Genomic DNA, 50,187 nt, shown 5'->3' with positions numbered 1-50,187 from the left:
CGGTGGCGGTTGGCAGAACTTCACGTTCGCCGGTGTCGCGGACTACACCGGCGACGGCAAACCCGATGTCGTCGCCCGCAACAACGGCAACGGCAACCTGTACGTCTACCCCGGTACCGGCGGCACCGGCCAGGTCGGCGCCGGCCGCGAGATAGGCAGCGGCTGGTGACCCGCTGAGCCGGCCCGGGCGCACGGTGCCGAGCGAAGAGCATCCTGCGCCCGCCGACCCGGCGAACACCGAGAGCGTCCCCGCGCCACAAGATCACCGGACAGCAGACGACTGAACAGCGCTGACCCGCCGCCGAGAGACGGTGGGCTCGCCCAGGCCCAGGCCCAGGCGCGGACGAGGGCGAGGGCGAGGACGAGGACAGAGCGGGACCCCGGGCACCGCCGCCCGGGGTCCCGCCCGCACTTCGCTCGACCTACCGGTTCACCGTCCGTCCGGCCGCCGCGGACCCGGTCGAGGTCAGGGGCCGAGGATGACGTGCCGGCGGTGTGGTTCATTCGCCTGCGGTGTCCTCGGCTTCCCAGCGCAGCAGGTCGCCCGGCTGGCACTCGAGCACCTCGCAGAGCGCGGCGAGCGTCGCGAAGCGCACCGCCTTGGCGCGGCCGTTCTTGAGTACCGCCAGGTTGGCGGGCGTGATCCCCACACGGTCCGCGAGTTCGCCGACGGACATCTTCCGCCTGGCCAGCATCACGTCGATGTCGACGGCGATCGCCATCAGATCACCTCGTCCAACTCGGCCTGCATCCGGGCCGCTTCGACGTCGCGGGCGACGGCCTGGGCGAGCAGCTTGCGCAGCACGAGCACGATGAGCGCGACGCCCAGGACGGCCACGCCGATCCCGGCCATGATGCCGGTGACGCCCGGGTCGTCCCGCTGGCCGGGTGCGTTCACGGCGGTCACCGCGAACCACGTGAGCGCGGCCGCGACGATGGCCCCGATGATGCCGTCCACGTAGCGGAAGGAGGCGTGGGAGAACACGGTTCCGTGTCGCACCATCGTCACCAGCCGCCAGACGCAGCCCATGGCGACCTGGGCCGTGCCGATGCCCAGGATCGTGATCACGCGCAGTGCGGTCAGCGGGAGCGAACCGTCCTCCTGGTCCTTCCCGCTGACCAGCGCCCACACCATCAGGACCTGGACGAGCACACTGCCGGTGAGCACCACCACGAGCACGGCGCGCAGCGCACGCACTGTCAGCTTTCCCAAGACCCATCCTCCCATCGAGTTGCGATGGGAATCTATCGAAAATCGATAGATAGAGCAAAGAGTCAGCGGACCGGAGGCGGCTTCGCGCGCAGGCCGGCGGAGCGGGTGCGCGGGACGACCGGGCTGCCCTCCCCTCTGCCCTCCCGGCCCTACCGTCCGGCCGGGCGGCGCGCTAGAAGTGGGTCGCCCACACGCGTCCGGTGAAGGAGTCCGTCATGCGAGCACACGACCCCGACCACCAGGACGCGCGCACCCCCGCGCCACCGGCCGCCCGCAGGACCGACAACGTCCCCCGCGAACAGGCCCCCGCGTCGCTCCCCAGCGGGCTGCTCGCCCTGCAGCGCAGTGCCGGCAACGCCGCGGTCGTGCGGATGCTCCGCCGCACCGGACACGTCCCACCGGCCGTGCAACGCCACGAACACGACGCCGGCTGCGGCCACCTCACCCACCAGCGGGCCGGTGCCGGTCCCGGGGCCGCGGTGCGGCGTTCGGCCGTGCCGGACGTCCTGCGCTCCGCGGGCCGCCCCCTCGACGACACCACCCGCACCGACATGGAGAACCGCTTCGGCGCCGACTTCACCGACGTCCGCATCCACGACGGCCCCGCCGCCCGGCGCTCCGCCACCGAAGTCGGCGCCCGCGCCTACACCTCCGGCAGCCATGTGGTGATCGGCGAGGGCGGAGGCGACACGCACACCCTGGCCCACGAGCTCACCCACGTCATCCAGCAGCGCCGGGGCCCGGTCGCCGGCACCGACAACGGTTCCGGCCTGAGGGTGTCCGACCCCTCCGACCGCTTCGAACGCGAAGCCGAGGCGAACGCGCGCCGGGTCATGGCCGGGCCCTCCCTCGCCCCCGAGGCCGCGGGAGCGTCGTACCGAGCCTCGTCCTCTTCGGCCGGGGCCGGGGCCGGGACGACGGCGGTACAGCGCTATGCGACCGTGGACGCGGAGATCGGTGACTTCTCGAAAGCCCGCATATCCGAAAGCGGGAAATACGTCCTGCTCGGCATGGAAGGGGACAACTGGTCCAATGTGATATGGGTCAGGGAGGATGCCACGGAAATCCCGAAGGGCTGCCGTCGGAGCAACGCCCCGTCCATAAGTTACGGCGGAAGCCAGTACCTTGAATACGTGCCGGACGGACTCTTCCTGGCGGACTGCGCCCACACCGCCGAAGAGGTCATGCACGGGAGGTCCCTGAAGTACGCGGAAACCGAACAGGAGGCGGCCGAGGCACCGGTCGTCAGCAAGTTCCGCGGCATCACCGGCGGCGCCGGCGAGGACCTGCTGTTCGGCGAGGGGAACGAGGAGAACATCGGCGCGGCGAAGAAGTACGCCGGCCGGCGGGAAGGGACGGGGCAGGGCCCGAACCACCAGGAGAGCCCGGAAGTCGGCCAGGCGTTCGTCACCGTGGAGACGTCACTGGACGAGGAGGGGAATCCGAACAACGCCTCCGGATGGCCGTTCCACGTGGCGGCGGTGGTGGCCGTGGACGGCGGTGACCGCATCACTCTCGAGCAGACCGCCAGTGAACGCGACGCAAAACCCGGCGACGGCCGCCAGGGAATATTCGACATGTACGGCGTCGGCAACAAGACGACCAGTTTCCATGCCCGCGGCAGAAAGGGCAACAACTTCTCGAACAAGGCGATCACCGCTGTCATCGCCGGACGCGAGGGGATCGATCTTCCTCTTGACGAAAGAATCCGCACGCTCGAGGCGGCGGCGGGGACCGACCACGGCGTGGCGGACGAGCTGATCAAGGAAGCCGAGGAAGAGAGATCCCCGGAGGGCCTGGAGAGCGCCTGGGGAGCCAAGAGGGATGCGTGGGAGTCCACGGAGAGGGTCTGGCAGGAAAGGGCCAAGAACTGGCAGATCCTCGGTGCGAACCTGACGGGCGACCAGAAGAAGGAGGCCGAACAGGAGGCTTCCCGGTGCAAGGACAGAGCCGCGGTGGCCCAGGAGATGGGCGAGCTCATCGGCGCCGCACTCGAAAGGATCGAGAGCGGTGAAAAGTATTCGACATGCGTCAAGGGAGTGAAATCCAAGGACCGCGGCAAGAAGGCCAGGGAAGCCATGGAGGAATCCCTGGTGCCGCAGTCCCGCCGTGACGGGCCGTCCGACATGGAGATCGACGACCAGTGAGCGTGGGCGGGATACGGCTGTTCGGCATCACCGCGAAGACCGCCGTGCGCCACGCCGGCGCCGCCCACCCGGAGTGCGCCGCGACGCTGCCCGAGTAGCCGGCCAGGCCGTCGGCCAGGGGTCAGCGGGGGCCGTCACCTTCGCCGCGGAACCGTTCTCGGGCAGGAGCCGGGCGCGGCCCGCGCGTAGAGCCATGGACCGCCGTGTTCGAGCGGTCGGCCCGCAGGGCGTCCCGCCGGCCCTGCGAAGCCCGCTCCGGTTTCGCCGGACGACTGAACTCGCCCGGGCGCCCCGGCCGTAGAGCCGGATGGCGTGGGCGGCGCTACCCCGGCGCCCGCGTCTCAGGCACGACCGAGTCCTCGAAAAACGACCGACTTGACCACCAGTCGGACCCCGACGCCCGTCAGGACGCCCTCACCGCGCTCTCCGGGCCGTCCGGGACGGTGAATCGGCATCCGAACAATCGGTTCCATTCCATAGGAGTAAAAGAACTTTGTCCTCTCGTCGCATCCATTCATCGCGGCACGGCAGACCACGGCTCTTCCTGGCCTGTGTCGCCCTCGCCACGTCAATGCTCGGGGTCGCAGCCGCACCAGGTGTCGAACCGGTGACGAACTCACTCGGCAGCCCCGTTCCGTTCATGTCCTGGGATCAGGTACTCAACCTCCAGGACCGGATGAACGAGACCGCCTACGCGCTGCAGAAGTCACCGGGCCAGAGTGCCGATCAGGGCGTCGGAGGGGTCGACGCCTCACCGGACAAGCGGCACCTGACCGTCTACTGGCGCGGCCCCGTGACCCCTCAGGCCAGAGCGATCATCGCCACCGGGCGGGTCGCGGTCGAGGTCAAGCCGGCCGCCCACACCGAGGGCCAGCTGGCGGACGCCGCCGCGCGGGTGAGGGACCTGGCCCAGCAGGCGGGGATCGGGCTCGAGCACGTCAAGCGTGAGACGGACGCCAGTGCGCTGTCCGTGCCGGTGATCGGTACCGACGCGGACGCTCGGCGACTGCGCGAAGCCGTCGCCGGCCTGGGTGTGGCGGTGCACGTGACATCCGACGGACAGTCCTCGATCGCGCTGGCCGACCCCGGGGCCTATCCCGATCGTGAGAACGACCCGAGTGCCGCCGGTGCGCAGATGATCCGTCCGATCTGCAGCACCGGATTCACCGGAAAGATCAACGCGTCGCCGGTCATGTTCACCGCCGACCACTGCTTCGTCCCCGGCGGGAAGCAGGACCGCCGGCCCAGCAGCGATCCCTACGGGCCCGCGTTCGGCGAGCGCGTGACCCCCCGATACTCGGACCCCTACGGTGTGCCCTACGACATCGCGGCCATCAGGCCGTTCCCCGGGACCGCGTTCGAGCCGAAGATGTGGACCGGCCCGGGGCTCAAGGGCGAGCCGGGAACCACTCAGAAGACCTGGGTCAGCAGTGCGAAACTGCCGCAGAGCGGCAACTACGTCTGCAACGGCGGATCCCGCTCCGGTACGACCTGCAACATCCGTGTCACCGGCTACCTCGACAGCTACTCCGCGACCGTGCCGGCCTCGGAGACCAGCGACGGGGTCATCACCTACAAGAGCGGGACGTACAGCAGCGGTTGGCAGAGCAAGAAGGTCCCGACCCTTCTGGACCGGGATCCGTGGGCGGGCATCACGGGTGACAGCGGCGGGCCGGTCGTGCTCGCCGACCCCAACGACAACGGGTCACCCGGACAGTACGTGACGGCCGTGGGAATCGTCTCCTCGGGAGGAAGCCGCGGTTCCCAACTCTGCACGACGAGTCTGACGGCCCAGTGCACCACCTCGATGACCTTCGTCCGCATGGACACGGTACTGAGGACCCTGGGCGCCACCATCACGGTCGGCACGCCCTGGGGCACCCGCGACATCGGCCCCGGCGACATGGAGCTGCTGCCCGCCACCAAGGTGCCCCAGGAGCTCTACGACAGGGTGACCGTCAGGGCCGAGAACGGCGCCGTCCTGGGCTCCGTCCCGCAGGGGCGGGCCATAGGCACCGATCCAGGCCGGCCGGGCACGGTGTGGAACCTCCAACTGGCCCTGGACACTTCGGGAACCACACACTCCCTGATCGACGAGACGTACCACCGAAGGCTCAAGTTCAACAACGGGGATCACAGCTTCAACTTCGTGCACATCCCCAGCGCCGACCCCAACAAGTCCCCGGTGATCATCAGGAACGGGCCTTTGAACGCCTGTCTCAAGGTCTCGGAAGGCTTCCGCTGGTTCGGCTCCGGCCAGATGCTGGTGAGCGGTGTGGCCACCCAGGAACCCTGCAACCAGGACGATCCCGGCCAGCGGTTCACCCTGATACCGCAGGGAACGGGGCTGTCGGACGAATACGTCGAGGCCACCGGCGACATCTCCCTGCCCGAGGACGTGCCGGGTGCCCCCGACGCGTCGCTGGGCGCGGCGGCGTCGTTCCTGGCCAAGACCCACGACCGGTACGCGGTCTCGGGGCTGGGCGTGCCGCAGAGCTACACCGGCGGGCACTTCGCCCCCGGCGCGGAGTTCGGGCCGGACGGCTACCAGTCGTCCTTCACCTACGACAACTCCGTCATGATCGCCGCACTGCTCCAGCGCAAGAACCGCGACGTCGCCAGGGCGACCCGGCTGGGCGACAGCCTGCTCTACGCCCAGGCGCACGACAAGGTGCCCGACGGCCGCATCCGCGCCTCCTACCTCCCCAACCCCTTCGTCACCGCCGACGGCACCCCTTACGTGGGCGGGTTCTCCGTCTACACCGGCAACATGGCCTGGGCCGGCATGGCGTTCTCCCGCCTGTACAAGGAGACCGGCGAACAGCGCTTCCGCGAGGGCGCGTTGAAGGCCGCGGAGTGGATCCAGACCAACGCCGCCGACAGCCGGGGCCTGGGCGGGTACACCGGGGGCTGGGTGGACACCGGCGGCACGGGGGACGCGATGGTGCGCCGGGAGTGGAAGGCGACCGAACACAACATCGACGTCGGCGCGTTCTTCGCCATGCTCGCGCAGGTCACCGGTGACCAGACCTGGAAGTCCCGCTCGGACAACGCGTTCGCGTTCGTGCGCGGCATGCAGGCCGACGACGGCCGGCTGTGGACCGGCACCGGGACCGACGGCGTCACCCAGAACCGGGACAGCGTCCCCGAGGACGTCCAGACCTGGAGCTACCTCGCCACCCTGGACCCGTCCTTCTCCCGCTCGGTGGACTGGGCAGCCGAGCACCTCGCCGCCACCGACGGGCCCTACCGCGGGGTGAGCTTCGCCAAGGCCGACACCGGCAAGGTCTGGCTGGAGGGCACCGCCCACCTGCTGGCCGCCTACCACGCCCGCGGCGCGGCCGGCGACCGGGACAAGGCCGCCGTCCTCCAGGACACCCTGACCAGGATCCAGGCCGAGGCGCCCAACGGCGACGGGCAGGGCATCGTGGCAGCCTCCAGCGACGGACTCGCCACCGGAGAAGGCGACATCTACTACGCCTCCCTCCACACCGGCGCCACCGCCTGGTACCTGCTGGCCGGCCAGGGCGGGAACCCGTTCCGCCTCTAGCACCTCGCGCGGCCCGTACACGACCGGCGGCCCGCGCCCTCGGCGGTCGGCCCGGGGTAGGAGCCAACCGCCGGGCGGGACCCGGGTCAATGCCCCGGACACCGCCCTGATGAGATCCCGCCAAACCGCCGCCCCCGGTACGAACGGTTCCGCCCGGCGGACCCGGAACGGCCGTTTCCGGCCACGGCGCGGACGGGACGTGAGGGTACCGTGGGGCCGGCGGTGCCGGTGCGGCGGCGGGCGGGACGGCCGGGGCGCGACGCGTCCGGAGGGGCGTCCTCCGGACGCCCGGGGAAGGGCCGGCAACGGCCCGGCCCGCGCCCGCCGCAGGCCTGTGCGGCGCGCCCGGAGCGCCCCTACGATGTGAGCCCCGTCGGGCCTGACCCCCGACCCCGCCCCTGCCGGCCGACACCGGGCGGCACCGGTCCCCTCCCTGACGGACCGGTCGCCCCGCCGGCCGCCGCGTGCCCGGCTCACCCCGGGCACGAGCGCAGCAGCAGGGCGGGCACCACCGCGCAGGCCGCCCGTGACCACCCACACCCGAGGGGTACGCCCATGCACGCCGGCACCGACGTTCCACCGGTCAGACCCGTCCCCGCGGACCGCGCGTTCCGCGCCGTCCGCGCCCTGCCGCTCGTCCTCGCCGTGCTGGCCGCCCTCGTGGGCGTCGGCCTCCCGGCCACCGGCCCGGCGTACGCCGCCGTCCCCGACCGCTGGGGCTTCGCCTACCTCGACAACCCGACGCCGTCGCCGGGGTACGTCCCCGACACCACCCGCCAGTGGGGCAGCTGGCCCTCGCCGGCCTCCAACCCGGTGAAGGTCGACAAGGTCGGCACCGGCTCCTACGTCGTGCACTTCCCGCTGATCGCGGGTCCCGGCGGCATCGCGCACGTCACCGCCGTCGCCCGCACCGGCTCCTGGTGCCAGGTCAGGGGCTGGGCCACCGCGGGCTCCGGCCAGGACGTCGCCGTCGGCTGCTACCGCACGGGCGGGGCGCCCGAGGACAACCGCTTCACCGTCCTCTACACCACCAGCAGCGGAGTGCCGTCCCCGGCCGTCGGCGGCTACGGCTACGTCTTCGCCAACCCGACCGGACCGGTGGCCGCCCAGTACAACTCGACCGGTGGCACCAACGCCGTCGGCTCCGGCGGCACCGGCGTCTGGAAGGTCTGGCTGCCGGGCCTGGGCCAGTCCACCCCGGCCGGCAACCTGGAGGTCACCGCCGTCGACGCGGTCAACGGCGCGCGCTGCAAGGTCGCCGACTGGTCGCCGTCCCCGACCGGCCAGACCGTCATCGTCAACTGCTACAACGCGGGCAACGTCCTGTACGACACCCGCTGGACGCTGAGCTACTCGGAGAAGCGGGCCGTGCACGGGCCGGCCCTGCCGCCCAAGTCCTACGGCTACCTGTGGTTCAACGGCGGGGTGCCCGCCGCGACCAGCTTCAACTCCTCCGGCGCGGCCAACACGCTCGCCGGCTCCGTCCCCTACACCGTCAACCTGCCGAACATCGCCGTGCCCCCGGACACCGCGCAGGTGACGGCCTTCGGCCCGGGTCCGGACCACTGCACCCTGGCCGCCCCGTGGAACCGCAGCGCCGGCACGGTGAACCTGTACCCGATCTGCTTCAACGCCTCCGGTTCGCCGCTCCCGTCCCGCTTCTTCACCGCGTACACCTCGGCGTCCTGACCCGCCGGCGGCCGGGCCCGGGGCGCACCACCGCCCCGGGCCCGCGCCCGCCCCGTCCCCGCCGCCGAGGTGGTCCCCGGCTTCGCGGACGAACTCGTCGGCCGCATGGCCGACTCCGAGGAACTCGCGGCCGCCCGCGAGGCCCTGGCGGGAACGCGAGGTCTTCGCGCTGTGCGTCCGGTCCGGGCTCGGCTACGCCGAAGCGGCGACCACCCTCGGCGTGTGCTGCACGCGATCTCCGGTCGTGACGCAAGCGTTATGTCCTGCGGCAGGCCTCCGCTGTGGTCCAGGCCACAGTTGAGGTTGACCCTGGGTCAGGGTGGAGGCTCGGCACATCGGCAGGACGCCGGGACCGACACGGCGACACGAAGGAGCGAGCCACCATGCACACTGCTGTTTCCGGCCAGGAGCAGGACCGTCCGGAGCTGCGGAAGGCGATCGAGGAACTGGTCGAGGCCGGTTTCACCGGGATCCAACTACGGGTGAACGACGAGCGGGGCGAGTGGGTCGGCAGCGCCGGCGCGCGCGAGCTGGGCGGGAGCACCAGGCCGCTGACCGACGCTCACTTCCGCATCGGCAGCACCACCAAGAACTTCGTCGCCACCTCGGTGCTCATGCTGGTGGCCGAGGGCAGGATCGGGCTGGACGCCCCGGTCGCCGACTACCTGCCGGAGTTCGGGCCGGACCGGCGGATCACGGTCCGGATGCTGCTGCAGCACACCAGCGGGATCTTCAACCACACCGGCGAGCTCTACGAGGACGGGACGATCGTGCCCGGGGTGCCCTGGCGGGGCAAGGAGTGGGTGGACGCCCGCTTCAGGACCTACCGGCCCGAAGAGCTGGTGCGGCTGTCGTTGTCCAGGCCGGCGCGGTTCGCGCCGGGTGCGGGCTGGAGCTACGCGAACACCAACTACGTGCTGGCCCGGCTGGTGGTCGAGAAGGTCACCGGTCGTTCGTTCGCCGAGGAGTTGCGGCGGCTGATCCTCGGGCCGCTGGAGATGACCGGCACCGTGGCGCCGGGCACCTCGCCGGAGATCCCCGAGCCGCACAACCACGGCTACTACCGCTACGAGGACGCCGGGCAGCAGCGGACCGTCGACGTCACCCGCCAGAACCCGTCCTGGGTGGGGGCCGGCGGCGACATGATCTCGACCACCAAGGATCTCCACACGTACTTCTCCGCACTGATGGGAGGCAAGCTCCTGCCGGCCGCCCTGCTGACCGAGATGCGCACACCGGAACCGACGGCCGGCTACGGCCTGGGGGTGTTCGCGCAGGAGACGGACGGCGGCACCGTCTTCCACCACCACGGCGCCGTCATGGGCTCGGCGGCGCTGATGTACGGCACGGCCGACGGTGCCAGGACGCTGACCGCCGGGCTGACCTGGGTGGACGACGCCGGCATGGCCGTGGCACCGGCCTTCCGGAGTGCCCAGCAGCGCTTCCTCGACGAGGTGTTCTGCGGCAGGCTGGGCGGATGAGGAACGGGGTCACGATCGGGCAGGCGGCGGCGTTCGTCGGCGTCACGGTGAAGACGGTGCGGCACTATCACAAGCTCGGCCTGGTCGCGGAGCCGGAACGCGACAGCTCCGGCTACCGGCGGTACGGATCCGGCGAGTTGTTGCGGCTGGTACAGGTGCGGACGCTGGCCGCCGCGGGTGTGCCACTGGCCGAGGTCGGCCCCATGCTCGGTGCCGGCGCCGAGCAGTTCGGCGCCGCACTCGCCGACGTCGGGCGGCAACTCACCCGGCGCATCGACGAGTTGACCGCCCGCCGCGACACGCTGCACCGGCTCGCCGACGGCGACCGGGCCCTGCTGCCCGACCGCGCCTGCGCGATCCTGGACCGGATGCCCGGTCTCGGCTTCGGCCCCGACTACGTGGCCGCACAACGCGAGGCACTGGTGCTGGCCAGGGCGCTGGTCCCGGAGGGCTTCGACGGCTTCCTGACCCGACTCGAACACGGACTGGACGACCCCGAGCACGTCGACCTGATCAAGCGCGGCCGGGAGGCGGAGACCTGGGAGCCGGACGACCCGAGAATCGAAGAACTCGCGACCGCCATGGCCGAGCGCTACCTCGCCGACCCCGCGTTGCAGGGAGACCGTGCCGGCCTGCGGGCATGGTCCAGGGCTTCCGCCCAGTACAAGCTGATCAACAACCACCGTGGGGACCAGGCACCGGTCGCGGCCCGGCTGACCGCGCTCACCGAGGCCAAGCTCCGGGCCGCGGGCGTACCGATCCCGCACCGCTGACGGAACGTCCTGCCGTACCGCCCCGCAGGGCCGTCCTGTCCACCGAACGGTGGACCCGAGGTTCAACCGGCCGGGCGTGTCGGGCTCCGCCCCCGGCCGACCAGGATCTCGGGTATGAGTCAACTCCCTGTCCGGATAGCCCGATGGAGCGCCCGGCACGCGTGGCGCGCGATCGCCGGCTGGTTCGCGTTCGTCATCCTGTGCCTCGGTGCCGGCGTCACGGTCGGCTCCCACGAAGCCACGACCGAGGACTACCGGGTCGGTGAGGCGGGGCGGGCCGAGGCGATCGCGACCGCGGGCGGCCTGTAGCAGCGGCCGACCGAGCAGATCATCATCCACGCCAGGTCCGGACCGCTGGACACGGCCGCCGCCGCCTCGGCCGCGCGGGAACTCACCGAGCGGATGCGGAAGCTTCCCGAGGTGGACAGCGTGGAGCCCGCGGTACTCGATCGCGTTCAGCGGCGCCGCCGCCGCGGCCACCGTCGCCGGCATCGTCCGCCATCAGAGCCGGCACGTGGAGGACTTCTCCACCGGCAACATCGTCTTCACCCTCATCGGCTACACGGTGAGCGTGCTGCTCGGACTGGGGGTGGTCCGAATCGTCGAGCAGAGCGACGAGCGCGCCCGCCGCCTGGCCGGCGAGCTGGAGAGCGCCCAACGGCGCCTGGCCGAGGCGCACAGGCTCCAGGGCGCCACGGAGGAGCGCGAGCGGCTCGCACGGGAGATCCACGACACCCTCGCCCAGGGCTTCGCATCCATCATCGTGCTGGCGGAGGCGGCCCGCTCCGGCCTCGACACGGACCCGGGCAGGAGCGCCCGGCAACTGCTCTCGATCGAGAACACCGCACGCGAGAACTTCGCCGAGGCGCGGGTACTCGTCGGCTCCGCCCCGCAGAGCGGTCCCGCCCTCGGCTCGGTCGCGGGGGCCCTGCGCCGGACCCTGGACCGGTTCACCGAGGACACGGGGCTCACCGTCACCGCGGACCTGCCGGACGTCGAGTGCGACCAGCCGGCCCGGATCGCGCTCCTGCGCTGCACCCAGGAGTCCCTGGCCAACGTCCGCAAGCACGCGGCCGCCTCCGCGGTGGAGATCGTCCTCACCGCGTCCGCGTACGGCGTCGAACTGGAGATAACCGACGACGGCAGGGGCTTCGTGGTCGAGGACTCCGCCGGCTTCGGGCTCAACGGCATGCGCAACCGCCTCGCCGAACTCGGCGGCGAACTCACCGTCACCAGTTCCCCCGGCGACGGCACCCGCGTCCTCGCCGTGATTCCCGCGAACAGTCAGGTGTGACGACATGACAGTCCGAACGGAACCGGAAAGCCTGCGCATCATCGTGGTCGACGACCACACGGTCATGCGCGCCGGGGTCGTCGCCCTGCTGGCTTCGGAACCCGCCATCGACATCGTCGGGGAGGGCGGCGACGGCCGCGCGGCCGTCGAACTCGTCGGGCTCCTGAAGCCCGATGTGGCACTGATCGATCTGCGGATGCCGGTCCTCGACGGGGCGAGTGCCACCGCCGAGATCGTCGCCCGCCACCCGGGGACCCGGGTGCTGATCCTCACCACGTACGACACCGACGCGGAGATCGAGCGCGCGGTCGAGGCCGGCGCGATCGGCTACCTGCTCAAGGACACCACGCGTGACCAGCTCGTCGATGCCATCCGGTCCGCGTCCCGCGGCGAGACCGTCCTGGCCCCGAGGGTCGCGGAGCGGCTGGTCGCGCGCATGCGGCAGCCCGCTCCGGTGGCTCTGACCACGCGGGAGGCGGACGTACTGAGCGCGGTCGCCGACGGGTTGTCCAACGCGGAGATCGGCCGGCGGCTGGTCATCGCGGAGGCCACGGTGAAGACCCATCTGCTGCGGGTCTTCGCCAAGCTCGACGTCAGGGACCGCACCCACGCGGTGGTCGTAGCCCTCGAACGCGGGCTGCTGAACAGGCGTCACTGACGTCGGCGCCGGCCGGAGGCGCCGCGTTCGGTGGACCCGCCGGTCTTCCCGAGCCCGGCGCCGAGGCGTTCACCGGGCGTAGTCGACCTCGGGGAAGTCGGGGGAGGGACCGTCGAGCAGCCGCCCCCGGTCGCGGAGGTGGAGGTCGAAGAAGGCCCGCGGGTAGGCGCGTTGGAACGCCTGTGCCCGGTGGCCGGGAATCGTCCCGACCTCGTCCTCCAGATCGGGCGCCGACATGCCCAGGAGAGGGGCGATCAGCGGCAGGATCAGCGCATCGTCGCCGAACGACTCGTGCGCGGCTCCCCGTACGGTCAGATGCAGGCGCCAGCCGCGCAGATGCGACCAGAACGCGCGCAGGGCGGGGTTGCTCTCCATGCCGCCCTTGCCCGGGGTGTCCACGACCAGGAACGGACGGTCGAGCCCGGCGTCCACCACCGGGCCCGCCGCGCCCCCGTCCAGGCTCGCTCCCGCGGTGATCCGCCCGTCGGTGAGCATCGTCGCGGCGGTGGTGGCGCCGCCCAGGGAGTGGCCGAGCATCCCGACGCGCCGCAGGTCGAGCGCCCCGCGCAGGCCCGTGGGCAGCGGGGTGCGGCAGACGCCGGGGTGGCCACCCGACTGGAGGACGGCGAGCCGGTCCAGGACGAAGCGGATGTCGGCGGTACGGACCGCGAGGGCCTTGGCGTAGTCGCTGATCCTGCCCAGCGGATTCGTCTCGACGCGTCCACCGGGGAACTCGACGGCGGCGGCGTCGTAGGTGTGGTCGACGGTGACCACCAGGAAGCCGTGACCGGCGAGGTCTTCCACGACGCCGGTGCCGAACGACCGTGACGCGTTGGCGCCGGGGGAGTAGAGCACGACCGGCAGGAGGCCCGGTGGGCCGCCGACGGGAGCGCCCTCGTGGCCGTGGGTGTCTCCCAGTTGCACCCGGCCGGGAGGCAGGCCGAGCAGGCTCAGGTACCGGTCGGCCGCCGCCGCAGGCATCCAGGGAACAGTGGGGCGGGCCGCGCCGCCGCGGGCGGGGTACCAGATGCTGATCATCAGCTCACGGCAGGGGCGGGAGGGCACCCAGGGGTCCGGCCGCGCGGTGTCGGCCAGGTGCAGCGCGACCGTACCCACCGGGTACGGCCCGTTCGGGGCGGGCAACCGGAACCGCACGGGATCGTCCTGCCCCGGGAGCGCGACGGCCGGCGGCGCGAGCGGACCCAGGGCCGTGGCGGCGGCCAGTGCGGCGCACGAGGACAGCAGTGTTCTCCGATTCATGCGTTCCACTGTTCCGTCCGACGGGCTCGACGGCTTCGCCCCCGGGGAGGAACCCGGTGTCAGCCCAGGAGGGTACGAGGGGCATCAGCCACGCGGATGACTCAGCCCGTGAGATGACGTCCTCGGGGCTGACAGGCTCCGGGCCCCGCTTGGATAGCGTGGCCGGCATGGACGATGGGGAGCCACGGCCGCTGGTGGCCGGACGTCTGCGGGACGGACAGTGGCACGGCGTGGACACGGTCGCGGCCGTGCTCCTTGCCCTGGCGTTCGGCGCGAGCGAGACGCACAGCGGTGGCTGGCTCGCGGGAGCCGTGGCGGCGGTGGTCTGGCTGCCGGTCGCGGTACGGCGCAGACGGCCCGTCCGGGTTCTGTACACGGTCCTGGCCGGGGCGGTCCTCGCCATGGCGTTCACCGGATGGGAGGAGTCCTGGGTCCCCGTCGGGGCCGCCCTGTACACGGTGGCGGCGCGGGAGCCGCGGCGCCGGTCCGCGACGGCGCTCGGCTGCTCGCTGGGCGCCGTCGCGGCGGCCATGGCCCTCGCGCCGCGAGCGGTCCCGGCCTCCGGGGTCGCGGGGGGTGTCGTCTTCGCGTCGTTGATGATGACCCTGCCCTGGCTGGTGGGCACCGCGCTGAGAGAGCAGCGGTCGTACGCGGAACTCGCCGCCCGACAGGCCGTGACGGACGAGCGCCTGCGGATCGCCCGCGAGCTCCACGACGTGGTGGCCCATCATCTGACGGTCATCGCGGTACGGGCCGAGGTGGCCCGTGCGGTGGCCTCCACCAACCCGCAGGAGGCCGAGCGCACCCTCGCACTGGTCGGGACCGCGGGCCGGACGGCGCTCACCGAGATGCGCCGCATGCTCGGCGTTCTGCGGTCGCCCGGTGACGGAGCCGAGTCGGGGCCCGCCCCCGGTCTGGCGGACCTGCCCGCGCTCGCGGCCGGCGCGGGCCCGCGCGTGGAGCTGTCCGTCGACCCGGAGCCACCGCTGCCCCCGGGCGTGGAACTGGCGGTCTACCGGATCGTTCAGGAAGCCCTCACCAACGTCGTCAGGCACGCGGGATCGGCCAACTGCCGGGTGAACCTGTCCCGGACGGGTCCCGAGGCGGTCGAGATCGAGGTCGTCAACGACGCGCCGTCCCGGCTCCCGTCGCGGCTCCCGTCCCGGCGTCCTGGCGGCGGGCACGGACTCGTCGGGATGCGGGAGCGAGCGGCCATGTGCGGCGGGACCCTCTCCGCCGGCCCCCTGGCGACGGGCGGGTTCCGGGTGCATGCGCGGCTGCCCTGCGGACCGGGGACAGTACGGTGAACCGGCCGGTCCGGGTCCTCATCGCCGACAACCAGGCGCTGTTGCGGGCGGGCTTCCGCCTGCTCATCGAGAGCGTGCCGGACCTCACCGTCGCGGGCGAGGCCGCCGGCGGCGAGCAGGCCGTCGAACTCGCCCTGCGGCTGCGGCCCGACGTCGTGCTGATGGACATCCGGATGCCGGGCATGGACGGTCTGGAGGCCACCCGGCGCATCTGCGCGGATCCGGACGCCGTCGGCACCCGCGTGCTGGTCCTGACCACGTTCGACCTGGACGAGTACGTGTACGCGGCACTGCGCGGCGGAGCCAGCGGATTCCTCCTGAAGGACATCCTCCCCGCCGACCTGCTGACAGCCCTGCGGGTGGTCGCCTCCGGCGACGCCCTGCTCGCGCCCGCGGTCACCCGCCGCCTGATCCGGGAGTTCGCCGGACGCCACGAGCAGAGCCCGCGACTCACCCGGGAGCCGGCGGGCGTGACCCCACGGGAACGGGAAGTCCTCCGCCTGGTGGCCCGGGGACTGCCCAACCACGCGATCGCCGAGCACCTGGGGCTGAGCATCGCGACCGTCAAGACACACGTCCGGCGGCTGCTGGCCAAGCTCCACGCCCACGACCGGGCCCAGATGGTCGTCATCGCCTACGAGACGGGCATGGTCATCCCCGGCGGAAACCTCCCGTCCACAGGCCCACAGCCCACCGGCCGTGACGACAGCCCCGAGGGGGACCCGCCCGGCGGTGCGTAGACCCCGCGCACGGTCTCCGCTCCTCCGACGACCGCGACGTACCGGACGGGGCGGACGGGGCGGCATCCGGGTGCGGCTCACCGACCACCAAGCCGGAGCCCGTGTCACCCGACGCGCGGCCCGCACCACCCCCGCACCGCCGGGCTGTGGCCGCCCACCGGAGGTGGCAGCGTCACCACCACCGCTCCTGGCACCGCAGCCACCGGGCAACGGCGGAACCGGAACCCGTCCGCCCCGCCCGCCCGCCCGCGGCCGCCCGCCCCGCCGAGGCCCGGCCGCCTCGTTGCGCACCGGTGCGGTCAGCCGCCGCTCTTGCGGCGGAAGTTGCGCTTACCCCCTGCCGCGGCGTGCGCGCCGTGGATCTTCGAATCGCCGTTCGGACCGCCGGCCGTGCCCCCGCCCTTGGCGCCGTGCTTGCGCTCCAGCGCGGCGAGGAACCGGGCCTTGACGTCGCCCTGAGCGGCCGCCGCGGGAGCCTCGACGGCCGGGCCGGCCTCCGGCCCCTCGGAGTTCTCGGGGTTCTCGGGGTTCTCGGGTGACGCTACGTCGCTGCTCATGCAGGACCTCCTGGTGGGATGGGGCTGATGCCTTCACGGGACACCATGTCATGTCCCAGAACCGGCCCGGCCTACCAGTGCGTCCCGAGAGCTTCCAGCTGCCGACCCCGGTCGCCATCGGCGGCGAACTTCCGGCAGTCGCTGCTCGACATCGCTGAGCGTCGGCGGCCGACGGGGCAGGCCCGCGACGAGCAGCGTGCTGAGTCACAGCAGGTGAGCGGGGTGGGGCAGGCGTCGAGAAGTGGCTTCGGCTGCCGGGTGCACAATTGACGCGGCGTTCGTGATCAAGTGGTGGTTGAGAGCGGTGCCGAGGTGCTTGCTTCGGACGGCTGGGGTGGGAACGTGGAACGGCAGCAGTACGTGGAGAGATGCTCGGAGCTCTTCGCCGTGGGTGGCTATGAGGCTGTGAGAGCCGCGGCACAGGCGGGGCTCAAGGAGTGCGGACCCGATCCGGTCCTCTTCCGCTGGCTCGGACAGGCACATGCCGCGGAAGACGAGGACGACCATGATCGCGAGGCTGAGGCCGCATATCGTGACGGCCTCGCGCTGGCAGCGGACGATCTCGGACTCCTGGTGTCGTACCTGGAGCTGTGCCTTCGCTCGGACTCTTTCGAGTACCCGGGGCGGGCGCGCCGTGTTGTGGCTCTGCGGGAAAGGATCGAAGAGCTGGCCCCGCCCGGGTCGGCCGAGCGCGAGCGGGTCGATGATGCGACGGGCTGGGCCGGACGGGGCTACTGGGACGACCTGAACGTCGCCGCTGTTCAAGGGCGGGCTCAGCAGGCGGCCAAAGCGGAGCAGAGCGTGCTGGTGACCGACGCGCTACGGCGAGCCGCTCGTGGCGAGTCCGGCGAGGACACGGGTGAAGACCTCCGGGCCGCTGAACTCGCCGCGGCGGTCGAGCTGTTGCAGGGGGCCCGGAACGCACCGCTACGCCTGCTTCTCGCGCACCGGGTCGAAGCGTACGTGCTGACGTTCGTGGCGTCGTTCGGCACGAACAAGGCGCTGGTGTGGAGTGGAGTGCTGGACTTCAGCCTGTGGGGCTGGTTGTTCTGGGCTCCCGTGTTCGTCGCCGAAGCCAAGCTCCGCCAAGCAAGGAAGCTGGGACAGGAACGCGTGATCGCTCGCATACAGGCGCGCCATGACGAGATGCACCTGCCCCAGAGCCCGCCCGAGGACAAGCGTCTGTGAGCGCCCGAGTCGGCGGCTGCCGCCGACTCAGGGACTCAGTCGGCCCCTGGGGCCGGGCCGGACCGGCCACCGCCCTGCGCGAGGCCGCGTGCGGGGGCCAGGAGGCGACGGCGGCGGTCGCGGGCAGGGTGCGCAGCAGCAGGGTGTCGCGGGCCTCGCGGCGGGGCCGGTGGAGACGGCGACCTCCCTGCCGGCGAGCTTGTCCTCGACGAGCGGTGCCCGGAGTCCGTAGGTGCTCGGCGGCCTGGAGGGCCGGGCATCTCTCCGGAGGCGGCAGGCACCAGGCCTGTCAGGCCGCGGCGCCACAGACCGGTGCCGGCCATGCCGGGGGGCATGGCCGGCACCGATGAGCCGGGCTGGAGCGAATTCACGCCACGGAAAAATTCGACGGCGACCCAAGTGATGGGACTTGTGGCGATGCGGCCGGGAGAATTCCGAGCGGGGCCCGCTCCGCCGGTTCTTCAGAGGATCCGGATGGAGTCGACCTTCGGCGGGCGGTTCGGGTACGAGATGTCGGTCCAGCGGTTGACCCGCACCGAGTCGCCGTTGGCGTCGGAGTAGACCAGGTCGTTGTTTCCCGTGGAGATCCGGTCGACCCACCACCCGCCGAAGCCGATCGTCCCGCCGTTCGCGTAGCAGTCGACGCTGTCACGGCCGTCGAGGTGCGACCAGATCTTGAGGAAGTCATTGCGGCTTCCGTCACACGGGATGTGGTCGATGGCGAAGGCACTGCCGGACGGCACGGCCACGGTCAGCGTGGCCGCCGCGGCGAAGGCCACGGCCATCGAACCCACGACCTTCTTCGCGTTCGAGAACATGTATCCTCCCCAGTCAGATGAAATTTCGAATCGAATTCAGCTGTGCAACGAATTTCTGTTGCGTCGTGCCCAATCAGTATCCAGGCCGTTTTTATGAGGGTCAATCGAACGCGCCTTGACCCAGCGTGTTCCAGGCCATTTCCATGCGGGATCTCCGCAAGGCGTGGGGTGCTTTGTTTCTGGTGTGGCCCGAGAGGTTCCGGGGCCGGGGGGCCGGAACGTCGACCGAAGGCCACCTGTCGGCCGTTCTGACATGGGGAGATCGTGGGACCGCCGAACGCGCCGGACCGGTGCTCGGGGGCACGTGGCCAGAAAAGGGACTACCCGGAGGCCGGCTCGGCCACCAGGGCACCGGTGCAGGCCAGTCTTCCCGGCGGCGCGAGGCTGTGCCGCGCCGACACGCGCCACACGGGTTCGCGGCCCGGTACGGCGGCCGCCGCGCCCACCACGCACCGCGCCCCGCCGACCCGTTCCCGTTGGGACTGGGCCGGCGACACCCCCTGACGCGGTGGATCGCCGCTCGGGGCCGGCACCGCCGGGGCCATCATCGCGGCCGGGGCTCCCGGTCGGTCGGGAAGGGGAGCTCCTTCGGGAGGGGACGCTCCTACGGACGTCAGCCGAGGGCGCTGACGACGGTCTTCGTCGCCCGGGCGATCAGGGCGTCGTCGGAGGTGGCGTCCGCCTTGCCGCGGTCGGTCAGGACGACGATCACGATCGGGCTGCGCCCGCCCGACGGCCACGCCACGGCGACGTCGTTGCGGGTGCCGTAGCCCGCGTTGCCGGTCTTGTCACCGATCCTCCAGTCGGCGGGCACCCCCGCGCGGATGTACGGGCCGCCGGTCGTGTTGCCGACCAGCCAGTCCGTCAGCAGCCCGCGCCGGCCTTCCGGGAGGACGTCGCCGAGCACGTAGCGGCGCAGGTCGGCGGCGAGGACGCGCGGCGTGCTGGTGTCGCGGGCGTCGCCCGGGGTCGCCTCGTTGAGGGTGGGTTCGGTGCGGTCGACGCTGGTGGTCGAGTCGCCCAGGTCGCGCAGGGACTGCTGAACGGCCGCCGGGCCGCCGAGTTCGGCGAAGACAAGGTTGGCCGCGGTGTTGTCGCTGTACCGGATGGAGGCGGCGGCCAGGTCACGCAGCTTCATGCCCGTCGCCACGTGCTGCGAGGTGATCGGTGCCCACGCCAGCACGTCCTCCTGGCGGTAGGGGACGACCTTGTCCAGGTCCGCGTCGGACGCCTTGCGCAACAGGGCCCCGGCGGCGAGCGACTTGATCGTGGACGCGAACGCGAACCGCTCGTCGGTCCGGTGGACGACCTCCCGGCCGCTGCCGGTGTCCACCGCGTACACGCCGAGCCGGGCGCCGAACCGCTGCTCGAGTTCCGCGAAGGCCGCGTCCGCCGCATCGGCCGAGGCCGCCCCCGCGCCCGCCGTCACCGCAGTCGCGCCGGGGGCCGCCGTGCCGGGGGCCGCCGCCGTCGAGGCGCCGCCCGCCTGACCGCACCCGCCGACCAGCGCGGCCACGAGCAGGGCCACCGCGGGCAGCGCGGTGCGGGTACGGGCGCCGGTACGGCGGAGGTCGGGCGTCATCGGTGGTCTCCCCAGGAGGTTCGTGCAATCGCGGTCACGGGCGCGCCCCGCAGCGGTGGTCCACACCGCCGCGATCCGCGCGATCAGGCTCAGCCAAACAGGCCACGGGCTCCCCAGTCCAAGACCGCAATCGTGAAATGAACGATAAGAAAACACCTATGATTGCTGCCCATGGACCTGCTGGGGCACCTCCGCCACTTCCGCGCCGTCGCCGAGGAACGGCACTTCGGCCGCGCCGCCGAGCGCCTGCGCATCGCCCAGCCCTCGCTCTCCCAGCGGGTCCAGCGCCTCGAACGCGAACTCGGCGTGACCCTGTTCGACCGCGGCCCGCGCGGCGTCGACCTCACCCCGGCGGGCCGGCTGCTGCTCGTCGAGGCCGAGGAGACCCTGGACAGCGCCGCCCGCCTCCTCGCCACCGCCGCCGACCTGCGCAGCGGACGGGCCGGCACCCTGCGCGCGGCCGTCCCGCCCGAACTCGGGCCTGCCACCCTCGCCGCGCTGCTCACCGGCTTCGAGACCGCCTCCCCGGGCACCCGGCTCGAACTGCGGGAACTGCCCGTCGCGGCCGTGGTGCGCGAACTCGCCCAGCACACCGTCGACGTCGCCGTCGTCCGCCACCCCTGCCCGGCCGACGGACTGGCCTTCGGCCCCGTCCTGCACCAGCCGCTCGGCGCCCTGCTCGCCGCCGGCGGCCCGCACGCCGACCGCCCGGAGCTCGCGGTGGCCGACCTGACCGGCCTGCGCCTGGTCCTCTTCCCACGCGCCACCGCCCCGGCCCTGTACGACGAGGTCCTCACCACGCTGACCAGGCACGGCTGCACCCCCGAGGCCGTCGTCGACCCGCCGGGACCGGACGTCGCGGGCGCGCTCGTGCTCACCGGCAGCGCCATCGCCCTGGTGCCGCGCACCACACCCCCGCCGGGTACAGTCTGGCGTCCGCTTACCGGCACCCCGCTGGCCTGGCGGACCTCCACGGCCTGGTCGACCGGGCGGGGCGGGCCCGCCGTCCGGCTGTTCGCCCAGGCCGCCCACGAGGCGCTGACCGGCCCCGGCGGCCTGCTGCCCCAGCCGCCCAACCGCCCCCCGCTCTACCCCCGGCCCGCAATGGAGTTCCCGCTGTGACCAGCGACCGCACCACAGCCGACCGTCCGGCCACTGACCGTCCGGCCGCCGACCGGACCCCGCACGGCCGCGCCGCGCGCACCCGCATCGCCGCGGCCTTCGCCGACGCCGGCGTCACCGGCCGGCTCCACGCACGCGACCTCGACACCGGCGCCGAGACCGGCCTCGGCGCCGACACCGCCGTCTCCACCGCCAGCGTCCACAAGCTCTGCCTGCTCGTGACGCTGTACCGGGAGGCCGCCGCCGGACGCATCGACCTCACCCGGCATGTCGACGTCCCCGCCGCCGGCCGCACCCCCGGGGCCACCGGCCTCGGCGCCATGCTCGACGACGCCCGCCTCTCCCTGCGCGACCTCGCCTACCTCACCGCCGCCGTCAGCGACAACACCGCCGCCGACATCCTGTGGGACCGGATCGGCCTCGACACCGTCAACCGCACCATGACCGACCTCGGCCTCACCCGCACCGTCGCCGTCCACAAACTCCGCGACCTCATCGCCGCCCTCGCCGAGGACACCGGCCCCGACTCCCCGGTCGACCCCGCCGTCGTCGCCCGCCTCAGAGTCCTCGACCCCGCCTTCACCAACCACAGCACCCCCCGCGACATGACCACCCTGCTCGCCGCCCTCTGGCACGGCGACGCCTGCCCCGGCGACCACGGCGCCGCCCTGCGACGCCTCCTCGGCCTCCAGGTCTGGCCCCACCGCCTGGCCTCCGGCTTCCCCTACGACGACGTCCGCGTCCACGGCAAGACCGGCACCCTCCCCACGCTGCGCCACGAGGTCGGCGTCGTCGAATACCCCGACGGCGGCCGCTACGCCCTCGCCGTCTTCACCCGCGCCGCCGCCACCACCATCACCCTGCCCGCCGCCGACGCCGCCATCGGCACCACCGCCCGCCTCGCCGTCGACGCCCTCCGGGCCCAGTCGGCCGCCGGCCGGGCAGGCTGACCGGGCCCGCCCCGGCCCGGCCGGCCGTTCCTCGCCCAGCCCCCTGCCGGGCGGCCTCCACCCCACCACCCCACCACCCCGGCCCCTGCGCTCCCGCTCCTGCGCCCCGACCCGGTTCGCACCGCCGCGCCCGAACGGCTGGAGCCGGCCCTGTACGGCAGCCAGCCCGAGCCCGCCGACCGTGACCTCGGCCGACCGATCCCCGACTCCCCTCCGGTGCGCGGTTCGATGTGGCCGCGCTGGACCCGGCATGACGGCATCCGCACCCTTCACCACGGCGCCGGCCTGGCCCGCGGCCGGGTGCCGGCGAAGTGCCGTTCGTCGTCGGCGATCAGAGCCGGGTCCGCCTTGGCGGCGAGCCGCTCGGGCACCTCGAAGGCACTGGTCGTCTGCTGAGTCATGTGCCCTGTGTCCTGCTTCTCCGATCCCCTGCCGGGCAATTGCACGCGGTGCACCCGGTATATGCGGTTTGCGCTGGTTTCCCGATTCGGTCAGCGACTGAGCGCCAGGGAGGGGGCCTTGCCGCAAGGCCCCCTGTCCGGTAGGAGTCGGACAATGTCAGGAGAGCTTCGGCTCCCTGCCTTCGCTGTTCTCGGCCGGCTTTTCGGGGCTCCGGTCGGCGACGCCGGCCTCCAGGACGGAGACCACGGCGAAGAGCGAGAAGCAGGCGGCGCCGAGGCCGACCAGGACCCGGGCCGCGACCATCACGTCCGGGTCGGCCGACTCGAACAGGAACGCCGACATGAACAGGCACAGCAGTGTGGTGCCGACCGGGACCAGCGGGGCGCGGCCGGCCGGCGGCGCGGCACGGCGCCAGCCGAGAGCGAGCGGCAGCACCGCGCTCAGCACTGTCCAGCACAGCAGACCCAGCCCGATCTGCACGTACCCGGTGGCCAGTTGACCGGGCCGGGGGTCCAGGGCGACGACGACCAGGCCCCCGGTGATGTCCATGGCGCCGAGCACGGCGGCCGGGACGAGCCACCAGACCCGCTCCCGCCGGGTGTACGTGTTCCGGATCTGCCGCAGCAAGGTGATCACCAGCCCGATCAGGGCGGTGCAGACGATCGCCTGGTCGACCACCACGTGCCCGGCCGTGAAGCGCCCGTCCGAGTCCCCGCCGCCCCCGTTGGCCAGCATGACGATCGCCCACGCCCAGGCGGCGGCGGCCGCAAGGACCGGGACCGCCACCAGCGCCCGGGCCGCGGACCGGCCGAACGGCGCGGGCGAGCGCGGCGGGGAACCCTCCGGCAGGACGGCGTTCTGCCCGAGCAGCGTGAAGCGGGTGGCGACCGCGGCCACCGACGAGACGCACACGCAGACCAGGCCGATGCCGAGGACCACGCTGCCGGCCACGAAGTCGGCCACCGGCCGGTGGCTCTCCGCCAGCAGGCCCAGCCCGTAGCCGACGGCGGCCCCGGCCACCGCGAAGCCGAACGCCGGGTAGCCGATCCGGTCCAACGCGCCGAAACGGCCGATCAGTTGCCGCACGACGGTCGCCGCGACGGCGAACAGGCAGAGACAGACAGCGGCCAGGAAGACCAGCGTCAGGCCCGCGACCCGGGCGCCCGGCCCGGTGGAGTGCCCGAGGACGTAGCCGCCGAGCGCGGCCGACACCGAACCCATGAGCAGCGGAATCGCCCGGAGCAGCACGCTCATTCCGTGGTTCACCAGGTCTCCTCGCTCCCTCGCGCCCGCCGGTTCCGGGCGGCAGTCAGTGTTCAGCCCACCAGGTCTCCGGCCGGGACCCCGGCGGCGGGTGTCCACGGATTTCGTCCGATCGGCGCACGGCGACACCCGCCGTGCGGGCCCCCGGCGGTGGCCTGCGATGCTGTGGCGGACACGACGGGCAGCGCGGTCACAGGCGGCCTGGAGCGCCTCCAGCGGGCATGGACGCCGGCCGGGTCAGCGCCAGTCGAGGCCGTGCGCGGTGAGCCGGTCGAGCTGCGCCTCGGTCAGCTTGGCCCGGCGGCGGTGGCCCAAACGGGACCGAGCCCGGTCGACCGCGCCCGACCGGGCTCGAAGCACCACGTGATCACCGACGGCCAGGGTACGCCGCTGGTCATCACCCTGACCGGCGGCAACTGCCACGACGTCACCCAGCTCCTGCCGCTCCTGGACTCGATTCCCCACATCCGCGGGAAGACCGGCCTGCCACGCCACCGACCCCGCCGGCTGTTCGCCGACCTCGGCTACGACTACGACAAGTACCGCCAGCTGCTGTGGAAGCTGGGCGTCAAGCCAGTCATCGCCCGCCGGGGAGTGCCGCACTGCTCCGGGCTCGGAGCCGTGCGGTGGGTCGTAGAGCGAACGAACGCCTGGATCCACGGCTTTCGGCGCCTGCGGATCCGCTGGGACATCCGCGACGACATCCACGAGGCTTTCCTCAAACTGGCCTGCTGCGTAATCACCTACCGACGCGTCCGAGCCTTGTGTCAGCTCCTCTTAGCGGCCAACGGTGTGGAGGATGCGGTCGGTCACCAGGTCCGGCTGGTCGGTGGGCAGCGCGTGGCCGGCGTCGGGTACGACCTCCACCCGGGCCGAGGGCACGAGACTGCCCACGCGGTCGGCGACCTGGCGCGAGTCGTGCATGGCGCTGCGCGCCCCGAGCAGGAACAGGGCGGGAACGTGCAGGCCGCGCAGTTCCTCGTCGGAGAAGACCGGGGGCACGGGGAGTGCGCGGCGGAATCCGATCGATGCGCGCATCAGACTCATCAATTCGCTCTCTAGGATGGTGCTGTTGCCGACCAGGCGGGCCAGACGGGGGCGGAGTGGACGTGGTGCGGCTGCGGCAAGTCCGCCGGCGATGAGCCAGGCGTAGAACCGGGGTCCGAAGCCGGCGAAGCCCGCGGGATCCAGCAGGGTCAGGGAGGCGGTGCGGCCGGGGTGGTGGATCTGGTGGTTCAGCGCGAGCCAGCCGCCGTAGGAGCAGCCGACGACGTGGGCGGTCGGCACTTCCAGTGCGGCCAGGAGTTCGTCCAGCCAGGCAGCGCCGTCCCGGCCGTCGCGGATGGGGGCGGCCTGCACGCTCGCGCCGGGCTCGCCGATCGTGTCGACGGCGATGACCGGACGGTGCCGGGCCAGTGTGTCGATGTACCGGTGCCACATCAGCGCGTTCCCGCCAGAGCCGGGCAGCAGGATGATCGGCTCGCCGCTTGGTGGTCCCGTCCGGTAGGCGCGGGTGGTCCCGAACGCGGTCGGAAGGTCGAGTGCCGTCCGGGCCACAGTTCGGCAAGTGTCCGCTCGTAGACGATGCGGAATCGGTCTTCGGCCCGCTTGTTCTTGAACTGGCTGATTCGCATGGTACACCCGTATCACAGCATGATACGGGTGTACCACTGGCGATGGGAGGCAGGCCGATGAGCGCGCAGGTCGATCACGAGGAGCGTCGACGACAGATCGCCGAGGCGCTCTTGCGCACCGCCGACACCCAGGGCCTGCAGGCGGCCAGCATGAGGGCGGTCGCGGCCGAAGCCGGCGTCTCCCTGCGGCTGGTGCAGTACTACTTCACGACCAAGGAAGGGCTGCTGCTTGACGCGCTGGCCAGACTCCGTGCCCAACTCCAGGCCCGCATGGAGCAGTGGATCAACGCGGCGGGGTCCCCGCCCGCGCCGCGCGGTACCGTGACCGCGGTCCTGTCGTGCATCCTGCCGACCGATCCGGAAAGCCGCCGGATCACCAGGACCTACGCCGCCTACTACGCGCTGGTGCTCGGCAACCCCGAGGTGCTGGAGAAGCACGGCGCGGCCCAGCCCGAATTGCTGGAGGGCTTCCTCGCCAAGCAGATCCGCGCGGCCCAGCAGGCCGGGGAGATCGACTCCGGCAGGAACCCCGAGATGACCGCCGCCGGACTGCTGGCCATGGTCAACGGCCTCGGATCGAGCGTGCTGGGTGGCCAACGCACCGGCGACGCCGCGTTGGCGATCCTCACCCATCACCTGGACGAGCTGTTCCGATCGCCCTGATGAGGTTTCAGGGGGGTGTAGTTGCGGTGTGGGATGGCGTGTGGACTGGACCGACCCCGCACAAGTCGACCGAGCCCTGGTCGCCTTCGAGGACCTGGTCCTTCACGGCATCCGCGTTCGCTGACGGTCAGGCCGTCCCGCTGGAACGCGACGGCCTGACCGTCAGCGAACGCGGCCGCATCACCTGGATCCGGCCCCCGCTGCGCTCCCAGACCCAGGACCTCATCGGCCTGCGAGACCCCTCAGGCATCCTCGCCGAGCTCCAGCGCATCTCCCGTGACCTGGCCACCGACCCGGCAGGCGCCATCGGGAGCGCCAAGCAGCTCATCGAAGCGACCGCCAAGACCGTCCTGCTGGAACGCGGCCTGACCGTCGACGAGAACGCCAAGATCCCGGCCCTGGTCAAGCAGGCGCAGAAGGCCCTCGCTCTCGACGCCTTCGCCATCACCCCCGGCCTCAGGGAGTGTCATGAATCAGGTGGACACCCTGATCAAGGGAGACACTGATGAGCTCGCTGACGGATCACCGGATCGGGTCGGTTCCTGACGGAACGGTTTCGTCGGAGTCCGTAGACGCCGATGCCTTGGACATGGGTCCGAGGAAGAACACCGGCGGGTCGGATGTGGTGGCGTCGGTCGCCGAGCTGGCGGCCGAGCAGGCCAGGGCCGGCGGGATGCAGCTGCTCGGTGAGGGCGGGCTGCTGCAGCAGCTGACCCGGCACCTGCTCCAGGAAGCCCTGGAAGCCGAGATGGACGAGCACCTGGCCTCGACCGCGGAACCGGGCCGCTCCGCCCGCAAGGGCGGCAACGCGCGCAACGGCTACCGGATGAAAACCGTGATGACCGAGGCCGGGCCGGTCACGCTCGAAGTGCCCAGGGACCGGGCCGGCACGTTCGAACCGAAGGTCGTGCCCCGGCACGCGCGCCGCACCGAGGGCCTGGACAACCTCGTGGTCTCGTTGACCGCGAAGGGCCTGACCAGCGGGGAGATCGTCGCGCACCTGGCCGAGGTCTACGGCATGACGACCAGCAAGGAGACCGTCTCCACCATCACCGATCGGGTCCTGGAGGGCATGTCCGAGTGGCGCACGCGCCCCCTCGACCCGGTCTACCCGGTGCTGTTCGTGGACGCCGTGAACATCAAGGTCCGCGACGGACAGGTCGCCAACCGGCCCGTCTACGTGGTCCTGGGCGTCACCGCCGACGGCTACCGCGACATCCTGGGCCTGTGGACCTCCAGCGGCGGCGAGGGCGCCAAGTACTGGCAGTCGGTCCTGACCGAGATCAAGAACCGCGGCGTGAAGGACTGCCTGATCCTCATCTGCGACGGCCTGGCCGGGCTGCCCGACGCGGTCGCCCAGGTCTGGCCCCAGACCGTGGTGCAAACGTGCATCGTCCACCTGCTGCGGAACTCCTTCCGCTACACCTCCAAGCGGGACTGGGCGGCGGTCGCCCGGGATCTCAAGCCCGTCTACACCGCGCCGAACGAGCAGGCGGCCCTGGACCGGTTCGCCGAGTTCGCCGCCGCCTGGGAGGCGACCTACCCGGCCGTGGTGCGACTGTGGGAGAAGGCCTGGTCCGAGATGGTCCCCTTCCTCGCCTTCGACGCCGAGATCCGCAAGATCATCTGCACCACCAACGCCATTGAGAGCCTCAACTCCCGCTACCGCAGGGCCGCCGGCGCCTGCGGCCACTTCCCCAACGACCAGGCCGCCCTCAAACGGCTCTACCTGGCCACCCTCGCGGGTCTGTAAAAAGAACGGTGTAACTCCCGATCAAGGAAGTAGCACCTGATGACAGACGTGATCGTCTCCGCCGAGGCCGTGGAGGCTGTGCGGCCGCTGGAGTTGCAGCCGGATGCCCTTGACGACCAGTTGATCGGGCAGCTGGTCGACCGGGCCCGTGCGAGCGGGCTGCAGCTCACCGGTGCTGGTGGCTTGCTCCAGCAGCTGACAAAGACGATCCTGGAGTCCGCGCTCGAGGGCGAGATGACGGACCACCTTGGCTACGAGAAGCACGATCCGGTTGGGGCCGGCAGCGGGAACTCGCGCAACGGCACGCGGTCGAAGACCGTGCTGACCGAGGTCGGCCCGGTCGAGATCGACGTTCCCCGGGACCGGGAGGGCTCGTTCGAGCCGCAGCTGGTCCGCAAGCGTCAGCGGCGCCTGTCGGGGGTTGACGAGATGGTGCTCTCACTGTCCGCCCGTGGCCTGACGCACGGGGAGATCTCCGAGCACCTGGCCGAGGTCTACGGCGCCGAGGTCTCCAGGCAGACCGTCTCCACCATCACCGACCAGGTGATCGAGGGTATGTCCGAGTGGCAGAACCGCCCCCTCGACCCGGTCTATCCGGTGGTCTTCATCGACTGCGTCCATGTGAAGCTCCGCGACGGCCAGGTCGCCAACCGGCCGATCTACGTGGCGCTGGCGGTCACGGTCGAAGGCACGAGGGAGATCCTCGGGTTGTGGGCCGGCGACGGCGGCGAGGGCGCCAAGTACTGGCTGCAGGCCGTCACCCAGACCTGCATCGTCCACCTGATCCGGGCCTCGTTCCGCTACGCGGCCCGCCAGGACTGGGACAAGATCTCCAAGGCTCTCAAGCCCGTTTACACGGCTCCGACCGAGGACGCCGCCCTGGAGCGGTTCGTCGAGTTCAGCGAGGCCTGGGGCAGGAAGTATCCGGCGATCGTGCGGCTCTGGGAGAACGCCTGGGCCGAGTTCGTGCCGTTCCTGAGCTTCGACATCGAGGTCCGCCGGGTCATCTGCACCACGAACGCGATCGAGTCCGTGAACGCCAGGATCCGCAAGGCCGTCCGCTCGCGCGGGCACTTCCCGAACGAGCAGGCGGCCCTGAAGTGCGTCTACATGGCGATCATGTCCCTCGACCCGACCGGTGACGGCCGAAAGCGGTGGATGACCCGCTGGAAGGCCGCATTGAACGCCTTCGAGATCGCCTTCGACGGCCGCCTCTCCGCTGGCCGTCGTTAACTCAACCCAACCGAGTTACACCGTTCGCTGGACAGACCCACCCTCGCCCTCGACCCCACCGGCCGCGGCCGACAGCGCTGGAGCAACCGCTGGATGGCCGCCCTCAACGCCTTCGACATCGCCTTCGACGGACGCCTGTCAGCCGGACGGGCGTAGGCCACCCGGCCCACACTCGCCAGGAAGATCAACACCTAGTACAAACGGGTGCCGTACACCTAGATCGTGATAGTCCCCGGTCTCATGAGGATTTCGGGGGGTCTTGTTACGGCATGAAGAGGTCTGTGGGCTGGGGTTCTGTGAGTTATGTGCGACAGATCTTCGGGGTGGTGGGTGGTCTGGTCGTGGTGTGTGGGCTGGGGTTGTGGCAGTTCGGGTGATTCCAGTCCCGGGTGTCGTGGGTGTTGTCTCGGTCTAATGGCTGTTTTGGTGTTTTCGCTGGTCAGGGTGGTGCTGGCTGGTGTGGTTGGGAGGTTTCCGGGTCTGTTGTGTGGCGGGTTCGGCGGGGGCCTGGGAGTGGCCAGCGGTGGTGTGGCGGTCTTCTCGGTGAGCATGAGGTGTTCTCGCCCGGGGGCCGATACCCGCAGGTAGCGGATGACCAAAGAGGTGGCGTCTGCCGGGTGCGGGTGGTGGGGCGTGTGGTGTGCGAAGTCTCAGCTGGATGTCCTGAGGCTGTCTCACTGATGTGTCAATGATGTGTTGGCCGAGGGTGCCGGAAGGCGCGGGCATCCTGCTTCAGCTGTATGTCATTGAATGAGATCGGTGCATGACGACTTGTGAGAATTCCCAAGCCACTCTGGCGAGAATTGCAATAGCCGTAGCCCTCTGACCAGCCACTTTGAAGCCATTGCATCTGCATGCGCAGGAAATCGGTTCCGCTGAAGGCGGGGGATCTGGCCCGGCTTGCGGTGTGGTCAGGGTGGGGTCGCTTTGTCGTGCAGTAGGAGTGAGGATCGGAGGAAGGGGAACGCCAGCCCTGCGTGCGCGGGGACGACCGGCGGCCGTTGCGCGCGATGGTCTCGCGGATCAACTCCTCTGCCCGCTCGGCTGATTCGGCCGCCTCGACGGTGTGGCCGACGATGTAGCGGCTGAAGATGTCGATGATGACGTAGGCGTGGTACCAGATGCCCTTCCTCGGGCCGGCCGCCTTGGTGATGTCCCACGTGAACACCTGGGAGGGGCCGTCGGCGACCAGTTCGGGCACCGTCTTGGCCGGGTGGACGGCCTGGCGGCGACGCTCGCCCGACTGCCCCCTGCTCACGCAGGATCCGGTACGTCGTGGAGACCGAGCAGTGGTAGCGCCCGGTGTCCAGCTCGCGGGCCCAGATCTGTGCGGGTGGCAGCTCGGCATATTCGGGTTGGTTCATCAACTCCAGTACCGCCTCACGCTCTTCGGCCGTCAGAGCCGACGGCTTGACCTGGGGCGCACGTGGCCCGCGCACCGGTGGCGGCTTCAGACGGCGGTAGTGGGTGGCCCGGGAACGGCCGGTCAGCCGGCACGCGGCCGCGATACCCAGCTCGTGTTCGAGACCGATGAACGCCTCGTCCACGACCGGGTCGGCGGCGTGCCGCGCCCTCGGAGATCATTTCCAAGAGCGCCGACGCTTTTCCCAGGACCTCCAGCGCGGCCTTGTTCCGGGCGAGTTCCTTCTCCAGCCGCTCCACCTGCCGGCGCAGCTTCTCGTTCTCGGCCTCGGCGGCGGACTTCTTCGGGCGGACCGGGCTCGTGCGGCGGTCGGCCAGGTTCTCCAGGGCCCCGGCATCGCGCGCGGCCCGCCACTCGGTGACATGCGAGTGGTGCAGGCGCTCTCGGTGCAGGACCGCACCCTTCTTGCCCTCGGGCGCGGCGTCGTACTCGGCCACGATCCGCAGCTTGTACTCGGGGCTGAACGTGCGGCGCTTCGGCCTGGGAGCCGGTCGGCCGCGGACGGGTTGGTGCTGGTCATCAGGGGTGGAACTCCTACTCGGGCCCTCTCAGGCTAACCCGACAAAGCGGGATGTCTCACCCAAGGCTGACAGAGAGGGAGACGGCGGATCATCCTGTCGACCAGATGTCTGCCCTAACTCCGTGCAGCCCCCGCGGCCTCAACCCGAGCCACGCAACGCGACACCTCCGGCCGGCGCACGTCCGCCCGTCGACCGCGGTTCGAACCGGGCTGTCAGGGGACGGTGGCATGCTCAGCTGCCATGGACACCCAGCAGTTCTGGAAGCTGATCGAGGAAGCCCGCTCGCAGGTGCCGGCTCCGGACAACGGTGACGCTGTGGCCGAGCAGGCGACCGCACTGCTCGCGCTTCGCCCGGTCCAGGAGATCGTCGCCGCCCAGCAGATCCTCTGGGGCCTAATGGCCGACTCCTACCGAGCCCCCCTCTGGGGCGCCGCCTACGTGATCAACGGCGGATGCTCCGACGACGGATTCGACTACTTCCGCGGCTGGCTGATCACCCAGGGCCGTGAGACGTTCGAGCGAGCCATCGGCGATCCCGATGCGCTCGCCGATCTTCCCGCAGTCCGTGCTTTTGCCGCAGACGGGATCGACATCGAGTGCGAGGAAGCCCTGGGCATGGCCTGGAACGCCTACCAGATCGCAACCGGCGAGGAGCTCCCCAACGACTCCTTCACCAACCGCTATCCAGAGCTGGACCCGGAATGGGGCTTCGACTTCGAGGACGACGACGAGCTGAGCCGCCGGCTGCCCCGCCTGGCAGAGCTCTACGCGGAATAGGGTCGGATCAACGCGTCGGCCGTGCTCCGAGCACCGTCAACAGTGTGCCCGACGTGCTGGCACCCACCAGGTTCGCCGACTACTCGCCGACCCTGTCGGCGCAGGCACGGAAGCGTTCGAGAAGTTCGCGCCCGGGCCCACTGTCTGGATCGAAGCCCTGGATACGCCGTAGCCCGGCCGGGACGCCGGCCCCCAGGAGAAGGGCACTGTGGCAGCGGAAGCAGAACGCGATCTCGAAGAGGAGATCGGCGGAGCTGTGAGCCCGAATGCCGTAGCTGGGCACGAAGCACCGATGCAACTCGTCGCCCGGCAGTTCGGCCACCAGGTTCAGCACCTCCCGAGCCTGGTCCTCCACCCAGATCTCCAGAACATCGCCAACCAGGGTGCCCGAGTCCGTCGGTGCGGTGATGCGGACCACTTCGATCAGTTCGGTCTGTGCGGCGGTCTCGGGAAGCAGCATCCGTACAGGATCACCGACAGGGCCACGACTCGGGAAGCGATCACCAAGACGATGTGAAGCGATCTTCAACGCGCTCGGATCTTTCCTGATCAAAGCCACTCGTGAACAGCCCAGATGTGCGGGGTGCCCCGTTGTGAAGTTCCACCCTGGGGCTGGACACCTGGAGACTGGGACATGTGAGCCCGGAGGAAGCAGTTTCAGGTGGGAAGCAACGGCAACATGAGTAAGCGGTACACGGCGGAGTTCAAGAGGGACGCGGTCGCGCTCGTCCGGTCTTCTCCGCACCGGAACGTCACTGAGATCGCCCGGGAGCTGGGGGTCAGCCCGGAGGGGCTGCGGGGCTGGGTCAAGCAGGACCGCACCGATCGGGGCGAGGGCCGGCCCGGTGACCTGACCAGCCCCGAGCGCGAGGAGCTTGCCCGACTTCGTCGGCAGAACCTCGAGCAGCAGAAGACGATCGAGATCCTGCGCAAGGCGGCCGCCTATTTCGCGGCCGAGACGAATCGGTGATCCGCTTCCGTTTCGTTGAGGACCACCACGGCGCCTTCGGCGTCAAGCGGATCTGCCGGGCGCTGGGGATCGCCCGCTCCTCCTTCTACGCCTGGCGGGCCGGTGAACAGGACCGTCGCGCCCGTGAACGGGCCGAGGACCTCTTGGCCGCCGAGATCACGGTGATCCACCTCGCCTCCCGGGGCGTCTACGGCGTCCCGCGCGTCCACGCGGAACTTCGCCGCCAGGGCCGGACGGTGAACCGGAAGAAAGTGGAACGGATCATGCGCGAGCGCGGGATCACGGGCGTCACCCGCCGCCGGCGCCGTGGTCTGACGCGCCAGGCCCGCAAGCCGGTGTTCGCCCCGGACCTTGTCGGGCGCGACTTCACCGCGCCCCGCCCGGGGATGCGGCTGGTCGGCGACATGACCTTCCTGCCGACCGAGGAGGGCTGGCTCTACCTGGCCACCTGCATCGACCTGGCCACCCGCGAGGTGGTCGGCTACGCGATGGCCGACCACCACCGCGCCGAACTGCCGGTGGCCGCGCTGCGGATGGCCGCCGGCCGAGGCGGTCTGGAGCGCGGCTGCGTCTTCCACACGGACCGCGGCAGCGAATATACGTCGAGTGAATTCCGCACCGAGATAGGCAAGTTGGACATGAGGCAGTCGATGGGAAGGGTCGGCTCCTGTTACGATAACGCCGCTGCCGAGAGCTTCTTCGCCGTACTGAAGGAGGAGATCGGCACCCGGGTCTGGCCCGACCGCGCCACCGCCCGGGCGGAGGTATTCTCTTTCATCGAGACCTTCTACAACCGCAGGCGCCTACGCAAACACCCCGAGTGGGGCTACCTCACGCCACTCGAGACCCGCCAGCGGCACCGGCAAGGTCACACCCTCGCAGCGTAGACGGAGAGTGTCCAACCGCAGGGTGGAACTTCTCCCCGTGCGTCAGGCCACGGGCGGACAGTGAGAGCACCATCTCGTCAACCCCCGACAGGCGCCGCTGACGCTTGCGGACCAGCTGCGGCTCGAACGAGCCCTCCCGGTCCCGGGGAACGTCGATCTCGACCGGGCCGACCTCGGTCAGCACGGTCTTCGACCGCGTGCCGTTGCGCGAGTTCCCGCTGCCGGCCCCAACCGGATCGTGCTTCTCGTAGCCAAGGTGGTCCGTCATCTCGCCCTCGAGCGCGGACTCCAGGATCTTCTTTGTCAGCTGCTGGAGCAAGCCACCAGCACCGGTGAGCTGCAGCCCGCTCGCACGGGCCCGGTCGACCAGCTGCCCGATCAACTGGTCGTCAAGGGCATCCGGCTGCAACTCCAGCGGCCGCACAGCCTCCACGGCCTCGGCGGAGACGATCACGTCTGTCATCAGGTGCTACTTCCTTGATCGGGAGTTACACCGTTCTTTTTACAGACCCGGATCTGATCAACATTTCGGGATCGCCCAGCGTGACTGGCTTAGGTCGTCAGGAGTATCCGGCGACGCAGCAACGGGAAGCTGGCACGTCCATATCCTTGCCTTTTGAGGTATTTGATCCGGTTGACGTGACCCTCGACCGGGCCGCTGTTCCAGCGCAGGGTGAGGTCGGCGGTCACGGCGTCGAGGTCCTGGCGCAGGTGGCGGGCGAAGTTGAGCAGGGGCGGCAGGTCGGTGGCCTCGGTCTGCTCGATCCACTCGGGTAGGTGCTCACCGTCGAGGTTCTTCATCATCCGGGCGAAGTCGCGCACCCGTTCGGCGGCGGTGGCCAGTTCGGGGCAGCGGGCCAGGAGGTGCTTGAGCTGGAGGGCTTCGTCGCTGGTCAGGGCGTCGGGGTGGCGGGTGAGCCAGCCGGTGGCCTGCCGGACGGTCAGCATGGTCGGCGGCCTGGGTGCTGGTGCGGGCGAGGAACGGAGCGGCTCCAGCCAGCGTCGGACGCTGCGGTTGCTGCCCCGGTAGCCCAGGGTCTGGATCTCGCGGAAGAGCAGTCCGCTGTCCGTGCAGCCGTCGTTCCACCGCTGGTTCAGATAGCCGACCCACGGGGTGAGCGCGCGGCCACCCTGCCTGGACGGCACCAGCAGTTCCTCGACTGCGGGGGCGTGGGCGTACTTGCGGACCGTCTTGCGGTCCAGGCCGGGCAGCTCGGCGATCCGGCCGATGCCCACCCCCTTGCCGTGCAACTCCTTTACGGTGGCGAAGCGTTCACGGGTCGTACTGGCCCTCCTGCTCTCCGGGAGCTGCATCTGCGGTTCAGGGGCAGGGGCGGGGATCCGGGCCTGGTCGTCCGGGTTCTTCAGGCAGGCGCGGTGGGCGATCACGCATTTCTCGACCGTCTCGGCGAGGTTCTTCCACAAGTGAAAGCGGTCTGCCACCTGCACCGCGTCCGGTGCAGCGGTGCGGACGGCCTCGGCGTAGGCGCTGGCCCGGTCGCGGCACACGATCTCGGCGCCGGGATGCTTGCGCAGCCAGTCGGCCAGGGTCTCGGCGGTGCGGTCGGGCAGCACGTCGATGGGGCGGCGGGCCTCGATGTCGATGAGGACGGTTGCGTACACGTGGCCGCGCTTGAGGGCGAAGTCGTCGACGCCGAGGACCCGCGGCGCCCGCTGGAGCGGCGGGTCGGGCAGCGTGCGTATGAGGTTGAGCAGGGTGTTCGCGCCGGCCCGGCAGTGCAGGTGCTCGGCGAGTCGGCTCCCGGCCCGGCCGGCGAGTGCGAGCGCGACCGCTTCCAGCACCCCGCGCTGGAGCAGGCTGCGACGGCCGTGGCGGAACGTCAGACCTTCGACCTGCTCGGCGAAGGTCCGGCGCGGGCAACCGGAGGTCTGGCAGCGGAACCGGCGTACCGACAGGGCGATCGTCGCGGCACGGCCGCCGACGGCCAGGTCGGCGATCCGCCGCCGGTAGCGGTCGTGCACCCGGGCCGAGCCGGCACCGCACCCCGGGCAACATGCCTGCTCGGAGGCTGAACGAGCAGTGATCCGCAGCCCCGTCTCCGCGACGCGGACCTCCTCGACCACCAGGCCGGACAGCTGCGGGAGCAGCAGCTTCAACATCTGATCACATAGCACTACTGTTCAAAGATCGACCTGATGATCAGTCACGCCGGGCGATCCCGAAATGTTGATCAGATCCGTCTGCCGCGTCCGCTGACAGATCATCGCGGCCGCTACGCTCTGTCCGCCGGCGGCATCGACGGCAACCCCGAAGCGCTCACCGACAGCGAGCGCGAGTCCGCCGACGTGGTACTGGAGAACCTCGGCTACCACACCGAGCACCAGCTGTCCGAGGCCAGCCACCACAAGGACGGCCCGTGGTACATGGCCCGCGACCGGGCCGGTGCACGCGAGCTGCAACGCAGCAACGAGGAACTCAGGTCCGAGGAGATCGCCGACTACTTCGGCGCACTCACGGCCGCCGCCGAGTGAAGGCCACGAAGCGCGTCGCCAAACTGCCCGCCCAACGCGGCTCCGCCAAGACCGTGGCGAGCCTGGACGCGGTCCTGCCGGGCTCGGGCAACTCGACCGACCAGATCTGCTGGCGCTTCACCCACGTCGACCACGACGGGCCGTGGGGCGTAGCCAAACTGCCGCCGGACGAGTGGGAATTGCTGCTGCGCAAACTCTCCGAGGTCGAGACACAGACAATGATGGAATTGTTCAACAGAGGCGAAGAGCCAGGCAAGCACTACGACACGCACCGCCTGCCGAACAAGGACGCCCTGCGGCGGCTCGGCGAGCTGAAGCTCAGCGGCATGACACGAATCTCACGGCTGCGCTTCGGCGGTCGGCAGCGCCTGTACGGGTTCCTCGTTGAGGACGTTTTCCACGTGGTCTGGTGGGACCGGGAGCACGAGGTCTGGCCGTCCCAGAAGAAGAACACCTGAGTGGGCGTTTCGATCCCGGTTGTTGGGGTTGGGTTCCGCGCCAGGTGGGGGTGGATTCGCCGGTGAGGCGACGGGGGGTCAGACTGGGACAAGGCCATCGCACGCCACTCACTCAACGAGCTTTCCTGCTCGGAGAGTTGCGCGATGGATCCTTCATGGCCAGGGGTTACACCAAGATCTCTGCTACACCACTCAGCGGGACGCCACCCCCGGCTGCCGGTGGCCGCGCCGGGTCACCGCTCAAGGGCGGCCGATCTTAGCGTGCTGCTATGGACTGGTTGAAGTGGGCGGCGAGTTCGAGGATCTGGGCTGAAGTGCCCGCCTTCGCGACCTTGCGCAGGAACTCGATATCGCCGGGCAGGTCCTCGCCTCCGAGGGCCGGGACGGTCAGTTCCCCGTGTATCGGGGGCGTACCGCCTGCCTTGGCGTGGCACGCTATGCGCAACCAGCAGGCGGTCATGCGGGGGCCGATCTCGTCAGGGGGTGTGCCTTCGCGCTCAAGATGGTCCCGGACATCGTCCAGTACCGTCTGAGGAATGTAGGCGCGCAATTCGAGGATGGCGTCACGGATCTCGATCACCGTCCGGTAGAGGTGCAGGTCCAACGGGTCGGGGAATTGCAGGAGACCGAGGCCGCTTCGGTGATTCTGCATCAGGCGAACGTCGGGCACTGAATTGACCAGGGCCCGCCATAGCGGGCGCAGCTGCCTCAGAGCGCGTATGCGCCTGAGTGCCAGCGTCGCCGCGGTTCCGAGGGGGACGCAGATCGCGCTCGCTCTGGCGAAGGCGTAGCAGGCCATCAGGATCGGGCTGACCGAGGGGATCCACGAATACCGGGCCAGGATGTACACGGTGTTGAGCATCCAGTAGAGCCCGGCGAAGAACGCGCCGAGGCCGAATAGCCGCACTCCGACGCGTAGGGCGAGGTCCAGCTTTCCGCGGCTGTACCACCAGCAGGCTATGGTGCACACCGTGTTCGTGCCGAGGTTGACGATGACGGCGCGCCACCCGCAGCACGAGGGACTGCACTCGCAGGCCATGGTGGCGCTGTACCGCTCGGGCCGGCAGGCCTCGGCGCTTGACATCTACCGAAACCTGCGCGGGCGGCTGATCGAGGAACTCGGCGTGGAGCCCTCACCGCAGGTGCAGCGCTTACACCAGGCCATCCTGTCCGTCGACCCGAGGCTCGATGTGACCGCGGGCACCCGGCGTGGCTCGACCTTCGACCTGTACGCGGCCTGACCTGGCCCGCGCGAGCACCTGAGCGCTGGCGGGCGGGTCCATTGCCGCGGGTGTGCACCGACGCCGTGAGCCGGGCGCGCGGCAGGACCCTTCCAGCGTGGTCTACCGCTGATCGAAGCGGCGCCGGGTCTCGTCGTCGGCTGGCAGGAACGTCTCCAGATGCAGTCCTTCCAGGGCGGCATCCGTGGCGGTGCTGAGAGTCGCGATGGTGCTGAAGAACCGGAGCGGGCTGCCGTCCACATCGATCTCGAGGGTGACCACCGGCCCCGCGAAGGCGGCGGCGGTATCAGATCTGTCGAGGTAGCTGGCGATCTCCGCGGCAAGCTCGTGGTGGCGCTGGTCATGGGTGCGCTCGGCACGGTGGCTCACCTGTTGCAGCAGATGGCTGCCCCACTCCATGAGATTGCCGATCCGGCCGGCCAGCCCGTCCGGGTGCAGACAGACCCGGAGCACGTTGATCGGCGGCTCCAGCAGTTCCGGCGCGCAACCGGTCAGCAGCTGATCAACGGCGGCGTTGGCGTCGACGATGCCCCAGTGATCGTCCAACAGTAGCGCGGGGTACGGCAAATGGGCGTCAAGGAGTCGGCGCAGACCGTCCATCACCACCGCGAGCGACGCGTCGTCCAATTGGTGATCCTGATAGCGCGGTGCGTAGCCTGCGGCGAGCAGAAGCCGGTTGCGATCCCGCAGCGGCACGTCCAGGTTGTCCGACAGGTGCATGAGCATCTCCGGTGTCGGATGCGCCCTGCCAGTCTCCACTCGGCTGAGGTGGCGGGTGGAGACCCGCGATCGGTTGGACAGCTCCTGCTGGCTGAACCGGCGCCGCTCACGCCAGGTCCGCAGCATGGCACCGACCGGCGGGGCTTCGACTGCAACGCTCATGTCGTGAGTCTAAGGGGCCGTGTCCAGAGTGCCATGACCTGTGAGGTCATGGACCGGACGACCAGCCCGGGTCAGGATTCAAAACATCAGCTGTTCAAGACGACTTGGGAGCAACAGTGAGTGACCTGAACAACCTGGCCGACCGCTACATCGCTATCTGGAACGAGGAGGACGCCGACAAGCGCGCCGCGGCGATCTCCGAGCTGTTCACCGCGGACGCCACGTACACCGACCCGCTGGCCGACGTGGCGGGGCACGAGGGCATCGGCGCCGTCATCGCGGGCGGCCGTGACCAGTTCAAGGGCTTCGACTTCAAGGTGCTCGGTGAGGCCGACTCCAACCACAACATCACGCGTTTCCAGTGGGAGCTGTTGCCCGCTGGCGGCAGCGAGAACATTGTCATCGGCTTCGACGTCCTGGCGACCGACGCGACCGGGAAGGTCAAGAGCGTCTACGGCTTCCTTGACAAGGTGCCCGCCGGCGCCTGAGCGCACCAGGCGGACTGTGTACCGGGCGGAACGCGGCCATTGGCGTGTCCGCCCGGTCTGCGCTCGCCGTATCTCACACCTCCCTCTCAAGGAGCACCACGATGAGTACCGAAACCGGGACAAACGCCGCGGCCGAGGAGGCAGGCGCTCCCGCGGCCGCCACGGCCGGTCCGGGATGGGGCACCCTGGCCATCGTGATGGTGGGCACCTTCATCACCATCCTCGACTATTTCATCACCAACGTCGCTATCCCCTCGATCCAGACGGACCTGGACGCCACCCCGGTCCAGTCGCAGCTGGTCATCATCGGCTACGGCGTGGCCTTCACCGCCGGGATGATCACCGGCGGACGCCTGGGCGACCTCTACGGCAGGCGTCGGCTATTCGCGTTGGGCCTCGCCGGGTTCACGCTCACCTCCGGGCTGTGCGCCGTGGCGCAGAGCCCCGAGACCCTGGCCATCTTCCGCGTGCTGCAGGGCGCGTCCGCAGCCGCCATGGTGCCGCAGGTCCTCGGCATCCTCGCCGTCGTCTATACCGGTGCCGCCCGAGGCCGCGCCTTCGTCGTCTACGGCCTGGTCATCGGCCTCGCCGGAGTCTTCGGCCAGGTCATCGGCGGCGCCCTGATCTCCGCCGACGTGGCGGGCCTGACCTGGCGGACCATCTTCCTGATCAACCTGCCGATCGGCGTCGTGGCACTGCTCCTGACCCCGCGCCTGGTCCCCGAGTCCCGCAACGCCGAGGGCGGCCGACTCGACTTGGTCGGCGCGGTCCTCGCGACGGCGACCATGGTGGCGATCGTGCTCTCCCTGGTCGAGGGGCAGGAGCGCGACTGGCCGCTGTGGACCTGGCTGCTGCTCGCGGCCGCCGTGCTGCTGGCCGCCGCCTTCGTCGCGCACCAGCGTTCCCGGCAAGGCCGAAGCCCCCTGCTCGACCTGACGCTGTTCCGCAGCCGTACGTTCTCGGTCGGACTCGTCGGCATGATGGCGTACTTCCTCGCCATGGGTTCGTTCTTCTTCATGCTTGCGCTCTACCTGCAGGAGGGCAGGGGCCTGTCGCCGGCCGAGGCCGGGCTCGTCTTCCTCACGCTCGGCGCCGGGTACTTCGGCTCGTCGCTGCTGTCTACGAGGCTGGCGGCACGTCTGGGCCACCGGCTGTACTCCGCGGGGCAGCTGACCCTGGCGGTCGGCTACGTCCTGACCGCGCTGACCGCCTCGGAGATCGGCACCGGCCGGCCCGTCCTGTGGATCATCATTCCGCTGGTCGTCGCCGGGATCGGGATGGGCATGACCACCGGTCCGCTGACCGGCGGCGTCCTCGCGGGCGCCGACCCGGAGCACGCCGCGGCGGCCTCCGGCGTGGCCAACACCGTGCAGGAAGGCGCGGTCGCGATCGGCGTGGCCGTCGTCGGTACAGTCTTCTACCCGGCCCTCGGCGACTCGCCCGCACCGGGCGACTACCCGCACGCCCTCGGCATGGGCCTGATTCCCCTGGCGGCCTTCTGCCTCGCCTCCAGCCTGATCATCCAGTTCATGCGACCGCGCGCCAAGCGGTAAGGACACGACCGGGCACCTGAGAACGCAGGCCCTGACGGCCGGACCGGCGCGACACGCCGATCCGGCCGTCACGCGTGCCGCGGCACGGGGCCGTCGGTGGCCTAACGCACGGCGGGCGTGTCAGCGGCGTGTCAGGCGGTCGTGCTTGGCTGGACGCTCCCGTACGCGGGCGCGCCACTATCGGCCCCGCGCCGCGGGCGAGCCAACGCGCGAGGCCCCTCACCCTCACCTTCTCACCTGGGAGGTCACCATGCCCTTCGTCACGGCCAAGGACGGCACACGGCTCCACTACGAGGACTGGGGGACGGGCCGACCGGTCGTCCTCCTGTGCTCGGCCACGATGAACTCCCGCATGTGGGAGTTCCAGGCCCCGTACCTGGCCGGGCGCGGCCTGCGCTGCATCCTGCCGGACCGGCGCGGTTTCGGTCGCTCGGACCGGCCCTGGAACGGCTACGACTACGACACCCTGGCCGACGACCTCGCCTCCCTCATGGGCCACCTGGAGCTGCGGGACGCCACCCTCGTCGGCTACGCGATGGGCGGCGGCGAGGCGGTGCGCTACCTGGCCCGGCACGGTTCGGACCAGGTGGCGCGCCTGGCCCTGGTGTGTTCCACGACGCCGTACCTGCTGCGCGCCCAGGACAACCCCGACGGCGTCGACCCGGCCGTCCTCGAGCAGGTCACGGCCGCGATGGCGGCGGACCGGCCCCGGTACGTCTCCGAGATCGTTGCCCCGTTCTTCGGCGGCCCCGGGGCCACCGCGGACTCGCACACGGTCTCGCCGCAGCTGGCCGGCTGGATCACCGGACAGGCCCTCGACGGCTCCCTGCGCGCCTCGGTGGAGATCACCCGCACCCTGCTCACCGAGGACCTGCGCGAGGACGTGCGCGGCATCGGCCTGCCCACGCTGATCGTCCACGGCGACGCAGATGTGAGCGCCCCGCTCGAACTGTGCGCGCGCCGGACCGCGGCCCTGATCCCGGGCGGCGAGGTCGTCGTGTACGAAGGCGCCGCGCACGGCCTGTTCGTGACGCACGCGGACCGCCTGAACGCTGAACTCCTGGCGTTCGCCGGACAGTAGGCGCAACGGCCCGCCCGGCCCCGTCCCTCGGGGCCGGGCGCCTGCCGCTACCAGGTCGCCGGAAGAGACTCCAGGCCGTACACCAGGCTCCGGTGGCGGAACTGCAGGTCCTCGACGTCGCACGCCAGCCGGATGCCGGGGAAGCGGGCGAGGAGCGAGGTGATGGCGATGTCGACCTCGCGGCGAGCCAGCGGGGCGCCCGCGCACAGGTGCGTGCCGAAGCCGAAGGCGACGTGCCGGTTGTCGCCGCGCTCCAGGGAGAACTCCTCCGGGTCGGGGAAGGCCTTCGCGTCGTGGTTGGCGCCGGGGACGGCGAGGACCACCAGCTCGCCCACGGACATCTTCACCCCGGAGTACTCCATGTCCTGGTCGATCACCCGCAGGACGTTGTCCTGCGAGACGGACCAGAACCGCAGCGACTCCTCGACGAACGCGGTGATGCGCTCGGGGTCCTCGATCAGCTGCGCCTTGACCTTCGGGTTGGTCATCAGGGTCAGGGTGCTGAGCGCGATCTGACTGGTGGTGGTCTCGTAGCCCGAGACGAGGATGAAGCGGACCATGGGAAGCAGGTCCGGCCGAGCGAGCTCGCCGGTCTTCACCCGGTCGACGATCAGGCGGCTGATCAGGTCCTCCCGCGGCTCCGCCTCCCTCTCGGCGATGATCCGCAGCAGGTACTCGTCCAGGGCGTGGAAGGCGGCGAACGACTTCTTGGGGTCGTCCAGGCTCAGGCAGTCACGGCTCTGCTGGGCGAAGGTGCGGTAGTCCTTGTCCGGCACGCCCAGCAGCTGGGCTATCACCTGGGTGGGCAGCGCCAGGGCGAACTCGCGGTAGAGGTCGAGCGGGCGCGGAAGCTCCTCGAGGCGGTCGAGTATCTGGTCCACCAGGCCCTGGATGCGCGGGCGCCACTCCTTGATCTTGTGGGCGGTGAACTCTGTCATCATCATGTGCCGGAGCCTGCCGTGCTCCGGCTCGTCCTTGCGCCAGAAGGAGTTCAGGTCCACGCCCTTGGGGAGCTCGGTGCGGGCGCGCCCCATCTTCTCGTCGTCCGAGCTGAACCGCGGGTCGTTCATGGCCTGCCGGACGTCGTCGTAGCCGGTGAGCAGCCAGGCCCAGCCGCCATCGGGCATGTCCACCTTGACCGGGCCCTGCTCCCGGAACGAGCCGTACTCGGTGGGCGGGGCCATCGGACACTGTCGGGCCATCGGATAGGCGGGATTCGCCATGAGTGCACGTCCTTGGGTACGTAGACGGTCCTGCGGGAAAGCCTGCACGAACTATTTATGACGCGCCGCTGACCGCGCGCTGACGGCGCGCAGGAGCCGCAGGCCGCCGGGGATCCTCGGGGCGAGCGGGCCGTCAGCGGTGTGTCAGGAGTTGATGTTTCGCTGGACGCTCACTCACCGGCGCGGCCCACCGCGTCCGTTCCTCGGATCGGTCACCGACATGCCTGAAACGAACACCTCACCGGCGGAACTGCGCGAGCTGCCTGCCCACGAGCTCAGGGAAGAGATCGAAGTCCTCGTCGTGGAGCTGTTCAAGGCCGCTCTGCTGATGGAGGACGACGACGAACTCTCCCTGGAAACCAGCTACTTCGACCTGGGGCTCACCTCGTTGAAGCTGACCGTCCTCAAGCAGAACCTGGAAGAGCGGCTCGAGCTGTCCATCAACACCAACGTGCTGTTCAACGAGCCGACCGTCGAGCAGCTCGTGCACCACCTCACGGGCCTGCTCGCCGGCCCGTCCGCCGGATCCCCGCCCGCCCAGTAACCGCCACGGACCACGCCATCGGACGCGTCATCCGGACAGAAGGAGCCACTGCGGACATGTCTGTCGACCGCCACACCGCCACCGCCGGGTCCCCGCCCGGGCGGCACGAGCGAGACCAGGGCGGCGAGCCCGTCGCGATCGTCGGCGTGGGCCTGCGCTTTCCCGGCGGCAGCACCTCGTTCGACGAGTTCGAGGAGTTCCTGCGCACCGGAAGCTCCGGCATCGGTCCGCTGCCCGAAGACCGCTGGGACGTCGCCGCGTTCACTCCGCAGGGCCCCGACGACAAGGGGAAGATACGCGCCCGTGGAGGCGGCTACCTGGACCGGATCGACCTGTTCGACGCGGGCTTCTTCAACATCTCGCCCAAGGAAGCGCAGTACATCGACCCGCAGCAGCGCATGCTCCTGGAGACCGCCTGGCAGGCCCTGGAACACGCCAACATCGACCCGACGCTGCTGCGCCGCGGCAACGGAGGCGTGTACATCGGCGCCAGCTCCGTCGACTACGCCTTGGAGCTCGACTCCCTGCCCTACGAGGAGCTGGACGGCCACCTGGCGTCCGGAATCACGCTGTTCCCGCTGGCCGGGCGCCTGTCCTACTTCCTGGGCTGGCAGGGGCCGAGCATCAGCGTCGACACCGCCTGCTCGTCCTCCCTCGCCGCCCTGCACATGGCCGTCACGGCGCTGCGCCGCGGCGAGTGCGACATCGCCCTGAGCGGCGGCGTCAACGCGCTGCACCACCCGCGCATCCCGGTGATGTTCTCCAACGCCCAGATGCTCGCGGCCGACGGGCAGTGTAAGACCTTCGACGAGTCCGCGGACGGCTACGCGCGCGCCGAGGGCGTCGGCGTCATCGTCCTGAAGCGGCTCGCCGACGCCACCCGCGACGGCGATGACGTCCTGGCCGTCATACGCGGCACCGCCGTCGGCCAGGACGGCGACAGCGCGGGCCTGACCGTGCCCAACGGTCCCGCCCAGGAACGGGTGCTGAAGTTGGCACTCGCCGACGCGGGGCTCACCCCCGGCGACGTCCAGTACGTGGAGGCGCACGGCACCGGCACCCCGCTCGGTGACCCCATCGAAATCGGCGCCATCAGCAACGTGTTCGCCGACACGCGTACTAAGGACGACCCGCTGATCGTCGGTTCGGTGAAGACGAACCTCGGTCACATGGAGCCCGCATCCGGTCTCGTCGGCGTCATCAAGGTGCTGCTACAGCTCCGCTCCGGAACGATCTACCCCCACCTGAACTTCACGACGCCCTCCTCGCGCATCCCATGGGAGGTCTACCCGGTCCGCGTCCCGACCGCGTGCGAGTCCTGGCAGGCACCGGTGCGCCGGGCCGCCGTCAACAGCTTCGGCTTCGCGGGCACCATCGGCGCGGTCGTCCTGGAGCAGCCGCCGGCCCGAGCCCTCGGCGCGCGGAGCGCGGACGGCGCCCAGACGGTCACGCACGGCGCCTCACCTCTCTTCACGCTCTCCGCGAAGAGCGCCGCCGCACTGCGCGAACAGGCCGAACGCTACCGGCAGTTCGTCACCGAGCGGCCGGACTCCGACATCGCCCGCCTGTCGTACACCGCGAACGTGGGCCGCGCCCACTTCACGTACCGCGTCGCCGCCCTGCTCACGAGCCGCGAGGACCTGCTGAAGGTCCTGGACACGGTGCGCCAGCCGGACCGGACCATCGAGCCGTCCGGCGTCCGCAAGGTCGCCTTCACCTTCACCGGACAGGGCGCCCAGTACCCCGGCATGGGCGCGGCCCCCTACGTGCGCTTCCCGCTCTTCCGCGACACCGTGGACGAGTGCGACCGGCTCTTCGCCGCCCATTTGGACGTGTCGGTGAGAGAGTTGCTCCTCGGCACCGCCGACGACCCCGACACGATCCACCAGACCCTCTGCGCACAGGCGTCCCTGTTCACCCTGGAGTACGCGCTCGCCAAACTATGGATGTCGTGGGGCGTCAAACCCAACGTCCTGCTCGGACACAGCATCGGCGAGGTCGTGGCCGCTGCCGTGGCCGGACTGTTCTCCCTGCCCGACGCCGTGACACTGGTCGCCGTCCGCGCCCGGCTGATGCAGTCGGTGACCGCGCCCGGCGGCATGGCGTCCGTCAGCGCTCCGGCCGAACGCGTCGAACCCTTCCTCCAGGGCCACGAGGACCTGGCAGTCGCCGCCGTCAACGGTCCCCAGACGTGTGTCGTCTCCGGCGGCAGCGAATCCCTGCGGGCGGTGAGCGAACAACTGGCCGCCAACGGGATACGGGTGCAGCCCCTCGCGGTCTCGCACGCCTTCCACTCGCCGTTGATGGCGGAGGTATTCGACGAGTTCCGCGCCGCACTCGACGGCATCTCCTTCCGCGAGCCCTCGATCTCACTGGTCTCCAATCTCACCGGCAAGGTCGCGCGGATGCGGGAGATCGGCGGCCCCGACTACTGGGTGCGCCACATCGGCCGGCCGGTGCAGTTCATGGCGGGCATGCGGGCGGTGGCCAGGCGGGGACGGCACGCGTTTGTGGAGCTCGGCCCCTCCGGCATGCTGACCGCCCTTGGCAAGAACTGCGTGCCCGCCGACGAACATGTGTGGCTGGCCAGCCTGCGCCGCCAGGACACCACCGGCACCGCGACACTGCACGCCCTCGCCGACCTCTACGCCGCCGGACTGCCCGTCGACTGGGCCGCCTACCACGCCGGGCACGCCCCCGCGAAGCAACAACTGCCCACATACGCTTTCCAGCGCAAACCGTACTGGCTGCCCGCCGTCAAGGCCCGCACCCGGCGCGCCGCCGGACCGGCCTCGCACCCGCTGCTCGGCCAATCGACACCGACGGCCGAACTCCCCGAGGGAACCCGGGAGTTTACCACCGACTTCACCCCCGACGACATCGGCGAGGCGATCGTCGGGCACCGCCTCGCCAGCCAGGCGACGCTGCCGCCCGCTGCCTGGGCCGACCTGCTGCTCGCCCTGCAGGACGCGGTCCTCGGCCACACCCGCGCCACCGTGGCCGACCTGCGCCTGCCCGAGCCGCTGCCGCTGCCGGACGAGGGCGTGGTGCGCCTGACCACCCGGCTGCGCCACGCGGACGAGGGCGCCATGGACGTCGAGGTGACGGGCCTCACCGAAGGCGCCGAGGGCGGACAGGGCCAGGAACGCACCTATGTACGCGCCCGCATCCTGCCCCGGACGCAGCCGGGCACGGGCCCCGACAGCGGCCTGCTGGCCCTTGTCGCCGGGCCCGGCTCGATCCTCGCCGAGGCCGACGGCGCCGACATCGCCACCGACCTCGCCGCCGTCGACCGCGGCTTCACCGACGACGAACCGCACATCACGCGCGTCACCCGGCACGACGGCGGTGTGGTCACCGCAGAACTGGCCGGCTGCGCCGCGACCGCCGTGGAACAACTGCCCGCCGTCCTGCTGGAGAGCGCGCTGCAGGCTGCCGTCGCCACGGACGACGAGGGACCGGTGTTCGTCCTCCAGGGGGCGCGCGGCGTACGGCTGTTCAAGAAGCCGCGCGGCGAGCGCCTGCGCGCGGTGGCCCGGGTGCGCCGTGACGGCGCCGGACGCCTGGCCGACCTCCTCCTCCTGGACGGTTCCGGCCCCGAGCCCGCCGAGCCGGTCGCCGAGATCCTCGGCGCCGTGCTCGCCAGGCCCCACGGCGCGGACGCCGGGCCGCACTTTACGCACCGGCTCGGCTGGCCGCGCCACTCGCTGCCCGCGGTCACCACCGACACCCCGCAACGCCACGTGGTGATCCCGGGCGCGGACGACGCGGTCCGACCCGCTGTCCTGGCCGCGCTCACCGCGCACGGGCCCGCGGCCGGGGTACGGGTGTCGACGGTGCCAAACGCACAGGCGCTGCGCGAGGCCCTCGCGGAGCACCCGTCGGTGACCGACGTGGCGTGGTTCTGGCGGCCCGGACCCGGCGAGATGTCGTACGACCGGCTGCACGCCGAGTCCGAGGCCAACTTCACCGAGCTGCTCGACGTGGTGGCCGCCGCCGACTCGCGCCCCGCACGCCGCGCCCCGCGCGTGTGGCTCATCACCGAGCGCGCCCAGTGGCTGCCCGGCGACCGTGCCGACGGCACCGAGCAGATCGCGGCCACCTCCCTGTGGGGCTTCGGCCACGTGCTGCTCAACGAGCACCCGCACCTCAAGGCGACCCTGATCGACCTCGACGCGCCGGCCGACGGCGCGGACCAGGCGGTGGCCGCCGCGCTGCTCGCCGAGTGGCGCGCGCAGGAGAAGGACGAGTACCAGATCGGCTACCGCGCGGGACAGCGCCACGTGCGCAGGCTGCTCGCTGGAGACGAGACCCCCGCCTGGCAGGGGACCTTCGAAGTGCGCGCACCCGCCTCCGGCGACCTCGACAAGTTCGCGGTGACGGCTGGGCAGACCGCGGAGCACCCGCCGCAGGGCGACGAGGTACGGGTGTCCGTCACCGCCGCGGCGCTGACCCGGCGCGACTTTCCCACGGCCGTGGACGCCGAGGGCGAGCACGAGACGGTACCGGTGACCGCCACCGCGTACGCGGGCACGGTGCTCGCTGCGGGCCCGGCTGCCACCCACACCGTCGGCACCGAGGTGACCGTCCACCACCACGGCCCCCTCGCCTCCACGCTGACCGTCCCCTCGACGGCCGTGACACCGCGCGCCGCCCAGGACACCGACCCGGCCACGGCGGCGGCCCGCGCCGCGGGCGGCAGCGCCGCAAGTCCGGACGTCTACGGCCAGGACGAGGTCGACGAGGCGCTGCGGGTCCTGTCCACGGGCGCCGACGTGACCGTCGTGACCCTTGGCGCCGACCGGCCAGGCGGCGCCGCCGCGCCGTCCGCGCAGGCCGCCGCGCCCGCCATCCGCCCCGACCGCACCTACGTCATCACCGGCGGCCTCGGCGGCCTCGGCCTCGTCACCGCACGGATGCTCGTGGACCTCGGGGCGCGCCACCTGGCCCTGGTCAGCCGGCGCGGACGGGCCACCGAGGAGGCCGCCGACGTGCTCGCCGCCCTCGAGGAACGCGCCGACATCGCCCTCCTGCGCGCCGACACCGGCAGCGCCGACGATGTGGCACGGCTAGTCACCGACCTCGCCAGCCTGCCGCACCCGGTGGGCGGCCTCGTGCACGCGGCGGGCGCCATCGGCACGGGCCTGATCTCGGAACTGACCTGGGAGGCCATTCACGAGCAGCTGGCGCCGAAGGCGTACGGCGGCTGGCTCCTGCACCAGGCCGCCACGTCCTTCCCGGACCTGGACTTCTTCACCGTCTACTCCTCCATCGCCTCCGTGGCCGCGGTGCGCGGCGGCGTGGGCCAGGCCCGCTACGCGGCGGCGAACGCCTTCCTGGACGGCCTCGCCCACCTGCGCGTCCACCAGGGCCTGCCCGGCCTGGCCGTCAACTGGGGCTCGTGGGCGCGGGTCGGAATGTCGGCCCGCCTGGACACCTCGTACATCCAGGAGATCGAACGCAGCGGCGTCCGCTTCTTCTCGCCCTCCTGGGCGCTGCGCACCCTGCACCGCCTGTGGGGCCTGCCGAACGCTGGGCAGCGGATCGTGAACCGCTTCGACTGGCCGGTGTTCGCGGGCCGACTGCCGCAGACCAACGCCCTGTACGCGCGCGTCACTGACCCGGCCGGCACGGCGGCCGGGGACGCCGGCCTCGATCTGGCGGACCTGCTCTCGCGGCCCGGACCGGAGCGCCTGAAGCTGATCGGGCAGACGGTCGCCGAACGCCTCGCCAAGGTGCTGCACTTCGGCTCGGTCGACGAACTCGACCCCGTCGCCGACTTCATCACCCTCGGCCTGGACTCGGTGATGGGCATGGAGGTCAAGTCCGGGCTGGAATCGGACTTCGGGCTGACACTGCCCTCCTCGCTGACCTTCGACTGCCCCTCGGTGCGCCACATCACCGCGTTCGTCGAGAGCCAGATCACCCAGGACGCCGTATGACGGCGACGCCCGGCACCACAACGGTGCAACGAAGTGCCGAGGAAAGCACTGGAATTGGTTTCATGGGCCTGAATCCGCAGTGGACCGCCGCCGCCGCGCTGGCCCGCAACGCGGCGCGGCGCGGCGCGCACCCGGCGATCATCTGCGAGGGCCGCAGCGTCAGTTACGAGGAATTGCACCGCGACAGCAACCGGGCGGCGCACGCCCTGCGCTCGGTGGGCATCGGACGCGGCAGCCGGGTGGCCTACCTGGGCCGCGAGTCGGCGCACTACTACGTGACGATCCTGGCGTGCGCCAAGGCCGGCGCGGTGATCGTACCGGTGAACTGGCGCCTAGGAGCTGTCCGGCCGATCATGTGCGGAGCCAGATGACGAGGGCGGCTGCGGTGACGGTGCCGAGGTAGACGTAGCCGCGTTTGTCGTAACGG

Annotated in this window: 41 protein-coding genes and 6 pseudogenes; 30 read left to right on the top strand and 17 right to left on the bottom strand. The window is 71.0% G+C overall.

The features are described 5' to 3' along the window. Window positions 1-500 precede the first annotated feature (500 nt). Window positions 501-722 (bottom strand): helix-turn-helix transcriptional regulator, encoded by a 222-nt coding sequence (locus tag ACIQOW_RS37120; RefSeq protein ID WP_188297315.1) that lies wholly within the window; start codon window positions 720-722, stop codon window positions 501-503. Continuing rightward, window positions 722-1,213 carry a DUF2975 domain-containing protein gene (locus tag ACIQOW_RS37115; RefSeq protein WP_401092241.1) on the bottom strand — a complete coding sequence of 164 codons (492 nt, stop codon included), beginning with the start codon at window positions 1,211-1,213 and terminating at the stop codon, window positions 722-724. The genes ACIQOW_RS37120 and ACIQOW_RS37115 overlap by 1 nt, the downstream gene beginning before the upstream one ends. Window positions 1,214-1,428: 215 nt before the next feature. Here ACIQOW_RS37115 and ACIQOW_RS37110 point away from each other — a divergent pair, with 215 nt between their 5' ends. The 8 genes and pseudogenes from ACIQOW_RS37110 to ACIQOW_RS37075 all read left to right on the top strand — a co-directional run bounded on the left by ACIQOW_RS37110 (window position 1,429) and on the right by ACIQOW_RS37075 (window position 12,805). Further along, window positions 1,429-3,360 (top strand): DUF4157 domain-containing protein, encoded by a 1,932-nt coding sequence (locus ACIQOW_RS37110; protein WP_401092274.1) that lies wholly within the window; start codon window positions 1,429-1,431, stop codon window positions 3,358-3,360. 607 nt (window positions 3,361-3,967) lie between these two features. Continuing rightward, on the top strand, window positions 3,968-6,910 hold the full coding sequence (locus tag ACIQOW_RS37105) for a hypothetical protein (protein WP_401092240.1): 2,943 nt from the start codon (window positions 3,968-3,970) through the stop codon (window positions 6,908-6,910). Between the two features lie 555 nt (window positions 6,911-7,465). Then, window positions 7,466-8,599: a hypothetical protein gene (locus tag ACIQOW_RS37100; protein WP_401092239.1), complete on the top strand. Its 1,134-nt coding sequence runs from the start codon at window positions 7,466-7,468 to the stop codon at window positions 8,597-8,599. A 383-nt stretch (window positions 8,600-8,982) separates the two neighbouring features. Further along, the gene (locus tag ACIQOW_RS37095) at window positions 8,983-10,080 is read left to right on the top strand and encodes a serine hydrolase domain-containing protein (RefSeq protein WP_401092238.1); all 1,098 of its coding nucleotides are present in this window, start codon (window positions 8,983-8,985) and stop codon (window positions 10,078-10,080) included. Next, window positions 10,077-10,853, top strand: a complete 777-nt coding sequence (locus ACIQOW_RS37090; RefSeq protein ID WP_401092237.1) for a MerR family transcriptional regulator — start codon at window positions 10,077-10,079, stop codon at window positions 10,851-10,853. Before ACIQOW_RS37095 ends, ACIQOW_RS37090 begins: the two co-directional genes overlap by 4 nt. Window positions 10,854-10,967: 114 nt before the next feature. Continuing rightward, a pseudogene (locus ACIQOW_RS37085) lies at window positions 10,968-11,297 on the top strand (MMPL family transporter); the annotation flags it as partial. Further along, window positions 11,287-12,147: pseudogene (locus ACIQOW_RS37080) on the top strand (sensor histidine kinase); the annotation flags it as partial. The pseudogenes ACIQOW_RS37085 and ACIQOW_RS37080, both read left to right, overlap by 11 nt. A 4-nt stretch (window positions 12,148-12,151) precedes the next feature. Then, window positions 12,152-12,805, top strand: coding sequence for a response regulator (locus ACIQOW_RS37075; protein WP_401092236.1), 654 nt, complete (start codon window positions 12,152-12,154; stop codon window positions 12,803-12,805). 69 nt (window positions 12,806-12,874) lie between these two features. Here ACIQOW_RS37075 and ACIQOW_RS37070 read toward each other — a convergent pair whose 3' ends face one another. Further along, window positions 12,875-14,065 (bottom strand): alpha/beta hydrolase family protein, encoded by a 1,191-nt coding sequence (locus ACIQOW_RS37070; protein WP_401092235.1) that lies wholly within the window; start codon window positions 14,063-14,065, stop codon window positions 12,875-12,877. A gap of 167 nt (window positions 14,066-14,232) precedes the next feature. On the opposite strand from ACIQOW_RS37070, the gene ACIQOW_RS37065 reads away from it, so the two are divergent. Further along, window positions 14,233-15,372 carry a sensor histidine kinase gene (locus ACIQOW_RS37065; protein ID WP_401092234.1) on the top strand — a complete coding sequence of 380 codons (1,140 nt, stop codon included), beginning with the start codon at window positions 14,233-14,235 and terminating at the stop codon, window positions 15,370-15,372. Beyond that, window positions 15,369-16,112 carry a response regulator gene (locus ACIQOW_RS37060; RefSeq protein WP_401092233.1) on the top strand — a complete coding sequence of 248 codons (744 nt, stop codon included), beginning with the start codon at window positions 15,369-15,371 and terminating at the stop codon, window positions 16,110-16,112. Before ACIQOW_RS37065 ends, ACIQOW_RS37060 begins: the two co-directional genes overlap by 4 nt. A gap of 299 nt (window positions 16,113-16,411) precedes the next feature. Here ACIQOW_RS37060 and ACIQOW_RS37055 read toward each other — a convergent pair whose 3' ends face one another. Next, the gene (locus ACIQOW_RS37055; RefSeq protein ID WP_401092232.1) at window positions 16,412-16,669 is read right to left on the bottom strand and encodes a DUF5302 domain-containing protein; all 258 of its coding nucleotides are present in this window, start codon (window positions 16,667-16,669) and stop codon (window positions 16,412-16,414) included. A gap of 342 nt (window positions 16,670-17,011) precedes the next feature. Between ACIQOW_RS37055 and ACIQOW_RS37050 the strand changes: the two genes are divergently transcribed. After that, window positions 17,012-17,857: a hypothetical protein gene (locus ACIQOW_RS37050; RefSeq protein ID WP_401092231.1), complete on the top strand. Its 846-nt coding sequence runs from the start codon at window positions 17,012-17,014 to the stop codon at window positions 17,855-17,857. Between the two features lie 461 nt (window positions 17,858-18,318). Here ACIQOW_RS37050 and ACIQOW_RS37045 read toward each other — a convergent pair whose 3' ends face one another. Both ACIQOW_RS37045 and bla read right to left on the bottom strand, forming a co-directional pair. Beyond that, window positions 18,319-18,675 carry a beta/gamma crystallin domain-containing protein gene (locus ACIQOW_RS37045; RefSeq protein ID WP_401092230.1) on the bottom strand — a complete coding sequence of 119 codons (357 nt, stop codon included), beginning with the start codon at window positions 18,673-18,675 and terminating at the stop codon, window positions 18,319-18,321. A 613-nt stretch (window positions 18,676-19,288) separates the two neighbouring features. Next, window positions 19,289-20,257 (bottom strand): class A beta-lactamase, encoded by a 969-nt coding sequence (bla, locus tag ACIQOW_RS37040; protein WP_401092229.1) that lies wholly within the window; start codon window positions 20,255-20,257, stop codon window positions 19,289-19,291. Between the two features lie 171 nt (window positions 20,258-20,428). Here bla and ACIQOW_RS37035 point away from each other — a divergent pair, with 171 nt between their 5' ends. Further along, the gene (locus ACIQOW_RS37035; RefSeq protein ID WP_401092228.1) at window positions 20,429-21,379 is read left to right on the top strand and encodes a LysR family transcriptional regulator; all 951 of its coding nucleotides are present in this window, start codon (window positions 20,429-20,431) and stop codon (window positions 21,377-21,379) included. An 86-nt stretch (window positions 21,380-21,465) separates the two neighbouring features. Further along, window positions 21,466-22,329 (top strand): serine hydrolase, encoded by an 864-nt coding sequence (locus tag ACIQOW_RS37030; protein ID WP_401092273.1) that lies wholly within the window; start codon window positions 21,466-21,468, stop codon window positions 22,327-22,329. A gap of 269 nt (window positions 22,330-22,598) precedes the next feature. Here the strand turns inward: ACIQOW_RS37030 and ACIQOW_RS37025 are convergent, their stop codons facing one another. Then, a complete protein-coding gene (locus tag ACIQOW_RS37025) occupies window positions 22,599-22,730 on the bottom strand; it encodes a hypothetical protein (protein ID WP_401092275.1) in 132 nt (43 codons plus the stop codon). Window positions 22,731-22,887: 157 nt separating this feature from the next. After that, the gene (locus tag ACIQOW_RS37020) at window positions 22,888-23,997 is read right to left on the bottom strand and encodes a DUF2776 family protein (RefSeq protein WP_401092227.1); all 1,110 of its coding nucleotides are present in this window, start codon (window positions 23,995-23,997) and stop codon (window positions 22,888-22,890) included. A 309-nt stretch (window positions 23,998-24,306) separates the two neighbouring features. Between ACIQOW_RS37020 and ACIQOW_RS37015 the strand changes: the two are divergent. After that, window positions 24,307-24,756 (top strand): annotated as a pseudogene (locus ACIQOW_RS37015) (IS5 family transposase); the annotation flags it as partial. A gap of 15 nt (window positions 24,757-24,771) precedes the next feature. Here the strand turns inward: ACIQOW_RS37015 and ACIQOW_RS37010 are convergent. Then, window positions 24,772-25,551, bottom strand: coding sequence for an alpha/beta fold hydrolase (locus ACIQOW_RS37010; protein WP_401092226.1), 780 nt, complete (start codon window positions 25,549-25,551; stop codon window positions 24,772-24,774). Window positions 25,552-25,685: 134 nt separating this feature from the next. On the opposite strand from ACIQOW_RS37010, the gene ACIQOW_RS37005 reads away from it, so the two are divergent. The 4 genes from ACIQOW_RS37005 (at window position 25,686) to ACIQOW_RS36990 (ending at window position 29,277) form a co-directional block, all read left to right on the top strand. Beyond that, window positions 25,686-26,291, top strand: a complete 606-nt coding sequence (locus tag ACIQOW_RS37005; protein WP_401092225.1) for a TetR/AcrR family transcriptional regulator — start codon at window positions 25,686-25,688, stop codon at window positions 26,289-26,291. Window positions 26,292-26,329: 38 nt separating this feature from the next. Continuing rightward, window positions 26,330-26,797, top strand: a complete 468-nt coding sequence (locus tag ACIQOW_RS37000; RefSeq protein WP_401092224.1) for a hypothetical protein — start codon at window positions 26,330-26,332, stop codon at window positions 26,795-26,797. Between the two features lie 83 nt (window positions 26,798-26,880). Next, window positions 26,881-28,044: an IS256 family transposase gene (locus ACIQOW_RS36995; RefSeq protein WP_401092223.1), complete on the top strand. Its 1,164-nt coding sequence runs from the start codon at window positions 26,881-26,883 to the stop codon at window positions 28,042-28,044. Between the two features lie 48 nt (window positions 28,045-28,092). After that, window positions 28,093-29,277 (top strand): IS256 family transposase, encoded by a 1,185-nt coding sequence (locus ACIQOW_RS36990; protein WP_401092272.1) that lies wholly within the window; start codon window positions 28,093-28,095, stop codon window positions 29,275-29,277. Window positions 29,278-29,962: 685 nt separating this feature from the next. Here ACIQOW_RS36990 and ACIQOW_RS36985 read toward each other — a convergent pair. Then, window positions 29,963-30,535, bottom strand: a complete 573-nt coding sequence (locus ACIQOW_RS36985) for a DDE-type integrase/transposase/recombinase (protein ID WP_401092222.1) — start codon at window positions 30,533-30,535, stop codon at window positions 29,963-29,965. 122 nt (window positions 30,536-30,657) lie between these two features. Next, the gene (locus ACIQOW_RS36980; RefSeq protein ID WP_401092221.1) at window positions 30,658-31,137 is read right to left on the bottom strand and encodes a hypothetical protein; all 480 of its coding nucleotides are present in this window, start codon (window positions 31,135-31,137) and stop codon (window positions 30,658-30,660) included. A gap of 324 nt (window positions 31,138-31,461) precedes the next feature. Here ACIQOW_RS36980 and ACIQOW_RS36975 point away from each other — a divergent pair, with 324 nt between their 5' ends. Further along, entirely contained in the window at window positions 31,462-31,998 is a 537-nt protein-coding gene (locus ACIQOW_RS36975) for a DUF4240 domain-containing protein (protein ID WP_401092220.1), read from the top strand. A gap of 79 nt (window positions 31,999-32,077) precedes the next feature. Here ACIQOW_RS36975 and ACIQOW_RS36970 read toward each other — a convergent pair whose 3' ends face one another. Beyond that, entirely contained in the window at window positions 32,078-32,458 is a 381-nt protein-coding gene (locus ACIQOW_RS36970; protein WP_401092219.1) for a hypothetical protein, read from the bottom strand. Between the two features lie 201 nt (window positions 32,459-32,659). Between ACIQOW_RS36970 and ACIQOW_RS36965 the strand changes: the two genes are divergently transcribed. Beyond that, a complete protein-coding gene (locus ACIQOW_RS36965) occupies window positions 32,660-32,968 on the top strand; it encodes a transposase (protein ID WP_079183438.1) in 309 nt (102 codons plus the stop codon). Then, window positions 32,965-33,855 (top strand): IS3 family transposase, encoded by an 891-nt coding sequence (locus tag ACIQOW_RS36960; protein ID WP_401092218.1) that lies wholly within the window; start codon window positions 32,965-32,967, stop codon window positions 33,853-33,855. Before ACIQOW_RS36965 ends, ACIQOW_RS36960 begins: the two co-directional genes overlap by 4 nt. A gap of 31 nt (window positions 33,856-33,886) precedes the next feature. Here ACIQOW_RS36960 and ACIQOW_RS36955 read toward each other — a convergent pair. Next, window positions 33,887-34,318 (bottom strand): annotated as a pseudogene (locus tag ACIQOW_RS36955) (transposase); the annotation flags it as partial. 89 nt (window positions 34,319-34,407) lie between these two features. Beyond that, the gene (locus ACIQOW_RS36950) at window positions 34,408-35,976 is read right to left on the bottom strand and encodes an ISL3 family transposase (protein ID WP_401092217.1); all 1,569 of its coding nucleotides are present in this window, start codon (window positions 35,974-35,976) and stop codon (window positions 34,408-34,410) included. A gap of 36 nt (window positions 35,977-36,012) precedes the next feature. Here ACIQOW_RS36950 and ACIQOW_RS36945 point away from each other — a divergent pair, with 36 nt between their 5' ends. After that, window positions 36,013-36,348, top strand: a complete 336-nt coding sequence (locus tag ACIQOW_RS36945) for a hypothetical protein (protein ID WP_401092216.1) — start codon at window positions 36,013-36,015, stop codon at window positions 36,346-36,348. Then, window positions 36,345-36,806 (top strand): hypothetical protein, encoded by a 462-nt coding sequence (locus ACIQOW_RS36940; RefSeq protein ID WP_401092215.1) that lies wholly within the window; start codon window positions 36,345-36,347, stop codon window positions 36,804-36,806. Before ACIQOW_RS36945 ends, ACIQOW_RS36940 begins: the two co-directional genes overlap by 4 nt. A 256-nt stretch (window positions 36,807-37,062) precedes the next feature. Here ACIQOW_RS36940 and ACIQOW_RS36935 read toward each other — a convergent pair whose 3' ends face one another. After that, complete coding sequence (locus tag ACIQOW_RS36935; protein ID WP_401092214.1) at window positions 37,063-37,776, bottom strand: MAB_1171c family putative transporter; 714 nt, start codon at window positions 37,774-37,776, stop codon at window positions 37,063-37,065. A gap of 16 nt (window positions 37,777-37,792) precedes the next feature. Between ACIQOW_RS36935 and ACIQOW_RS36930 the strand changes: the two are divergent. After that, a pseudogene (locus tag ACIQOW_RS36930) lies at window positions 37,793-38,047 on the top strand (AfsR/SARP family transcriptional regulator); the annotation flags it as partial. Window positions 38,048-38,149: 102 nt separating this feature from the next. Here ACIQOW_RS36930 and ACIQOW_RS36925 read toward each other — a convergent pair. Then, on the bottom strand, window positions 38,150-38,929 hold the full coding sequence (locus ACIQOW_RS36925) for a helix-turn-helix domain-containing protein (protein ID WP_401092213.1): 780 nt from the start codon (window positions 38,927-38,929) through the stop codon (window positions 38,150-38,152). A 116-nt stretch (window positions 38,930-39,045) separates the two neighbouring features. Between ACIQOW_RS36925 and ACIQOW_RS36920 the strand changes: the two genes are divergently transcribed. From ACIQOW_RS36920 to ACIQOW_RS36910, 3 genes are all read left to right on the top strand, one after another. Beyond that, on the top strand, window positions 39,046-39,417 hold the full coding sequence (locus tag ACIQOW_RS36920) for a nuclear transport factor 2 family protein (RefSeq protein ID WP_401092212.1): 372 nt from the start codon (window positions 39,046-39,048) through the stop codon (window positions 39,415-39,417). Window positions 39,418-39,518: 101 nt separating this feature from the next. Then, window positions 39,519-40,970 carry an MFS transporter gene (locus tag ACIQOW_RS36915; RefSeq protein ID WP_401092211.1) on the top strand — a complete coding sequence of 484 codons (1,452 nt, stop codon included), beginning with the start codon at window positions 39,519-39,521 and terminating at the stop codon, window positions 40,968-40,970. Window positions 40,971-41,220: 250 nt separating this feature from the next. After that, window positions 41,221-42,051 (top strand): alpha/beta fold hydrolase, encoded by an 831-nt coding sequence (locus ACIQOW_RS36910; protein WP_401092210.1) that lies wholly within the window; start codon window positions 41,221-41,223, stop codon window positions 42,049-42,051. Between the two features lie 47 nt (window positions 42,052-42,098). Here ACIQOW_RS36910 and ACIQOW_RS36905 read toward each other — a convergent pair whose 3' ends face one another. After that, on the bottom strand, window positions 42,099-43,274 hold the full coding sequence (locus ACIQOW_RS36905) for a cytochrome P450 (RefSeq protein WP_401092209.1): 1,176 nt from the start codon (window positions 43,272-43,274) through the stop codon (window positions 42,099-42,101). A gap of 220 nt (window positions 43,275-43,494) precedes the next feature. On the opposite strand from ACIQOW_RS36905, the gene ACIQOW_RS36900 reads away from it, so the two are divergent. The 3 genes and pseudogenes from ACIQOW_RS36900 to ACIQOW_RS36890 form a co-directional block, all read left to right on the top strand. Continuing rightward, on the top strand, window positions 43,495-43,818 hold the full coding sequence (locus ACIQOW_RS36900) for an acyl carrier protein (RefSeq protein ID WP_401092208.1): 324 nt from the start codon (window positions 43,495-43,497) through the stop codon (window positions 43,816-43,818). 56 nt (window positions 43,819-43,874) lie between these two features. Further along, on the top strand, window positions 43,875-49,760 hold the full coding sequence (locus ACIQOW_RS36895) for an SDR family NAD(P)-dependent oxidoreductase (protein ID WP_401092207.1): 5,886 nt from the start codon (window positions 43,875-43,877) through the stop codon (window positions 49,758-49,760). Between the two features lie 62 nt (window positions 49,761-49,822). After that, window positions 49,823-50,095: pseudogene (locus tag ACIQOW_RS36890) on the top strand (AMP-binding protein); the annotation flags it as partial. Window positions 50,096-50,187 lie beyond the last annotated feature (92 nt).

This window comes from Kitasatospora sp. NPDC091335 (assembly GCF_044757205.1).
GTDB lineage: Bacteria > Actinomycetota > Actinomycetes > Streptomycetales > Streptomycetaceae > Kitasatospora.
The sequence above is the reverse complement of the archived record's forward strand: the minus strand, read 5'-3'. Positions and strand labels throughout refer to the sequence as shown.

Coding starts and splice junctions, on each gene's coding strand:
- ACIQOW_RS37120 (WP_188297315.1), bottom strand. CDS start 722: ATGGCGATCGCCGTCGACATCGACGTGATGCTGGCCAGGCGGAAGATG.
- ACIQOW_RS37110 (WP_401092274.1), top strand. CDS start 1,429: ATGCGAGCACACGACCCCGACCACCAGGACGCGCGCACCCCCGCGCCA.
- ACIQOW_RS37100 (WP_401092239.1), top strand. CDS start 7,466: ATGCACGCCGGCACCGACGTTCCACCGGTCAGACCCGTCCCCGCGGAC.
- ACIQOW_RS37095 (WP_401092238.1), top strand. CDS start 8,983: ATGCACACTGCTGTTTCCGGCCAGGAGCAGGACCGTCCGGAGCTGCGG.
- ACIQOW_RS37090 (WP_401092237.1), top strand. CDS start 10,077: ATGAGGAACGGGGTCACGATCGGGCAGGCGGCGGCGTTCGTCGGCGTC.
- ACIQOW_RS37075 (WP_401092236.1), top strand. CDS start 12,152: ATGACAGTCCGAACGGAACCGGAAAGCCTGCGCATCATCGTGGTCGAC.
- ACIQOW_RS37070 (WP_401092235.1), bottom strand. CDS start 14,065: ATGAATCGGAGAACACTGCTGTCCTCGTGCGCCGCACTGGCCGCCGCC.
- ACIQOW_RS37065 (WP_401092234.1), top strand. CDS start 14,233: ATGGACGATGGGGAGCCACGGCCGCTGGTGGCCGGACGTCTGCGGGAC.
- ACIQOW_RS37055 (WP_401092232.1), bottom strand. CDS start 16,669: ATGAGCAGCGACGTAGCGTCACCCGAGAACCCCGAGAACCCCGAGAAC.
- ACIQOW_RS37045 (WP_401092230.1), bottom strand. CDS start 18,675: ATGTTCTCGAACGCGAAGAAGGTCGTGGGTTCGATGGCCGTGGCCTTC.
- bla (WP_401092229.1), bottom strand. CDS start 20,257: ATGACGCCCGACCTCCGCCGTACCGGCGCCCGTACCCGCACCGCGCTG.
- ACIQOW_RS37035 (WP_401092228.1), top strand. CDS start 20,429: ATGGACCTGCTGGGGCACCTCCGCCACTTCCGCGCCGTCGCCGAGGAA.
- ACIQOW_RS37025 (WP_401092275.1), bottom strand. CDS start 22,730: ATGACTCAGCAGACGACCAGTGCCTTCGAGGTGCCCGAGCGGCTCGCC.
- ACIQOW_RS37005 (WP_401092225.1), top strand. CDS start 25,686: ATGAGCGCGCAGGTCGATCACGAGGAGCGTCGACGACAGATCGCCGAG.
- ACIQOW_RS36995 (WP_401092223.1), top strand. CDS start 26,881: ATGGGTCCGAGGAAGAACACCGGCGGGTCGGATGTGGTGGCGTCGGTC.
- ACIQOW_RS36975 (WP_401092220.1), top strand. CDS start 31,462: ATGGACACCCAGCAGTTCTGGAAGCTGATCGAGGAAGCCCGCTCGCAG.
- ACIQOW_RS36970 (WP_401092219.1), bottom strand. CDS start 32,458: ATGCTGCTTCCCGAGACCGCCGCACAGACCGAACTGATCGAAGTGGTC.
- ACIQOW_RS36950 (WP_401092217.1), bottom strand. CDS start 35,976: ATGTTGAAGCTGCTGCTCCCGCAGCTGTCCGGCCTGGTGGTCGAGGAG.
- ACIQOW_RS36945 (WP_401092216.1), top strand. CDS start 36,013: ATGATCAGTCACGCCGGGCGATCCCGAAATGTTGATCAGATCCGTCTG.
- ACIQOW_RS36925 (WP_401092213.1), bottom strand. CDS start 38,929: ATGAGCGTTGCAGTCGAAGCCCCGCCGGTCGGTGCCATGCTGCGGACC.
- ACIQOW_RS36915 (WP_401092211.1), top strand. CDS start 39,519: ATGAGTACCGAAACCGGGACAAACGCCGCGGCCGAGGAGGCAGGCGCT.
- ACIQOW_RS36910 (WP_401092210.1), top strand. CDS start 41,221: ATGCCCTTCGTCACGGCCAAGGACGGCACACGGCTCCACTACGAGGAC.
- ACIQOW_RS36905 (WP_401092209.1), bottom strand. CDS start 43,274: ATGGCGAATCCCGCCTATCCGATGGCCCGACAGTGTCCGATGGCCCCG.
- ACIQOW_RS36900 (WP_401092208.1), top strand. CDS start 43,495: ATGCCTGAAACGAACACCTCACCGGCGGAACTGCGCGAGCTGCCTGCC.
- ACIQOW_RS36895 (WP_401092207.1), top strand. CDS start 43,875: ATGTCTGTCGACCGCCACACCGCCACCGCCGGGTCCCCGCCCGGGCGG.